Below are 56,848 nucleotides of genomic sequence, written 5' to 3' on the forward strand. Positions count from 1 at the left end.
TGGCCGCCTGGCCCTGGCCCCGGTGGGCTGCTGGTCGAGCCGTTTCGCCGAGGGCAGCCGGGTCAGTGTATTCACCGACACCGGCGTGTTCCGCGGCAGCGTGCTGCCGCTGATGGCCAGCGGGCACGCCTTCAATACCGCCATCGACCAGATGCCCGTCAGCTGGGAGCACGTAGAAGTGCGCCTGGACGCCTACTGCACCACCCGCGCCGACTGCGAGTCGTTGGGCATTGCCATTGGCGACTTCGTGGCGTTCGACCCGCTGCCGGAGTTCACTGACAGCGGCCATATCAGCGCCCGCCATCTGGACGACAAAGCCGGCGTGGCCGCGCTGCTGGCTGCCCTCAAGGCAGTCGTGGAAAGCGGCCGCCAGCCGATGATCGACTGCCACCCGCTGTTCACCATCACCGAAGAAACCGGCTCAGGCTCTGCCGCTGCCCTGCCCTGGGACGTCAGCGAGTTCGTCGGCATCGACATCGCCCCGGTGGCACCCGGCCAGGCGTCGAGCGAACACGCCGTCAGCGTGGCCATGCAGGACTCGTCGGGGCCCTATGACTACCACCTGTCACGCCACTTGCTGAAACTGGCCGGCGACCAGGAGCTGCCGGTGCGCCGTGACGTGTTCCGCTATTACTTCAGCGATGCCCATTCGGCGGTCACCGCCGGGCACGATATCCGCACGGCGCTGGTGGCGTTCGGTTGCGATGCCACCCATGGTTACGAGCGCACCCACATCGACAGCCTGGCCGCGCTCAGCCGCCTGTTGTCGGGCTACCTGCTCAGCCCGCCGGTGTTCGCAAGCGATTCCAACCCGGCCAATGCCTCACTGGAGCGCTTCAGCCACCAGTTGGAGCACGATGCGCAGATGGAGAGCGATACCCGGGTGCCTGCCGTCGACAGCCTGGTGGGGAACAAGGAGTGAGCCGTAGCGGCCCGGTTTGGCGTAGCATGGGCGCATTCTTTTACCAAGCTGAATGCCGCCCATGCTGATCCCCTACGAACACTTGCAAGCCGAAACCCTGACGCGCCTGATCGAGGATTTCGTCACCCGCGACGGCACCGACAATGGTGATGACACACCGTTGGAAACCCGTGTGCTGCGGGTGCGCCAGGCGCTGGCCAAGGGCCAGGCGTTCATCCTGTTCGACCCGGAAAGCCAACAGTGCCAACTGCTGGCCAAGCATGATGTGCCGCGCGAACTGCTCGACTGACTGGTATCGGCCGCTTCGCAGAGCAAACCTGCGAAGCGGCCGGCGAGGTCAACCTCAAGCCGAATTGCCCTTGCGCTTCTCCCCCGCCTTGATCCGCTTGTACACCTCCGCCCGGTGCACCGACACTTCACGCGGCGCACTCACGCCAAAACGCACCATGCCATTGCGTGTTTCCACCACCTTGATCTCAATATCGTCACCAATGTTGATGACTTCGCCGACTACGCGTCCAATGACCAACATGTTCCGGTCCTCCGGCAACAGGGAAAACCGGAGAGTGCATGGGGATATTCGGTGACTCAACGCCTTCGCAGCAATTCAGAACAAGCCTACATCGGCAGGTAATTCGCCCTACAGACGGAACTACAATCCGCGCGCCTGGGCCTTGCCACGCATTTTCACCGCCATCTCTGCCATCTCGTCATACAGCCGCTGTGGCGCCTGCTGCTTGAGCTGCCAGGCCTGGCGCCCTGCCTCGTGGGGCAGGATCAGGAATTCACCGGCCTCCACCTGCTGGTGGATGTAGTCGGCAATGTCCGACGCACTGATCGGCGAGCCCTCCAGCAGTTTGCCCACCTGGACCTTCATGGCCGGGTTCGGGCCGCGGAAAGAGTCGAGCAGGTTGGTCTGGAAGAACGACGGGCACACCACGTGCACAGCCACTTCCAGCTGGCGCAGCTCTACCAGCAGGCTCTCGGACAGCGCCAGCACACCGGCCTTGGCAACGTTGTAGTTGCTCATGCCCGGCCCCTGCATCAGGGCCGCCATCGACGCCACATTGATGATGCGCCCCTTGCTGCGTTCGAGCAGCGGCAGGAAGGCCTTGCAGCCCTTGACCACACCCATCAGGTTGACCGCGATCTGCCAGTCCCAGTCTTCCAGCGACAGCTCGGCGAAGAAGCCGCCCGAGGCGACACCGGCGTTGTTGACGATCACATCGATACCGCCGAACTTCTCTTCGCAGGCCTGGGCCAGGGCGGTCAGCTGGCTGTAGTCGCGCACGTCGCAGCGCTGGACGAAACCCTCGCCGCCGGCACCGCGCACAAGCTCGAGGGTTTCGCGCAGGCCTGGCTCGTTGACGTCGGCCAACGCCAGGCGCCAGCCCTCGCGCGCCCAGCGCAGGGCAATCTCGCGGCCGAGGCCGGAACCGGCGCCAGTGATCATGATGCGTTTGTGCATGGTGGCAGGCCTTGTACTGATGGGTGGTCAGCCCAGTCTAATCAAGGCGTTGGCGCCAGAGAGGGTTCATCAGGGTAGTGAATGGGCGGGCATGACCAAACGGTCAGTACCAGGCAAATGGAATCTTTGCCAAGCGGCGCCGGTCCGAATTAACAAGAGGCCAGCTGTACGAGGCTCTTGACCCCTAACCACGCAAGGACTCCGTCATGACCACGATCCTCATCATCATCCTGATCCTGCTGTTGATTGGTGGCTTACCGGTCTTCCCACACTCGCGCAGCTGGGGCTATGGCCCATCCGGCATCATTGGCGTGGTGTTGGTGATTCTGCTGGTGTTGTTGTTGCTCGGCATGATTTGAACCAGGGGCGTGCAAGGCCAGTTGCTGTTCAAGCTGCAGCATGGCCTCGCGCAGCGCCCCCACATCCTGCTCGATATCGCCCGGTGCGGGCGGTTTGGCTTGGCATCTGCGCTCCAACCGCTCGCACAGGTCGACTATCACTCTTGCCCGAGCGATCCGGGCGCCTCCCTTTATCCGATGGGCCAGCATGGCCAGCGCCTCAGCATTGGCCGGCACCTGCGCAAGTAGCTGCAGGTCCTGCAGGTTGCTGGCACGAAGGTCGGCCAACAACGCTCGCAGTGCAGCCTCGTCGCCGGCCACCAGCCGCCTGATGTGCTCGAGGTCCAGCAGTGCAGGACTGGCACGGGCCAAGGCCCGAACCAGGCCGTCCAGCCCCAGAGGCTTGAACAGGCAAGCGTCCATGCCTGCTGCACGGCAGCGCCGGCGTTCAACCTGTGTGGCACTGGCAGTCAAACCGATCACCTGGCACCTGGGCCTGCCGCTGCGCCGCTCGTGCTCGCGGATGGCGCGGGCCAGCGCGTAGCCGTTGAGCCGAGGCATGTTGCAGTCACTGATCACCCCGTCGAAGTGCTCGCCCAACCACAAGCGCAAGGCCTGGGTACCGTCCTGGGCAACGCACGCCTGATGCCCGAGGTATTCGAGCTGTTGCACCAGCAACAGGCGATTGGCCGGATAGTCGTCGACCACCAGCAGGCGCAGCGGCTGGGGCGGGTGACGAGTGTCACCGGTAGCGGCCGCCGGCCGTTGCTGGGCAGCACTCAACTGCGGCAGGCTCAGGCGCACGTTCACTTCGGTGCCCTGCCCCAGCACGCTGTGCAGGTGCAGGCTGCCGCCCATCATCTCGCACAGGCTGCGGCTGATGCCAAGGCCCAGGCCGGCGCTGCAGCGCGGTGACTGGCATTGGTTGCTGGCCTGACGGAACGGTTGCCCCAGGTGCGCAAGCTCGCTTGCGGCAATGCCGACACCGGTATCGCGCACCGTCAGCTCCACCGCCAGGTAGCCGTCCACCGCTGTTGCCGACAGGTTCACCGTCACCTCGCCGTGTTCGGTGAACTTGATGGCATTGCTCAGCAGGTTGGCCAGCACCTGCTTGAAGCGCAGCGGGTCGAGCATGACCTGGGCATCCACCTGGCCTTGGGTAACCAGGCGCAACGCCAGGCCTTTGCTGCGCGCCTGCTGCTCGAACAACTGCAGCACCCGCCCCACGTGTTCGCGCAGGCGAACCCGCTGGGCAGCAAACTGCAAGTGCCCGGACTCGATACGGGTGATGTCCAGGATGTCTCCGATCAATTCCAGCAGGCCACGCGCCGCTTCGTCGGCCACCTCCAGTGCCAGGTGGTCGAACTCGCCTCGCTCGGCCTTGCGCCTTGCCAGTTCAAGCATGCCCTGCACGGCATGCAAGGGCGTGCGAAGCTCGTGGCTCATGGTGGTCAGGAACTGGGTCTTGGCCTGGTTTGCGGCATCGGCCTCACGCTTGGCACGGCGCAATTGCACCTGCAGGCGCCGCAGGTAGCGGATCCACAGCAAGGCCAGGCCGAGCAACAGCAGGGCCGTGGCAAAACCCAGCAGGATACGGCCGCGGTAACGTTGCCACACACCGTCAGCGACGATCATCGGGTTGCGCCAGCGACGCACCAGGCCGTCAATCTCGTGCGGTGACAGGCTGAGCAGGGCTTTGTCGAGTATGCCCTGCAGTTCAACCGCCCCGCGGGCGCTGGCCAGGGCGAAATGCGCGGGCGGCAGCGGCAGGCTGGCGCTGATCTTGAGCTGGCCCGGGTAGCCACGCGCGATCAGTGCTCGCGCGTCATCGAGGGTCAGCACGGCGGCGGCCGCCTTGCCGCGAGCCACGGCGCGCAAGGCTTCAACGGGGCTGGCCACGGCCATTGGCACAACCTGCGGATAATGCTGGCCAAGCATTTCATGCAGGGCACTGCCCCACACCAGGGCCAGCGGTCGCCCGGCCAGTTGCTCGAGGTTGCCAGGAGCCTGCGGTGCATCGCGCGTCACCAGTACCCGCGAGGCACTGAGGTAAGCACGGCTGAAGGACACCTGGCGCTCCAGGGCTGGGCTGCGCGGCAGGCCGGCAATCAGTTGCACCTCGCCCTCGCGCAGTTGTTCGAGCATGCCTTGCAGCGTGCCGCCAGCCTGCACCTCGAAACGCAGCCCGGTGCGCCGGCTGATCAGTTGCAGCACATCCAGGCTCAGGCCCCGCCATTGGCCCTTGCCATCGCGAAAGCTCAGCGGCAACAGCTGCTCGTCCATCGCCACCTGCACGCGTGGATTGTCGAGCAACCAGCGCTGCTCGGCCTCGCTCAACTGCAGCGGCACTGGCCGCTGCGCGGCGGCGCCCAGTGGGCTCCACCGTTCGCGAATGCGCTGGTGCTGGCGCTCGGTGAGGTTGCCAAGGGCGGCATCGACCAGCCCCGGCAAGGGCGTATCGCCATTGAGCATGGCAAAACCGATGCCCTGCCGGGGCAGCCCGGCGTGGCCGACTTCCTCGACACCGGCAAGTTGGCCGCGGCCCAACGCGTAGCGGGCCGCCAAGGCATTGCCCAGGTACAGGTCGGCATGCCCGAGTGCCAACGTCGCCAGGGCATCGAACGGAGAAAGGTGGGTTTGCACACGTGCCTGAGGGTAGCGGTCGCGGACCTGCTCCAGGCTGCGGTAGCCCTGGACCATCACCAGGTCGAGGCCGTGCGTGTCATCGACCCGTTCACGGCCACGCGCCTCACGCGCCAGCAGCAAGGGGCAATCCTCGGCGTAAGGCCGGGACAGCCGCAACCCCGCGTCCAGCGCCTGGCGGCTGGTGACCGAGCCGAGCAGGTCGACCTCGCCTGCACGCAATGCCGCATGCGCCTCGGCGAACGCTTCGAAAACCTGCACCTGCACCTGCAGGTTCAACTGTTCGCCCAGCAGCCCGGCGTAATCAGCGGTAATGCCTTCATAGGCGCTGCCGGTGCCGAGGATGTCGAGGGGCGGGTTGTCCTGGGCCAGCACGCCCAAACGCAGCGAGCGGCGCGCCCACAACCAGCGAATGCCTGCTTCATCGGGCTCGTGGCGGGGCCCGTCCAGGGTGGCCCGCGCGTGCAACTGCGGCCTGGCCAGCGCTGGCAGTGTCAGCACGAAACAGAGCAACGCCAGGAGCAAGGCACGTAAGGGCACGCGGGGCGAAATTCAGATCAGCTGATTGCGGCGAGCGAAATCCGCCAGGTCAATCAGCGAGTTGAGCCTGAGCTTTTCCAGCAGGCGCGTCTTGTAGGTGCTGATGGTCTTGTTGCTCAGCAGCATGGCCTCGCCGATGGCTTTGTTGCTCAGGCCGCGGGCCAGGTACTGCAAAACCATCAGCTCACGGCTGGACAGGCTGGCGATGCACTGCGGCTCGGTGGCCTGCAGGTCCTGTTTGTGCACCGAGCTCAAGGCCACTGCGGGGAAGTAGGTAAAACCCGACAGCGCAGCACGTACCGCCTTGCCCAGTTCATCCAGGTCATCGGTCTTGGCCACATAGCCGGCTGCCCCCGCCTGCAGGCAGCGCAACGAGTAGGCCACGGCCAACTGTGAAGTCAGCACCACGACCTTGCTCGGACGGCTGCAGGCCTGGATGCGGCTGATGACCTCCAGCCCGTCCAGGCCAGGCATGGCGATGTCGAGGATCACCAGATCCGGCGCCAGCTCGCGCACCAGGCGCACCGCATCGATGCCGTTGTCGGCCTGGCCAACCACTTCGACCTGCTGCTGGCGCAGCAACTGGCAGACCGTGGCACGGATAAATGGGTGGTCGTCGACCACCAGCGCTGTGGGCATGATGCACTCCTTTGTGATTCTGCTCGCTGCCTACAACTGGGCATCGAACACCACGGTGGCCTGGCCGGTATAGGTGGTGCCGGGATGTTTGAGCATCCCTAGCACGTCATCCCGAGCGACCTGAAAGTGCAGCTGGCCGGGACGGTTCAAGGTCGCCATGGCCGCATCGAACTGCAGCGCAGCCAGGCGCCCACTGGGCAACGCCAGGCGCTGCACCGGCGCACCCTGGTGTTCGATGCCTGCAGGCAGGCTCATGGTGATTTCGACGGGCACCTGGTCTGCGGTGTCGTTGCGCACAGCGCAGCGGGTATCGATATAGTGCTGGCAGAGCTTGTAGACCTTGAACGGGCCAGTCGACCACACCCGAAACGGCAGGTCGCGGGCGAGCCGCTGCGGTGGTTTGCCGCCGGCCAGCCAGGCCTGCCAGCCCCCGGGTGGCTCCAGCACTGCGCGGTCCGACCCCGGGGGGAACTCAAAAATGAAAGCATGCTGAACATCGAGAACAAAGTTGACCGTCAGGCTGTCGCCACTGAGGGCGGTAACATCATTACCGAAGTCGAAATCACCACCTGGGCCAATGCTGTAGGTCACGCTGCCACGCCAAGTGCCGCTGGGCATGCGAAAAGGCGGAGTGATGTCGAGGGCGTAGGCCACGCTGGTCTCATGCACCGAGGCAATTTCCACCCGTCCGCCCGGTGCGTTGCGACCATTGGCCCAACACGGCGTCGGTGAGGCCGGCTGGACAATATCCAGTAGATAGGTGACCTGTGCAGGCCGATGTTGCGCCACATTGTTAAAGCCGCTACAGCCACCATGGAGGACCATCTGATACAGCGGGTGATTGATGAGACTGCCGGAGGTCTGCACCGTTTGGCTGATCGCGGTCCAGTCGAAGGTCAACTGCCGCGAATCACCAGTGGCATCATGGTAGACATCGACTTGCCGCCTGGCCGGCAGGCTGAAGAAGAACTCATCACGCGGGTCGGCAGCACCCTTGGTGGTCTTCTTGTCGTAGGTGATAGGCAACGTTACCGTGGTGCGGCCCCGGCAGGTACTGCTCCACCACCTGCACAGGCCGCCTGGCGGCGTGGTGTTGTCGAAACGCCCAGTGCCGCCGCCGCGATACTGCGCTGAAATGGTCACATCGAGCGCACTGGCCAGCGGCGCGGCAAGCAGCAGCGCAGCGCCCAGTACACCTCGCAGCCGCCAGCCCGGGCGCCAGGTGAACAGGCCCTTCATTGCATCACCTTGGCGCTGCGCAACTGGCCTTCATGCAGTTCGAACTGGTGCACGCGGCTGGCGTCGCCGGGGAACTGCCGGCTGCGTCCGGGCAGCAAATGGTGTTTGGTGGCCGGTTCGCACTCCTGGCCTGGCGCACGGCACTGGCGGAAATGGTCAAGTACCACCGTGGCGTTGCCCTGGTTGGCCACCTTCAACACCCCTGCTTCGCGCTGCACGGCAGTCTGGTACTGCGCCTGCGCAGGCCGTACGAACAGCAGCGAGCCATAGCCGGCCAGCAGGTTTACCCCCGCCCTGAGGCCGTCGCGGTACTGCGCCGCCTCCTGTTCGTCCACGGCAAACCCGTCACCCAATTCCGGCAGCACCGGCATGAAGCGCAGGCGGAAGTAACGCTCCTGGTCCCGCGGGCCACGGTACAACAGGCGCACGGCCTGCATGCCGTGCGCCGGCACGATCAACCGCGCCGGGCTGGCGACCAGGCCGCGCTGCTCCAGGGCCAGGCCGTCGGTGTCGATTTCGTGGGCCACCCCGGCATCGTCATAGACCAGCTCGGCGACGCTGACCTTGACGAACGCCGTGCTGTCGCCGCTGTTGCGCACACGCTTGAGCAGCGTGCTCCTGTCACCGTCGAGGTAATCGTACAATCCGCCAACGTTCAGTTCGGGGGTGGCCACGGCAGCCAGTGGCATGGCCAGCAGGACGAAGGCCGATAGAGAAAGCATTTTCATGTGGCGAAGCTCCCTGGTGATTTGATTAAGGGTATTGCCGTGCGCAACCCGTCGGCCACGGCTAAAGCAGTAGGAAAATTCCGAAACTCACGAAGATCGCGATGCAATCTCGGGCTGGCACTGTTGGTCGCCGGCCAGCAGCACGTCGCCTTCACGCGTCAGGCCTTCCAGGTCCAGGCGTACGAGACAGAGCGGTTGCCCGCGCTGGCGAATTTCCAGGGTCGGTGCCGCTTCGCTCATTTCCACCGCGAAAAAGCCATCGGCCTCGCTGACACTGCGGCTGGCATGGTTGATCACCTGTGCGCCACGCAACGGCAGGCCCTGGCCATCGAGCAGGCGCCCCAACACGGTGACGGTGCGCAGTACACGAACCTGGCGGTAGTCGATGCCCCCGCGGTTGAGGTGGTAGTCAACGCTCGATGGCTGTATCACGGCGGCGGTCGCCTCGCTCCCGTCGAAATCGAACTGCACATGCCCGGGCTTGTAGGCGGTGACCGGGATGATGTTGCGCCCGGCATGCAGGTTGACACCCATGGCATCGTCGGCACGCAACCTGAGGCCGTCGATGTCGGTGTCCACATCGACGATCAACGCGGCCTGGTGCCCCAGGGGCTGGCCGCTCACTGCCGCCTTGCCGGCACCCACGGCCAGCAGGCTTTGCAGGTTCAGGCCACCGGTGAATTCGCCGTTGTAGGAGGAGCGCTGCAGGTAAGCGTCACCTTGCATGAACGGGTTCTCGAACTGGGTATCGGCCCCCAGCCCCGTGCCGTAGCGGTCGGCGCTGAGGGTGGCGCCAATGCTGCGCAATGGGCCGATCTCGACATCCTGCCGATAGCCCAGCGAGGTATTGAGGTCACGCCCGCCGTCACGCGAGGTGCGGCTGCCTACGCTGGCGGACAAACGTCGGCCGCCGTCGCCCAGGCTCATGCTCAAGCTCAGGTTGATGCCACGGTTGCGCGCATCACCGGTACCGCTGTTGCCCGGGCGATCGAACAGCGACAAGCGCCAGTTGGCGTCAGAGCCAAACAAACGCCCGTAATAGGCCCACCCCAGATCGATGCCGGTGCCGGCATCACTGCCGCTGCTGTGCGACACACGCACACTGGCGGTGTTGCGAGGGTCCAGGCGATGGTTCAAGGACAGCGATGATTGCGTCTGGCGCCGGGTGAATGGCCGTGCGGGTGCATTGCCAAGGTAGTCCCTGCCGGGCTGCGCCAGCCAGGTGCGGCTGTGGCTTGCGACCAGCGAGCCGCTCGCGTAGGCATGGATCAGTTGCAGGTCGAAGCCGTTGCCATGGCCCTGGGCCTGGAACAGGTTGCCATAGAGTTTGAGCCGGTCGCGCACATCCCAGTCCAGTGTGGTGCCGTATTGCATGGCATCGTCGAGCCGCTGAGCGGACACACCGACGATTGCCCTTGGGTGCAGCAGGTAGTTGGCCAGCACGCCCGCCGCCAGGGTGTCGTCATGCATGGCCTGCCAATTGCTGAGCTCACTGCTCTGGCGCCCGACATACAGGTTGTAACGCCAAGGTGCGTCGGTACTGCGCCAGTTGCCGGGCTTGTAGACGAATGCCTGGCTGCGCGAACTGACCTGGCCGTCCTCGACCAGACGTACCTCGACCTCGTAGATGCCGCCGGGCAGCACCTTGGTATCGAGGGTCTGCAACCCTGGCTGCACCGGCTGGCTGTTGATCAGCACACCGTTGCGGTAGATCTGCGCCACGGCCGGGCGGCTGGGGGTGACATGGATGGGCGTGGCACTGGGCGCGGCGCTGTCGATGAGCAGGCTGTCGCTGCTGCCGAACATCAGGCCCAGGGTCGTGTCAGGGCTGGCGCCCATCAGCCTGGGTTGGCGGGTCAGGCCCTGGGCGCTGGGGGTGAAGTACCCCAGGCGGTAGAAATGGTCCTCGACCAGGCGCTCGCCATACAGCTGGTCGACCCGGTAGCGGGTGCCCTCGCGGCTGTCGCTGCCGCGGTCGAGCTGGCCGTCGGCCAGGGCTGTCCACTGGCCGACACTGGCCTGGCCCTGCAAGGCGTAGCGGCCACTGGTGGCGACGCCATCATTGACCAGGTTGAGCTGGTTGCGCAGCAACAGGCCGTGGCTGCCCTGCTCCGGCAGGCGATGAAAACGTTCGGCAGTAGCGGCCACTTCGGCACGGTCGGTCAGCAGCGACAGCTGCGAATTGGCCAGGCTGTAATGAATCGCACGCAAGCCTTCCGGGCAGTCTGCCTGGCAGTCGCCCAGGGGCCTGCCATCGGCCAGGCGCTCACGCCAGCGTCGTCGCAGGCTCTCGGGCTCGCGGCTGTCGAAGGTTTCGGTGAATTCCAGCAACTGCACCTGCTGGTCGCGGCTGAGCACCACCATGGCATCTCCGAGGTAACGGCCGTCCAGGTCGACCCGTACGGCCAACGGCACATCGAAGAAATGCGCCTCGAACTCGCGCGGCAGGCCTGCGACCGGCCCCAGGGCACTGGCCGCGCCATGACTCATGCCGGCCCACAAGGCCATGCTGGCAGCCAGTGGCAGCCAGCAGCGCAAGGCGGCGGAGGAGGAATGTCGGGACATGGGTATCGCTTACAGGCATGACCTGCCCACCCCTCACCATTGACGAGGGCCCGGGCAGGCACTGGAGGTGAACGGAGCCTTAAGGGGCGGCGGTTTCGAAGATCATGCTGACCAGGCCCTGGTAGCTGCCTGGCTCATAACCGGTGCCTGGCGCCGGCTGGGCCTCGACCTGGAAACCGATGACCGCGCCCGGTGCCGCCTGGGTGGCACTGACCACTTCGGCCGGGGTGGTTTGCAACACGGTGTCACCGACCGTGACGTCCAGGCCAATGTTGTTGCTGCCGTTGGCGATCACTGCAGGCGATACCAGGTAGGCGCTGATCGGGCCGATGGTGCTCTTGACCTGCAGTTGCTTGCGAATCGGGTCGAGCTTGCCTTGAAAGGAATTCCAGGCCATTTCCTGCGGGTCGTTCATCCAGTTGCCACCCACCGGCTCGACGTAGAACGCATCGGTGGGCACCTGGGCGACGATTTGCACCTGCTTCTCGATCGGGTCGACGGCATGGGCGGCGCCTGCGAACATCAGGGCCAGGGGAAGGGCGAGTAACGTGCGTTTCACGAATGGTTTCTCCTTGAAGGTAACAGGCCTGCCGGGGTGGCCCGGCGGGTGAGGAGAAGTATTCGGGAAGCATGGGGCGGGATAATCAGGAAGCTTCCGAGGGAGCTTCGGAAATTTCCGAGCGAAGGCAAAATGACACTGCACAATGCACAACGCCCCGACTGGCGGGGCGTTGTGTTTTTTGCGCTCTATGTCAGTGCGAAACCGCCCCGCTGGCCCCCAGGCCAGTTTGCGAGCGGACGAACTGCGGGAAGAACAGTGCGCGTTCGTTTTCAGCCGCCTTGGACTTGTCGGTGACCGAGAAGAACCAGATACCGACGAAGGCAATCAGCATCGAGAACAGCGCCGGGTACTCGTACGGGTAGATCGGCTTCTCGTGGCCGAGGATCTGCACCCAGATGGTCGGGCCAAGGATCATCAGTGTCACTGCGCTCACCAGGCCCAGCCATCCGCCGATCATGGCGCCGCGGGTGGTCAGCTTCTTCCAGTACATCGAAAGCAGCAGTACCGGGAAGTTGCAGCTGGCGGCAATGGAGAACGCCAGGCCGACCATGAAGGCGATGTTCTGCTTCTCGAACAGAATACCCAGGCCGATCGCCAGCACGCCAAGGGCGATGGTGGTGATCTTCGAGACGCGGATCTCGTCCTTGTCGTTGGCCTTGCCCTTGCGCCATACGCTGGCGTACAGGTCGTGGGACACCGCCGAGGCACCGGCCAGGGTCAGGCCGGCAACCACCGCCAGGATGGTGGCGAACGCCACCGCCGAGATGAAACCGAGGAAGATGCTGCCACCCACGGCATCGGCCAGGTGCACCGCAGCCATGTTGTTGCCGCCCAGCAGGGCGCCGGCGGCGTCCTTGAAGTCCGGGTTGGTGCTGACCAGCAGGATCGCGCCGAAGCCGATGATGAAGGTCAGGATGTAGAAGTAGCCGATGAAGCCGGTGGCGTAGAGCACGCTCTTGCGCGCTTCCTTGGCGTCGCTGACGGTGAAGAAGCGCATCAGGATATGCGGCAGGCCGGCGGTACCGAACATCAGCGCCAGGCCCAGCGAGAAGGCCGAGATCGGGTCCTTGACCAAGCCGCCCGGGCTCATGATCGCCTCACCCTTGCTGTGCACCTTGATCGCTTCGGAGAACAGGGTGTTGAAGTCGAAGCCCACGTGCTTCATGACCATCAGTGCCATGAAGCTGGCACCGGACAGCAGCAGTACGGCCTTGATGATCTGTACCCAGGTGGTGGCCAGCATGCCGCCGAACAGCACGTACAGGCACATCAGGATACCCACCAGAATCACCGCCACATGGTAGTCCAGGCCGAACAGCAGCTCGATCAGCTTGCCGGCGCCGACCATCTGCGCGATCAGGTAGAACGCCACCACCACCAGCGAACCGGAGGCCGACAGGGTACGGATTTCCTTTTGCCCCAGGCGGTAGGAGGCCACGTCGGCAAAGGTGTATTTGCCCAGGTTGCGCAGGCGTTCGGCGATCAGGAACAGAATGATCGGCCAGCCGACCAGAAAGCCGATCGAGTAGATCAGGCCGTCGTAGCCAGAGGTGAACACCAGCGCGGAAATACCCAGGAACGACGCTGCCGACATGTAGTCGCCGGCAATCGCCAGGCCGTTCTGAAAGCCGGTGATCTTGCCGCCGGCAGCGTAGTAGTCGGCTGCCGACTTGTTGCGTTTGGAGGCCCAGTAGGTGATGCCCAAGGTGAAGGCGACGAAGGCCACGAACATGGCGATCGCTGCAACGTTCAGCGGCTGTTTCTGCACCTCGCCGGTCAGGGCATCGGCTGCCCACACGGCGGGTGCGAAAACGCCGCAGGCCAGTACGGCCAAGGCTTTGGTGTGACGAATCATTGTTGCGCCTCCTTGAGGATGGCCTTGTTCAGCTCATCGAACTCGCCGTTGGCGCGGCGTACGTAGATGGCGGTCAGGACGAATGCCGAAATGATCAGGCCGACGCCCAGGGGGATGCCCCAGGTAATCGACGACTCAGGGCTGAGCTTGGCGCCCAGCAGATGAGGACCGTAGGCGATCAGGAGGATGAAGGCGCAGTACAGGCCGAGCATGATCGCCGAGAGAATCCAGGCGAACCGTTCGCGTTTGGTCACCAGCTCCTTGAAGCGGGGGCTGTTTTGTATCGAGAGGTAAATGCTGTCGTTCATTGTTTTTGTCCTAGCAGCACAGATAGGGGATGGAACCCACACCGTCACTTTATGCTGCCTTTGAACGCCAACCAGACGACCTTAGTCTTAGATGCAACGGTGTTTTGCAGAATAGGTAACAAAGCGGGGCCGCTGTGCGGCCCTTTCGCGACACAAGGCCGCTCCTACAGCGCATAACGCCTGTAGGAGCGGCCTTGTGTCGCGAAGGGCTGCACAGCAGCCCCGCTTCGCGAAGTTTGATTCGTTACTTGCCAGTCCACTCCTTGACTCGGTCCGGGTGTTTGGCCACCCAATCCTTGGCCGCTGCCTCAGGCTTGGCGCCTTCCTGAATCGCCAGCATCACCTCGCCGATCTCATCCTTGGACTGCCAACTGAACTTCTTCAAGAACTCGGCCACTTCCGGCGCTTTGGTCGCCAGTTCCTTGCTGCCGATGCTGTTGACCGTCTCGGCGGCACCATAAACGCCTTTGGGGTCTTCGAGGAACTTCAGCTTCCACTTGGCGAACATCCAGTGCGGCACCCAGCCGGTCACGGCAATGGACTGCTGCTTGCCGTAGGCGCGGCCCAGTTCGGCGGTCATCGCCGCGCCGGAGCTTGCCTGCAGCTTGTAGCCGGTAAGGCCGTAGTCCTTGATGGCCTGGTCGGTCTTGAGCATCACCCCGGAGCCTGCGTCGATGCCGACGATCTTCTGCTTGAAGCTTTCGTCGGTCTTGAGGTCGGTAATGCTGTTGGCCTTGACGTACTCCGGCACGATCAGGCCGATCTTGGCATCCTTGAAGTTGGCGCCGTAATCGACCACGTTGTCCTTGTTCTTGGTCCAGTACTCACCGTGGGTCACCGGCAGCCAGGCCGAGAGCATGGCGTCGAGTTTGCCGGTGGCCACACCCTGCCACATGATGCCGGTGGCCACGGCCTGCAGTTTGACGTCGTAGCCGAGCTTCTGCTTGATCACTTCGGCGGCCACGTTGGTGGTCGCCACGCTGTCGGCCCAGCCATCCACGTAACCGATGCTCACTTCTTTGGCCATGGCCTGTGCAGCGCTCATGGCCAGTACCAGGGCGGTGCCCGCCCCCAGGAGTCGTCGCATTTTTTTCAAAGTTGCCATCAAAGCATCCCCTCGTCAGGTCTCGGAGATTGCATGATGTTCCTGCAACAAAGCGTGACCTGCTCCCACTGCGACCTGTACCCGATGCCTTTGCGACAGCACTGTGCCATTAGCGGCGTCTGCCTGCACCATTCTGCGCGATCCTTGCATGCCAAAGGATTGGCGCCGGGCTACTATCTAACGCTTTGCGCCTGACGATGGACCGCCTGATGCCCAGCCCTGCCCGCCTGTTGCTGCCGCTGTACCTGTTCGCCTGCCTGCTTGCCCTTGCAGGGCTTGGGGCGCTCTGGTACACGCTCGGCAAGCCGATCCTGCTGCCGGACGCCGCCAGCCCCACGCACAAATTGCAGTGCGCCTCCTATACCCCGTTCGACAAGGACCAGTCGCCTTTCGACCAGCCTTTTCGCTTGCGCCCGGCGCGCATGGACGCCGACCTGGCGCTGTTGGCCGAACGTTTTCAGTGCATCCGCACCTATTCCATGACCGGGCTTGAAGCGATTCCGGCACTGGCGCGCAAGCATGGCCTGAAGGTGATGCTCGGGGCTTGGGTCAATGCCAACCCGGCCGATACCGACAAGGAAGTGGACTTGCTGATCGCCGCCGCCAACGCCAACCCGGACGTGGTCAGTGCGGTGATCGTGGGCAACGAGGCGCTGCTGCGCAAGGAAGTGACTGGCGAGCGCCTGGCCGCGCTGATCGGCAAAGTGAAACGCCAGGTCAAGGTGCCGGTGACCTATGCCGATGTCTGGGAGTTCTGGCTACAGCACCCGCAGGTGGCGCCAGCGGTGGACTTCCTGACCATTCACCTGTTGCCCTACTGGGAGGACGACCCGCGCGGTATCGACGATGCCCTGGCGCATGTCGCTGATGTGCGCCGGGTGTTCGGCTCGCGCTTTGCGCCCAAGGATATCTTCATCGGCGAGACTGGCTGGCCCAGCGAAGGCCGCCAGCGCGAGACGGCTGTGCCCAGCCGGGCCAACGAGGCACGCTTCATCCGCGGTTTCGTCGCCATGGCCGAGGCCAATGGCTGGCACTACAACCTGATCGAAGCCTTCGACCAGCCGTGGAAGCGCGTCAGCGAAGGCGCGGTGGGCGGCTACTGGGGCCTGTACGATGCCGACCGGCAGGACAAAGGCGTACTCGAGGGCCCTGTGAGCAACCTGCACTACTGGCCCCAGTGGTTGCTGGCAAGCGCGGTGTTGATGGCAGTGATGCTGGTGTTCGCTGGGCGCCCTGGCACCGCGACCGGGGCGTTGCTGTTGCCGTTGCTGGCGGCGTTTGGCGCTGGCTGCCTGGGGCTGTGGGGCGAATTGATGCGGACCCACGCAAGGTTTGCCGGGGAATGGCTGTGGGCGGCGTTGCTGGCGGGGTTGAACCTGATGGTACTGGCCCATGCGGTACTTGCGTTGGCGCGCCGGGCTGGCTGGCGGGAGCGTGTGTTTGCCTGGCTCGAGGCGCGCGCAGGGTGGCTATTGCTGGCGGCAGGCTTTGCCGCGGCAGTGAGCATGCTGGCGATGGTGTTCGACCCGCGTTATCGCAGTTGCCCTACCGCGGCGTTGGCGTTGCCGGCGCTGGTTTACCTGCTGCGCCCGGTGGTGGCAGCACGGGCGGAGGTGGCGTTGCTGGCGTTTATCGTCGGGGCTGGCGTGATGCCGCAGCTGTACCGGGAAGGGCTGGAGAACCAGCAGGCCTGGGGATGGGCGGTGGTCAGTGTGCTGATGGCTGCGGCGTTGTGGCGGAGTTTGCGGGTGCGCAAGGCTTGATACCCAGGTGCCGGCGAATGGGCTGCACGGCAGCCCCTGTCAGGCGCGACGCGCTTGCCGTACCAGCCGTAACCCCGCCAGCACCACCGCAAATACAGCAATGCTGGCGGTATACAGCACCAGCGCCGGGAGGCCGAACACCAGCGCCAACACCGCCAGCCACCAACCGCTGCGCCCGCCAAGCACCTGCGCCAGCAACGCCAGCGCAAGCCCGGCCCAGGCAATCACCTGAAAGTGAATCCCCAGCCCCAGCATCGAGCGCACCTGGCACTGCCAGTGCTCACCCGGTACGGCGCAAAGGCCGACCCACTGCGCATCTTCCATCAACCCGTAGCGCACGCCGTAACTGGCAGCCAGCCACAAGGCGAGAAACAGCAACAGCAGCGCAGCCGGCAAGGTACGAGACATCCCGTTCTCCAATAGCAGTAATCGAAACAAGCCATGATCGCCCAAGGCCGGTTGTAAGGCAAAATCACAATCTGCAGCTATGTTGCAGATAACAAGCACACCAAAGGCCACCGCACTTGGCAACTTTGCCAAGGCACCTGTGGTCCTAGCCTGCGTAGCGCAGTACCTTGCTCGCGTTCTTTCTGGGGGATTACATGCTTCGATATTGGCGCCTAGCCGCCCTTCTTGGCGGCCTGCTCATGGCTGTGGCCGCTTCTGCGCGCGACATCGACGCCGCAACCTACGGCTTCCCCTTGACCAACCCGTTCGAGGCGACGATCGCCACGACGCCGCCCGATCAGCGCCCGACGCTGCCCAGCGACGACGAGATCGACCAGAGCGACTACAGCCTCAATTTGCGCCCGGAGCGTGAATTCACCCTGCCCGACAACTTCTGGGCAGTGAAAAAGCTCAAGTACCGCCTGGCTCGCCAGGACCATGAAGCGCCGCTGATCTTCATCATCGCCGGCACCGGCGCGCCGTATTCGAGCACCATCAACGAATACCTGAAAAAACTGTTCTACCAGGCCGGTTACCACGTGGTTCAGCTGTCGTCGCCGACCAGCTACGACTTCATGAGCGCCGCCTCGCGCTTCGCCACCCCGGGCATCAGCCGGGAAGACGCCGAAGACATGTACCGTGTGATGCAAGCCGTACGTGCCCAGCACCCGCGCCTGCCGATCAGCGAGTACTACCTCACCGGCTACAGCCTGGGTGCGCTGGACGCGGCGTTCGTCAGCCACCTGGATGAAACCCGCCGCAGCTTCAACTTCAAGCGTGTGCTGCTGCTCAACCCGCCGGTCAACCTGTACACCTCGATCAACAACCTCGACAAACTGGTGCAGACCCAGGTCAAAGGCATCGACCGCAGCACCACGTTCTATGAGCTGATGCTGGAAAAGCTCACCCGCTATTTCCAGGACAAGGGCTACATCGACCTCAACGAGGCGCTGCTGTATGACTTCCAGCAGTCGCGCCAGCACCTGTCCAACGAACAGATGGCGATGCTGATCGGCACCTCGTTCCGCTTCTCGGCGGCCGACATCGCCTTCACGTCGGACCTGATCAACCGCCGTGGCCTGATCATCCCGCCGAAGTACCCGATCACCGAGGGCAGCAGCCTTACGCCGTTCTTCAAGCGTGCCCTGCAGTGCGACTTCGACTGTTACATGACCGAGCAGGTGATCCCGATGTGGCGCGCCCGCACCGACGGCAACAGCATCCTGCAACTGGTCAACCAGGTGAGCCTGTACGCGCTGGAGGACTACCTGCGCGACAGCCCGAAAATCGCCGTGATGCACAATGCCGATGATGTCATCCTCGGCCCTGGCGATATCGGCTTCCTGCGCAAGGTGTTCGGCGAGCGCCTGACCCTGTACCCCCATGGCGGCCATTGCGGCAACCTCAACTACCGCGTCAACAGCGACGCCATGCTGGAGTTCTTCCGTGGTTAACAAATTCCTCTTCGCCACCGCCCTGCTGGTTGCCGGCAATGCCCTGGCCGCGGAAACCGCGCCGCGCACCAGCGTGATCGAGTCCGATCCTCAAGTAACCGCCGAACCCTTGGCCCCCGAAGCCGACGGCTTCACCGACCCGCTGCGCGAGCTGAAATTCAACCCAGGCCTGGACCAGCGCGAATTCGAGCGCTCCACCCTGGCGGCGCTCAACATATACGACCCGCTGGAGTCGCTGAACCGGCGCATCTACCACTTCAACTACCGCCTGGACCAGTGGGTGCTGCTGCCGCTGGTGGGTGGCTACCAGTACGTGACGCCCAGGTTCGTGCGCACCGGGGTGAGCAATTTCTTCAATAACCTGGGCGATGTGCCGAACCTGTTCAACAGCGTGCTGCAGCTCAAGGCCAAGCGTTCGGCAGAGATCACCGCACGGCTGATGTTCAATACCATCATCGGTGTGGGTGGGCTATGGGACCCGGCGACCAAGATGGGCCTGCCGCGCCAGAGCGAGGATTTTGGCCAGACGTTGGGGTTCTATGGCGTGCCTGATGGGCCATACATCATGCTGCCGGTGCTTGGGCCGTCCAATTTGCGCGATACCACCGGGGTGGTGGTGGATTACGCTGGCGAACAGGCGATCAATTACCTGAACATGGCCGAGGTCAGCACCGATCATCCGGAAATCTTCCTGCTGCGCGCGGTGGACAAGCGCTACACCACCAAATTCCGCTATGGCCAGCTCAACTCGCCGTTCGAGTACGAGAAGGTTCGGTATGTGTACACCCAGTCGCGCAAGCTGCAGATTGCCGAGTAACGTGCTGCTTGCACAACCGCTGTAGGAGCGGCCTCGTGTCGCGAAAGGGCCGCACAGCGGCCCCAGGTTTTCAGCGGCGCTGCAACTATCGATGGGGCCGCTTTGCGGCCCTTTCGCGACACAAGGCCGCTCCTACGCGCCGCGTAGGTTCGATTACACCCCCAGAAACTGCTCCAGCTCCCGCCGCTTGGCCAGCGCATCCCGCCGCCCCAGCTCGATCAGCTCGCTGCAATAGCTGGCTTCGAACAGCAAGTAGCTCAACACCCCCGCCCCGCTGGTCCGCGTCGCCCCCGGCCCGCGCAGGAACAAGCGCAGCGCTGCCGGCAGCTCGCGCCGATGCCGTGCGGCAATTTCGTCCAGCGGCTGGCTGGGCGCCACCACCAGCACCTCGATCGGCGCCAGGCCCAGGCGTCGCGCATCCAGGTGGGCGGGCAGCAGGCGGCTGAGGTGGTTCAAACGCTGCAACAGCTCGATATCGCCTTCCAGGCTGTCGATGAACGTGCTGTTGAGCATGTGCCCGGCGATCTGCGCCAGGCTTGGCTGATGGCCACTGAACACGCGCTGGGTCGGCAGCGGCGGCGCTGGCCGCTGCGGGTTGCCGCTGACGCCGACCACCAGCACGCGGCTGGCACCCAGGTGCAGGGCCGGGCTGATCGGCGCCGACTGGCGAACCGCGCCGTCGCCGTAGTACTCATCGCCGAGCCGCACCGGGGCGAACAGCAGCGGGATGGCCGAGCTGGCCAGCAGGTGGTCAACGGTCAAGGGCGTGGGCACACCGAGCCGGCGGTGGCGCAGCCAGGCGTCGATGGTGCCGCGGCCTTGGTAGAAGGTCACCGCCTGGCCAGACTCGTAGCCGAATGCGGTTACCGCCACCGCGCGCAGCTGCTCGCTGGCCAAAGCATGGGTAATGCCATCGAGGTCGATGTGCGACTGCAACAGGCCGCGCAGCGGGCTGCTGTCGAGCAGGGCAACCGGTGCCTGGCCACCCAGCCCCAGCAGGTTGTGGCCGACAAAGCGGCTGGCCTGGCGGATTACACCGGGCCAGTCGCTGCGCAACACCAGGTGGCTGCCCAGGTTCTGCCAGAAGGCGGTGAGCCTTTGCACTGCCTCGCTGAAGCGCATTGCGCCACTGGCCAGGGTCACGGCATTGATGGCGCCGGCCGAGGTACCGACGATCACCGGGAAGGGGTTGGCTGCGCCGGCAGGCAGCAGCTCGGCGATGCCGGCCAGAACGCCGACCTGGTAGGCGGCGCGGGCGCCGCCGCCAGAGAGGATCAGGCCGGTAGTCGGGGGTGGGGCCATGTCTTGCTCCCTGGATCTCTTACCGCCAGTGCTGGCCTCATCGCCGGCAGGCCGGCGCCCACATGATCAGCGCTTTTTCTTGTCATACAGCCGCGGCGCACCTTCAGGCCGCGACTTGAAGCGCCGGTGCGCCCACAGGTATTGCTCCGGGCACTCGCGCAACACGCCTTCGATCCACTGGTTGATGCGCAGGCAATCGGCCTCTTCGCTTTCACCGGGGAAGCCTTCCAGCGGCGGGTGGATCACCAGGCGATAGCCACTGCCATCCTCCAGGCGCTTCTGGGTGAAGGGAATGACCTGCGCCTTGCCCAGGCGGGCGAACTTGGTGGTGGCGGTAACCGTAGCCGCCTGGATGCCGAACAACGGCACGAACAGGCTTTGCTTGGCGCCGTAGTCCTGGTCGGGCGCATACCAGATGGCGCGGCCGGCACGCAGCAGCTTGAGCATGCCGCGCACGTCTTCACGCTCCACCGCCAGCGAATCGAGGTTGTGGCGCTCACGGCCGCTGCGCTGGATGAAGTCGAACAGCGGGTTGCCATGCTCGCGGTACATGCCGTCGATGGTGTGCACCTGGCCCAGCAACGCGGCGCCGATCTCCAGGGTGGTGAAATGCACGGCCATGAGGATCGCGCCCTGCCCGGCCTGCTGCGCAGCTTGCAGGTGCTCGAGGCCTTCGATGTGCGCCAGGCGCGCCAGCCTGGCCTTGGGCCACCACCAGCTCATGGCCATTTCGAAGAAGGCGATGCCGGTGGAGGCGAAATTCGCCTTCAACAAACGGCGCCGTTCGTCGACGGACATCTGGGGGAAACACAGTTCCAGGTTGCGTGCAGCGATGCGTCGGCGCTCACCGGCCACCCGGTACATCAGCGCGCCCAGGGCAGCGCCAAGCCACAACAGGGCGCGGTAGGGCAACTGCACCACCAGCCACAGCAGGCCCAGGCCCAGCCACAGGCCCCAGAACCTGGGGTGAAGGAAATAGGGACGAAAACGCGGGCGTTCCATTGAAGCTTCCGGTAAGTCAAAGGCCGAGCATTCTACATCGGATCGGCGCCGGTTGCGGCCAACCGGTCTTATCGTTATAAGTCAGGGCACTTTTTCCGCAACAAGCCGTCTATGCAGACCATGAGCCCAAACCACACACCCGACACCGCATCCGTGTTCCAGCTCAAGGGCAGCATGCTCGCCATCACTGTGCTGGAGCTGGGGCGCAACGACCTTGAAGCCCTCGACCGCCAGCTGGCGGCGAAAGTGGCCCAAGCCCCCAATTTTTTCAGCAACACACCGTTGGTGCTGGCGCTGGACAAGCTGCCGGCCGACGAAGGGGCGATCGACCTGCCCGGGCTGATGCGCATCTGCCGTCACCACGGCCTGCGAACCCTGGCGATCCGTGCAAACCGCATCGAGGACATCGCTGCCGCGATCGCCATCGACCTGCCGGTATTGCCGCCCTCCGGCGCCCGTGAGCGGCCGCTGGAGCCGGAGCCGGAAGTGAAAAAGCCCGAGCCGGCGCCGGCGCCCGCTGCAGAGCCGGAAATCCGCCCGACCCGGATCATCACTTCGCCTGTACGTGGCGGCCAGCAGATCTATGCTCAGGGTGGCGACCTGGTGGTCACAGGCTCTGTGAGCCCGGGTGCGGAACTTCTGGCCGATGGCAACATCCATGTGTACGGCGCCATGCGCGGCCGCGCCCTGGCCGGCATCAAAGGCAACACCAAGGCCCGTATCTTCTGCCAGCAGATGACCGCCGAAATGGTCTCCATCGCTGGCCAGTACAAGGTCTGCGAGGACCTGCGCCGCGACCCGCTGTGGGGCGGCGGCGTGCAAGTCAGCCTGTCCGGTGACGTGTTGAACATCACCCGTCTTTAACGGATACTTGCCGTCATTTTTAGAGCAACTTTTTTACCTGTTGCCGTTTTTTTGCATTTTGCTGGGACGCCTGTCCCGACTTATTTAGGGGTGAAACACCTTGGCCAAGATTCTCGTCGTTACTTCCGGCAAGGGGGGTGTGGGCAAGACCACCACCAGCGCCGCCATCGGCACCGGCCTCGCACTGCGCGGCCACAAGACGGTCATCGTCGACTTCGACGTGGGCCTGCGTAACCTCGACCTGATCATGGGCTGCGAGCGCCGCGTGGTTTACGACTTCGTCAACGTGGTCAACGGCGAAGCCAACCTGCAGCAGGCCCTGATCAAGGACAAGCGCCTTGAGAACCTGTATGTGCTGGCCGCCAGCCAGACCCGCGACAAGGACGCACTGACCCAGGAAGGCGTCGAAAAGGTACTGATGGAACTGAAAGCACAGTTCGAGTACGTCATCTGCGACTCGCCGGCGGGTATCGAGAAAGGCGCGCACCTGGCCATGTACTTCGCCGACGAAGCCATCGTCGTGACCAACCCTGAAGTGTCTTCGGTACGTGACTCCGACCGTATGCTGGGCATCCTGTCGAGCAAGTCGCGCCGCTCTGAAAACGGCGAAGAGCCGATCAAGGAGCACCTGCTGATCACCCGTTACCACCCCGAGCGTGTCGTCAAGGGCGAAATGCTGAGCGTGGCCGACGTGGAAGAGATCCTGTCGATCAAGCTCAAGGGTGTGATCCCGGAGTCGCAGGCGGTACTCAAGGCGTCCAACCAAGGTATCCCGGTCATTCTCGATGATCAGAGCGATGCTGGCCAGGCCTACAGCGACGCGGTCGACCGCCTGCTGGGCAAAGAGAAGCCGATGCGCTTCATCGATGTACAGAAGAAGGGATTCTTCGAGCGCATTTTCGGGAGCAAATAAACCATGAACCTTTTTGACTTCTTTCGTGGCAGACAGAAACAGACCAGTGCGTCGGTGGCGAAAGAGCGTCTACAGATCATCGTGGCGCATGAGCGCGGCCAGCGCAGCGAACCGGACTACCTGCCGGCCCTGCAAAAAGAGCTGCTCGAGGTGATCCGCAAGTATGTGAACATCGGCAGCGATGATGTGCACATCGAACTGGAAAACCAGGGCAGTTGCTCGATTCTGGAGCTGAACATCACCTTGCCCGATCGCTGATACAGCGAACGGGCTTGATCATTGGGGCTGCTTTGCGGCCCCAATGGTTTTCCCCGATTTGACCGAGAACCCGCAATGCCGCTGTCGAACGTCCAGATCCTTCATGAAGACGCCGCCATCCTGGTGGTCAACAAGCCGACCCTGCTGCTGTCGGTGCCAGGCCGCGCCGATGACAACAAGGACTGCCTGATCACCCGCCTGCAGGAAAACGGCTACCCGGATGCGCTGATCGTCCACCGCCTGGACTGGGAAACCTCCGGCATCATCCTGCTGGCCCGCGATGCCGACAGCCACCGCGAGCTGTCGCGCCAGTTCCACGACCGCGAGACCGAGAAGGCCTACACCGCACTGTGCTGGGGCCAACCGGCGCTGGACAGCGGCAGCATCGATTTGCCCCTGCGCTACGACCCGCCCACCAAGCCCCGCCATGTGGTGGACCATGAGCAAGGCAAACACGCCCTGACCTTCTGGCGCATCCTCGAGCGTTGCGGCGACCACTGCCGGGTGGAGCTGACGCCGATCACCGGCCGTTCGCACCAGTTGCGCGTGCACATGCTGTCGATCGGGCACCCGCTGCTCGGTGACCGTTTGTATGCCAACCCCGAGGCGCTGGCGGCACATGAGCGGTTGTGCCTGCATGCGGCCATGTTGAGCTTCACCCACCCGGTTTCCGGTGAGCGGCTGAAGTTCGAGTGCCCTGCACCTTTTTAAGCTGCAAGCTTCAAGCGACAAGCTGCAAGAAAAGCCAGAACAGATCGCGTTGCAGCTTGCTCCGCGGCCTGCTCTTGCTTGAAGCTTGCAGCTTGCGGCTTGAAGCTCGAATTGGAGTGAGTTATGCGCGAAGCACTGAACACCGGCCTGATCGATTTTCTCAAGGCCTCCCCTACGCCCTTCCACGCCACCGCCAGCCTGGCCCTGCGCCTCGAAGCGGCCGGCTACCAGCGCCTGGACGAGCGTGACAGTTGGGCCACGGTGCCTGGCGGCCGCTATTACGTCACCCGCAACGATTCTTCGATCATCGCCATCAACCTGGGCAAGCAAGCGCCGCTGCTGGGTGGCATTCGCATGGTCGGTGCGCACACCGACAGCCCGTGCCTGCGGGTCAAGCCGCAGCCGGAGCTGCAGCGCCAAGGGTTCCTGCAGTTGGGTGTGGAAGTGTACGGCGGCGCCCTGCTGGCGCCGTGGTTCGACCGTGACCTGTCACTGGCCGGCCGCGTGACCTTCCGGCGTGATGGCAAGGTCGAAAGCCAGCTGATCGACTTCAAGCTGCCGATCGCCATCATTCCCAACCTGGCGATCCACCTCAACCGCACTGCCAACGAAGGCTGGCAGATCAACCCGCAGAACGAACTGCCACCAATCCTGGCCCAGGTGGCCGGCGACGAGCGCATCGACTTCCGCGCCCTGCTCACCGAGCAGCTTGCCCGTGAACACCAGCTCAACGCCGACGTGGTGCTGGACTACGAGCTGAGCTTCTACGATACCCAGGACGCCGCACTGATCGGCCTGAACGGTGACTTCATCGCCGGGGCGCGCCTGGACAACCTGCTGTCGTGCTACGCCGGCCTGCAGGCGCTGCTGGCCGCTGACAGTGACGAAACCTGCGTGCTGGTGTGCAACGACCACGAAGAAGTCGGCAGCTGCTCGGCCTGCGGCGCCGACGGCCCGATGCTCGAGCAGACCCTGCAGCGCCTGCTGCCGGACGGCGACACTTACGTGCGTACCATCCAGCGCTCGCTCATGGTCTCGGCCGACAATGCCCACGGGGTGCACCCCAACTACGCCGACAAGCATGACGGCAACCACGGACCCAAGCTCAATGCAGGGCCGGTGATCAAGGTCAACAACAACCAGCGCTACGCTACCAACAGCGAAACTGCCGGCTTCTTCCGCCACCTGTGCATGGCCGAAGAAGTGCCGGTGCAGAGCTTCGTGGTGCGCAGCGACATGGGCTGCGGCTCGACCATCGGCCCGATCACTGCCAGCCACCTGGGCGTGCGCACGGTCGATATCGGCCTGCCGACCTTTGCCATGCACTCGATACGTGAACTGTGCGGCAGCCAGGATCTGGCGCACCTGGTGAAGGTGTTGACCGCGTTCTACCGCAGCCGCGAACTGCCCTGAGCCTGTTCTGGCCCTATCGCCGGCAGGCCGGCCCCCACACTGACAGCAGCGCTGCCGAACCTGTGGGGGCCGGCTTGCCGGCGATAGGGCCGGTACTGACAACCAACTGCCCAGGGTCAATCCCGCTTCGCTTGCCACCCGCTATGCTTAAGGCATGCCCCACGCAAAAGGATTGCAGCCATGTCCCCCTTCCTGTCCCTGTTCGTCCCCGTGTTCGGGTTCCTGATGCTGCTGACCATCGGCTTCAGCCTGCGTGAGCGCGACGTCGGTGTGCTGATGATGTGGATCGGCACCTTGGGCATCTTCGGCCTCACCTGCTGGAAGATCCTGGAGAAACTCCCCACATAAACCTCTACACTCGGCCAATCGTTTGACCTGAGGTAGATTTCCCGGTGCCAGCCCTCCTGCGTTGCCTTGCCCTGCTGCTGTTTCTGTTCATCTCCCCGGTACAGGCCGCCGGCCTGCCTGGCCTGCTTGGCTCCAGTGCGCCGGCCCAGCCAGAAGCCACCGAGCCCTTGGGCAAATCGCTGGACGAGGTGATCAAAAACCTGGAGAACGACCAGCAACGCGCCAAGCTGCTGGCCGACCTGAAGAAGCTGCGCGATGCCACCAAGCAGTCGCAACCCACCGTCGAGCAGGGCGTGCTGGGCCTGATCGGCGGTGCGCTGCATGATTTCGAGAAGCAGTTCAGCGGCGACGCCAGCCCGTTCCAGCGGTGGGCGCTGGAAATCGACCAGGCCCAGGCGGAGCTGGCTGAACTGGTGGTGCCCGTGCACCAGTGGCCGGCGATCCTGTTCGGCTTTGCCGCGATCATCGCCGTGTGGAGCCTGCTGGCCTATGCATTCAACTGGATCGGCCACCGGGTGCGTGTGCGCTTCGGCCTGACCGAGGAGTTGCCACAGCACCCGCGCACCTGGGACCTGGTGCGCTTCGCCCTGCGCAAGCTGGGGCCGTGGCTGGTGGCGCTGGTGTTCACGGTGTACCTGAGCTTTGCCCTGCCCTCCTCGCTTGGCAAGTCCATGGCCATGGTGCTGGCCTATGCGCTGGTGGTAGGCACCTGCTTTTCGGCCATCTGCGTGATCGCCTTCTCGCTGCTCGACGGCCCGCACCGCCACCGCGCGCTGCACATCCTGCGCCACCAGGCATTTCGGCCGCTGTGGCTGATCGGCAGCTTCGCCGCCTTTGGCGAAGCGATGAGCGACCCGCGCCTGACCGTCGCCCTTGGTACACATCTGGCGCACGCCCTGGCCACCCTGGCCAATGTGATCGCCGCGCTGTGCACCGGGCTGTTCACCCTGCGTTTCCGCCGCCCGATCGCCCACCTGATCCGCAACCAGCCACTGTCGCGGCGCCTGACCCGGCGCACCCTGAGCGACACCATCGAAATCCTTGGCAGCTTCTGGTACATACCGGCGATGATCCTGGTGGCGATCTCGCTGTTCGCCACCTTCGTGTCGGCCGGCGACACCAGCACCGCGCTGCGCCAGTCACTGATGTGCACGGTGCTGGTGGTGGTGTGCATGGTGCTCAATGGCCTGGTGCGCCGCCACGCCGCCAACCCCAAGCGCGCCAACAAGCGGCAAGCGGTATACACAGAGCGCCTGCGCAACTTCGGTTATGTGCTGGTGCACCTGTTCATCTGGCTGGTGTTCATCGAGCTGGGGCTGCGCGTTTGGGGCCAGTCGATGATCAGCTTCGCCGAAGGTGAGGGCCATGAAGTCAGCCTGCGCCTGTTGGGCCTGGCCGGCACGCTGATTGTCGCCTGGCTGGTGTGGATACTGGCCGACACGGCCGTGCACCACGCCCTGGTGCGTTCACGCCGGGGCCTGGCCAACGCCCGCGCGCAAACCATGATGCCGCTGATCCGCAACGTGATGTTCGTGGTGATCTTCATCATTGCGCTGATCGTCGCCCTGGCCAACATGGGCATGAACGTCACGCCGCTGCTGGCCGGTGCCGGGGTGATCGGCCTGGCCATCGGTTTTGGCGCGCAGTCGCTGGTGGCCGACCTGATCACGGGCCTGTTCATCATCATCGAAGACTCCCTGGCCATCGACGACTATGTCGATGTGGGTGGCCACCTGGGCACCGTTGAAGGCCTGACCATCCGCACCGTGCGCCTGCGCGACATCGATGGCATCGTGCACACCATCCCGTTCAGCGAGATCAAGAGCATCAAGAACTACTCGCGCGAGTTCGGCTATGCGATCTTCCGTGTGGCCATCCCGCACAGCATGAACATCGACCAGGCCATCACGCTGATCCGCGAAGTGGGGCAGAAACTGCGCAACGATCCACTGATGCGCCGCAATATCTGGTCACCCCTTGAGCTGCAAGGGGTAGAAAGTTTCGAGTCTGGTTCGGCGATTCTGCGGGCACGCTTCAAGACCGCACCCATCAAGCAATGGGAAGTGTCGCGGGCGTTCAACCTGGCCTTGAAGCGCCAGCTAGATGCAGCCGGGCTGGACCTGGCGATGCCACGCTTGTCGGTACAGGTGGTGACGGCGGGTGGCGGCGCGATGGCAGAGGCCGGCGGGACCACCGATTAGGCCCATCGCCAGCAGCCGCTATCCGGCCTGGGCGCGGATGCGGATCGCATCATGGCGCCAATACTCAAGGTCACAGTCGATCAGGTGCCCATGCTGGTCACTGTTGACCCGGGTGATATGCAGCCCCGGGCTGCCGGTGGATACCTTCAAGGCTGCGGCCGCAGCCACGGGTAACGCCGTGGGCAGGATTTCAAAGCACACCTGCCCGTAGCGGATGCCGTAGACCCGCCCATAAATCTCGGTCAGCGACTGCGCCAGGTCATGTTCGAGGATGTCGGGGAAGTAACGCGGGTTGAGGTAATGCTCGGCATACAGCACCGCCCGCCCATCGATACGCCGCAACCGGCAGATGCGTATCACGCTGGACAGCGCCGGCAGGTGCAGACGCGCGCAAATGGCCGCCGATGCCGGCTGCAACCGGGCCGAAAGCAGTTCGGTACTGGCCACCCGCCCCTGGTCCCGCACCATCGCGTGAAAGTGGCTACGCTCGATCAGGTCGTAGGTCAGCCGCTCGGGGGCGACGAACCAGCCGCGCCGCTCTTCGCGGTAGATCAGCCCTTGGGCTTCCAGCTGCACCAGCGCCTCACGCAGGGTGATACGCGTGGTATCGAACACCTCGCTGAGTTTGCGCTCGGCCGGCAGCTTGCCGCCCGGCGCCAGCAGGCCGTGCTCGATCTGCTCCTGCAAGGCATGGCAGATGGCTGTTACCGCACGCGGTGGCGTCGACTGCATCAAGGGTTACCTATCTGGACTAGTCCAGCCCCAGAACAGGGCACTTGGAGAATAGTGCAAGCCTAGGCAGGGCTGATGAACATGCTGTGACAAAGCAGCTGTACACACTTCATCAGAGCACTGCCAGATTCGGGCCAAGCCTTATGAATCGGGGCTTGCGATCTGGTCTACGCTGTATTCGCAGGAGGCGGCAGCACCTGGTTCAACCCTTCCCTTACATCAAATTGTCACGCAACCGGCCTACCTTGGCGCAAGGTTTGCTGACCTAGACCAAAGGTTAGCCAAGCAAGGCTTCACTCATAACAACGATCGCGCAAGGCACCCACCCAAAGGAGCTTCGGATGAAAAAGTTGTTCATGGCGTCACTGCTCGGCTCGGCCATGGCCCTGTGTACCTCGGCCATGGCCGCCGGCACCGACCTCAAGGCCCTGGAAGACGCTGCCCGCAAGGAGGGCACGATCAACAGCGTGGGCATGCCCGATGCCTGGGCCAACTGGAAAGGCACCTGGGAAGACCTGGCCAGCAAGTACGGCCTCAAGCACACCGACACCGACATGAGCTCGGCCCAGGAAATCGCCAAGTTCGATGCCGAGAAGGACAACGCCAGCGCCGATATCGGTGACGTCGGTGCCGCCTTCGGCCCGATTGCCGTGGCCAAGGGCGTTAGCCAGCCGTACAAACCGAGCACCTGGGACCAGGTACCGGGCTGGGCCAAGGACAAGGATGGTCACTGGGCGCTGGCCTATACCGGTACCATCGCCTTCATCATCAACAAGGACCTGGTGAAGGAAGAGGAACGCCCTAAAACCTGGCACGACCTGGAAAAAGGCAAGTACAAGGTCGCCATCGGCGATGTCAGTACTGCCGCCCAGGCCGCCAACGGCGTGCTGGCCGCAGCCATCGCCTACAAGGGCGATGAGAGCAACGTCGCCCCGGGCCTTCAGCTGTTCACCAAGCTGGCCCAGCAGAAGCGCCTGTCGCTGGCCAACCCGACCATACAGACCCTGGAGAAAGGCGAGGTCGAAGTGGGCGTGGTGTGGGACTTCAACGGCCTGAGCTACCGCGACCAGATCGACCCGAAACGCTTCGAAGTGCTGATCCCCTCGGACGGGTCGGTCATCTCCGGCTACACCACCATCATCAACAAGTACGCCAAAAACCCCAATGCAGCCAAGCTTGCGCGTGAGTACATCTTCAGCGATGCCGGGCAGATCAACCTGGCCAAGGGGCATGCCCGGCCGATCCGCGCCGAGCACCTGAAACTGCCCGCGGACGTGCAGGCCAAGCTGCTGCCTAACGAGCAGTACGGCGCTGCGCAGCCGATCAAGAAACCCGAAGTGTGGGAAGCGACCTCGAAAAAGCTGCCGCAGATGTGGCAGGAGCAAGTCATCATCGAGATGGAATGAAGAAGCTTCAAGCTGCAAGCTGCAAGCTACAAGTGCAAGCAGGTGATCGACATGCCGGCTCGTTCTTGCAGCTTGTAGCTTGAAGCTTGCAGCTCCACAGGGAGCCACCATGCAACACAATGTCATCCTGGTCCTGCTCGACGGCCTCAACCACCAGGTGGCCCATCACGCCATGGGCCACCTGCACGCTTACGTCGAAGCCGACCGTGCCGCGCTGTACCGCGTGGAATGCGAGCTGCCGTCGCTGTCCCGGCCGCTGTACGAGTGCATCCTCACCGGCGTGGCGCCGATCGACAGCGGCATCGTGCACAACAACGTCAACCGCCTGTCCAACCAGCGCAGCGTGTTCCACTACGCCCGCGAGGCCAACCTGGGCACTGCTGCGGCGGCTTATCACTGGATGAGCGAGTTGTACAACCGCTCGCCCTTCGACCCGCAGCGCGACCGCCATACCCACGCGCCGAAGCTGCCGATCCAGCATGGCCTGTTCTATTGGGACGACCGCTACCCCGACTCGCACCTGCTGGCCGACGCCGAGTACCTGCGCCGCCGCCATGCGCCGAACTTTTTGCTGGTGCACCCGATGAGCATCGACGACACCGGCCACCGCCACGGCCTGGACAGCAGCCAGTACCGCAACGCTGCGCGCAGCGCCGACATCCTCTTGGCCGACTACCTGCCGCACTGGCTCGAAGAGGGCTACCAGGTACTGGTCACCGCCGACCACGGCATGAACAACGACCGCTCGCACAACGGCCTGCTGGCCGAAGAGCGCGAAGTGCCGCTGTTCGTGTTTGGCGACGCCTTCAGCCTCGACCCGGCCGCCAAGCCGCTGCAAACCGAGCTGTGTGGCACCATCTGCGAGTTGCTGGGCGTTGCCCACGACAAGACCGTCTGCCGGGAGCTGCTCAAGTGAATGCCGGCGCCCGCGGGCGCTACCTGGCCCTGCTCTGCCTGCTGCCGTTCGCTGTGTTCTTCGTCATCTTCCAGATCGCCCCGCTGGCCTGGGTGGCCATCAACAGCGTGCAGTCGGAAGCGGGCTGGGGGCTGGCCAACTTCAGCAAGGTGTTCGCCTCGAAGTTCTACCTGCAGGCACTGCAACGCAGCCTGGAAATCAGCTTCTGGTCGAGCCTGTTCGGCATCATCATCGCCACCCTCGGTGCTTACTCGCTGCGCCAGGTGGATTCGCGCCTGCGCGACTTCGTCAGCGCTTTCGCCAACATGACCAGCAATTTCGCCGGCGTGCCGCTGGCCTTCGCGTTCATCATCCTGCTCGGTTTCAACGGGGCGCTGACCCTGCTGCTCAAGCAGGTTGGCCTGCTGGAAGACTTCAGCATCTACTCCAAAAGCGGCCTGATCCTGGTCTACACCTACTTCCAGATCCCCCTGGGCGTACTGCTGCTCTACCCGGCCTTCGATGCCCTGCGCGAAGACTGGCGCGAATCGGCCGCGTTGCTGGGCGCCAGCCACTGGCAATACTGGCGGCACATCGGCCTGCCAGTGCTGACCCCGGCCCTGCTCGGTACCTTCGTCATTCTGCTGGCCAATGCCCTGGGCGCGTATGCCACGGTGTATGCGCTGACCACCGGCAACTTCAACGTGCTGCCGATCCGCATCGCCGGCCTGGTGGCCGGTGACATCAGCCTGGACCCCAACCTGGCCAGCGCGCTGGCCATGGTGCTGGTGGGCTTGATGACGGTGGTCACGGTCGTCCATCAATGGCTGCTGAAACGGAGCTACCATGCACGCTAACCGCTCAACCAGGCCGAGCGCCGGCAGCCTCTATCACCGCGCCGTGGTGTACCTGCTGTTTCTCATTCTGCTGCTACCACTGGCCGGCACCCTGCTCTACTCGCTGGCCACCAGCTGGTCAGCCAGCCTGCTGCCCAGCGGCCTGACCTTCAAGTGGTATGTGGCGCTGTGGGGCGAGCCGCGCTTTCTGGCGGCCTTCGGCCAGTCGCTGCTGGTGTGCGTGGGCGCGCTGCTGCTGTCGGTGGTGCTGATCCTGCCACTGCTGTTCGTGGTGCACTACCACTTCCCCAGGCTCGACGCACTGATGAACATCCTCATCCTGCTGCCGTTCGCGGTACCGCCGGTGGTGTCCTCGGTGGGCTTGCTGCAGCTGTACGGCAGCGGGCCTATGGCCATGGTCGGCACGCCGTGGATCCTGATCGGCTGCTACTTCACCATCGCCCTGCCGTTCATGTACCGGGCGATCACCAACAACTTGCAGGCGATCAACCTGCGCGACCTGATGGACGCCGCCCAGCTGCTCGGCGCCAGCACTTGGCAGGCGGCGTTCCTGGTGGTGCTGCCCAACCTGCGCAAAGGCCTGATGGTGGCGCTGCTGCTGTCGTTCTCGTTCCTGTTCGGCGAGTTCGTGTTCGCCAACCTGCTGGTCGGCACGCGCTACGAGACCCTGCAGGTGTACCTGAACAACATGCGCAACAGCAGCGGCCACTTCAACAGCGCACTGGTGATCTCGTACTTCGCCTTCGTGCTGGTACTGACCTGGGTCGCCAACCGCCTGAACAAGGACAAGACCTGACATGAGCTTCGTCAGCGTACAGAAACTGCACAAACGCTATGGCGGCACCCCGGTGTTCGAAAACATCGACTGCCAGATCGAACGCGGCGAGTTCGTCACCCTGCTCGGCCCTTCCGGCTGCGGCAAGTCCACCCTGCTGCGCTGCATCGCCGGGCTGACCCCGGTGGACGGCGGGCAGATCCTGCTCGACGGCCAGGACATCGTGCCGCTGAGCCCGCAAAAGCGCGGCATCGGCATGGTGTTCCAGAGCTATGCGCTGTTCCCCAACATGACCGTGGAGCAGAATGTCGCCTTTGGCCTGCGCATGCAGAAGGTCAAGGCCAGTGACACTCAAGTACGTGTGCGCGAGGCGCTGGAACTGGTGGAACTGGGCAGTTTTGCCGGGCGCTACCCGCACCAGCTGTCCGGTGGCCAGTGCCAGCGGGTGGCTCTGGCCCGCTCGCTGGTCACCCGGCCACGCCTGCTGCTGCTCGACGAGCCGCTGTCGGCGCTGGATGCGCGTATTCGCAAGCACCTGCGCGAGCAGATCCGCGCCATCCAGCGCGAACTGGGGCTGACCACCATCTTCGTTACCCATGACCAGGAAGAGGCGCTGACGATGTCTGATCGCATCTTCCTGATGAACCAGGGGCGCATCGTGCAGAGCGGCGACGCCGAAACCCTGTACACGGCCCCGGTGGACCTGTTTGCCGCCGGCTTCATCGGCAACTACAACCTGCTCGACCCGGACAGTGCCAGCCGCCTGCTGCAACGCCCGGTGGCCAGCCGCCTGGCGATTCGCCCCGAGTCGATCACCTTGAGCCGCGATGGCGAACTGGACGGCGAAGTGCGCAGCCACAGCCTGCTGGGCAATGTGATCCGCTACCGGGTACGGGTTCGTGACGTGGAGCTGGTGGTGGATGTGCTCAATCGCTCATCGGCCGACCTGCACGCGGACGGCCAGCGGGTATCCTTGTCGATCGACCCCACGGCGCTACGGGAAGTGGCCTAAGGAGATTCAACGCATGGCACTGGCAATTTTCGATCTGGATGAAACCCTGATCCATGGCGACTGCGCGTCGCTGTGGAGCGAGCAAATGGCGCGGCTGGGCTGGGTCGACGGCAAGGAGTTCCTGCGCCGCGACCATGCCCTGATGGAGGCCTACGGCAAAGGCCACCTGCAGATGGAAGAGTACATGGCCTTCAGCCTGGAGCCGATTGCCGGGCGTACGCTGGAAGAGGTCGAGCACCTGGTGGAGCCATGGGTGGAGGATGTCATCGAGCCGATCATTTTCGGTGATGCCTGCCGCTGCATCGCCGAGCATCGCAAGCGTGGCGACCGCATCCTGATCATTTCCGCCTCGGGCACTCACCTGGTCGGGCCGATTGCGGCGCGGTTAGGGGTGGACGAGTACCTGGCGATCGAGCTGGAGGCTGTGAACGGGGTGTATACCGGGAAGACCCATGGGGTGCTGGCTTACCGGGAGGGCAAGATCACCCGCTTGCTGGAGTGGCTGGACCAGGAGCAGGAAAACCTGGAGGGGGCGAGTTTCTATTCCGATTCGCGCAACGACCTGCCGTTGTTGCTCAAGGTGGACCATCCGCATGTGGTGAACCCGGATGCGGTGCTGCGCGAGCATGCCGAGAAGAATGGCTGGCCGATACTGAGCTGGTCTTGACGGCCACGGGGGCGCTTTGCGCCCCTTTCGCGACACAAGGCCGCCCTGTAGGTGCGGCCTTGTGTCGCGATGGGCTGCAAGGCAGCCCCGGCAATCTCACGCCAGGCTAGCGTCGATCACCATCACCAGCTTGCCCGACACCTGATTGCTCTCAAGCTCGGCATACGCTGCCTGGGCGAATTCGACCGGGTAGGTGTCCACCAGCTGTGGCGACAAGCGCTTTTCGGTGAACAGCGGCCACACCTGCTGCTGCAGCTCACGCAGCAGCTCGGCCTTGAACCCGTCATCACGGTTGCGCAAGGTGGAACCGGTGATTTCCAGGCGCTTGCCCAGCACCTGCGCCAGGTCCAGTTCAACCGTGCGCCCGCCCATCAGGCCGATGATCACCCAGCGCCCATCGCGTGCCAGCAACTTGAGGTTGAGCTGCCCGTAACTGGCACCCACCGGGTCGAGAATCACGTCGAACGGGCCCATGCCCTCCAGCGCTTCCAGGTTTTCGTTGCGCACCACTCCGCCCGTCGCGCCCAGGGCCTGGCAGTACGCCAGGCGGTCCTGCGAGCCAACGCTGACGTACACCGGGTTGCCGAACGCCTTGCACAACTGAATGGCTGCCGAGCCGACACCGCTGGCACCGGCGTGTACCAGCACCTTCTCGCCGGCCTTCACCGCACCGAGCTGGAAAATGTTCAACCACGCGGTGGCGTAGACCTCGGGCAGTGCTGCTGCCTCGTGCAGGCTCAGGCCTTCGGGCACCGGCAGCACATGGCGGGCATCGACCACCACTTCCTCGGCCATGGCCCCGCTGGCCAGCAGCGCGCACACCCGGTCGCCTACCCGCCAGTCGGCGCCTGGCCCCACTTCTTCCACTACCCCGGCGCATTCCAGGCCCATGTACGGGCTGGCACCGGGTGGTGGCGGATAAAGGCCCTTCATCTGCAACAGATCGGCCCGGTTCAGGCCCGCCGCAGCCACGCGGATGCGTACCTGGCCGGCATCCAGGGCTGGGCGCTCGGCCTCGACCCACTCCACATGTCCGTCTTCGCCTTGCAATGCCTTCACAGTGCCTCCATAGTTGATTGACATGACTGAGCCTGGGGTATCCACGCCCCTGGCTTTTTGCAGTATTTGTCCGGCTCCATGGAACCGGCAACGGAAAAGACGGCCTACTATGCGTGATCAATTGCCTCCACGTCGAATCAGCATGAAGCATTTCCTCCCAAGCACCGCCCTGGCCCTGATGATCGGCCTGGGCAGCCTCACGCTCGGCGGCAATGCGGCGGCCGCCAACAAATGGGACAGCCTGCAGCCGGACCGTGACGAAATCGTCGCCAGCCTCAACGTGGTTGAGTTGCTCAAACGCCACCATTACAGCAAGCCGCCGCTCGATGACGCCCGCTCGGTGATCATCTACGACAGCTATATCAAGCTGCTCGACCCTGCGCGCAGCTACTTCACTGCGGCCGACATTGCCGAGTTCGACAAGTGGAAGAGGCAGTTCGACGACTTCCTCAAAAGCGGCAACCTCGACCCGGGCTTCACCATCTACAAGCGCTACCTGGACCGCGTCAAGCAACGCCTGGACTTCGCCCTGGCCGAGCTGAACAAGGGCGTCGACAAGATGGACTTCACCGCCAAGGAAACCTTGCTCATCGACCGCAAGGACGCCCCGTGGCTGAAGAACCAGGCCGAGCTGGACGACCTGTGGCGCAAGCGCGTCAAGGACGAGGTGCTGCGCCAGAAGATCGCCGGCAAAGAGCCCAAGCAGATCCAGGAAACCCTGACCAAGCGTTACAAGAACCAGCTGTCGCGCCTGGACCAGACCCGTGCCGAAGACATCTTCCAGGCCTACATCAATACCTTCGCCCAGTCCTACGACCCGCACACCAACTACCTGTCGCCGGACAACGCCGAAAACTTCGACATCAACATGAGCCTGTCGCTCGAAGGCATCGGCGCGGTGCTGCAGAGCGACAATGACCAGGTCAAGATCGTGCGCCTGGTACCTGCCGGCCCTGCGGCCAAGACCAAGCAGGTGGCCCCGGCCGACAAGATCATCGGCGTCGCCCAGGGCAACAAGGAAATGGTCGACGTGGTCGGCTGGCGCCTGGACGAAGTGGTCAAGCTGATCCGTGGCCCGAAAGGCTCGGTTGTGCGCCTGGAGATCATCCCGGCCAGCAATGCCCCGAGCGACCAGACCAGCAAAGTGGTGTCGATCACCCGCGAGGCGGTCAAGCTTGAAGAGCAGGCGGCCAAGAAGTCGGTGCTCAAACTCAAGCAGGCTGGCCGTGACTACAAGCTGGGCATCATTGAAATCCCGGCCTTCTACCTGGACTTCAAGGCTTACCGAGCCGGGGACCCGGAGTACAAGAGCACCACGCGCGACGTGAAAAAGCTGCTCACCGAACTGCAAAAGGAAAAAGTCGACGGCGTGGTCATCGACCTGCGCAACAACGGCGGCGGTTCCCTGCAAGAAGCCACCGAGCTGACCAGCCTGTTCATCGAGAAAGGCCCCACGGTGCTGGTTCGCAACAGCGATGGCCGGGTTGACGTGCTAGAAGACGAAAACCCTGGCGCCTTCTACAAAGGCCCCTTGGTGCTGCTGGTCAACCGCCTCTCGGCCTCGGCCTCGGAAATCTTCGCCGGCGCCATGCAGGATTACCACCGCGCCCTGATCATAGGCGGCCAGACCTTCGGCAAAGGCACCGTACAGACCATCCAGCCGCTCAACCATGGCGAGCTGAAACTGACCCTGGCCAAGTTCTACCGGGTGTCCGGGCAGAGCACCCAGCATCAGGGCGTGCTGCCAGACATCGACTACCCGTCGATCATCGACACCAAGGAAATCGGTGAAAGCGCCCTGCCCGAGGCCATGCCGTGGGACACCATCCGCCCGGTGGTCAAGCCGGCGGCCGACCCGTTCAAGCCCTTCCTGGCGCAGCTCAAGGCCCAGCATGAAGCGCGCAGCGACAAGGACGCGGAGTTCACCTATATCCGTGACCGCCTGGCACTGACCCAGAAGCTGATGAACGAGAAAACCGTCAGCCTCAACGAGCAGGACCGCCGTGCCCGCCACGATGAGATCGAGGCCAAACAGCTGGCGCTGGAAAACATCCGCCGCAAGGCCAAGGGTGAAGAGCCGCTGAAGGAACTGAAGAAAGAGGACGAGGACGCCCTGCCGACCGAGGATGAAAACACCAAGCCCGAAGACGACGCTTACCTGTCCGAGACCGGTCGCATCCTGATCGACTACCTGAGTGCCAGCACCAAGGTGGCCAAGCAGTAATCAGTCAGCGCTGATGTGAAACAGAAGTGCCCGGCCCCTTCTGTTTTCGGTGTGTGGCGTTGGTGGGAGTTTGGCGGGGCAGGTCTATCGGCCTGTCAGGCAATCTCCGGGTAGGCGTACTCGAATACCCGCACAACTTCCGAAGCATGCCACGACGCTGCCTCCATGCCGTCGACCGGCCCGGAGAAGCGCCCAAGGCGCTCCACACATTCGAAGAAGCCGGTACGCGGCAGGCGGCTGGCGCCCTGGCTGATCACCAGCGAGCTGCGCAGCGGCTGCTCGGCACGGGCATCGAGCACCGCCAGGTATTCAAGCGCTGCAGTCAGCGTCTGCATGGCCGGGCTGGGCAATTGCAAACGCTCGATCAGCGCGCGGTAAGTCAGCAAATGCCGTTGACGGCGGGCCAGGTCAAGCTCATCCAGCAAGCTTTGCCAATGCTGACGGCTGATCCTGACCTGGCTCATGACGGCTCGCTCCAGCCCGCCACACCCAAGTGCCAGGCCAGGGCACGGCGGATCGCCGCATCCGGCTGGCGTTCACCCGACTCGATCATCGCCAGGTAGGCGGGGCTTACACCCACATTTCGCGCCAATTGCTCTGGCGCAATGCCTTTGGCCTCACGCAGCTGCGCCACTTCGCTGAAGGCGGGCAAACTGGCGCTTGCCGCACTGTGATCGCTGGTTTCGCCAACCGCCTCGGCAGGCGCCTGGCCGGCCGCCTTGAGCAGCGCCTGATACTGCTCCCAGGGAACGACTGCGTACTCGGGCTGACCGTCCCGGCTAATGACCTGAATACCCATTACAACCCCCTTACGTAGGATTACCGCATGTAATCCGTAGGCATAACCCTTATGCCAATTATATTACCAAGCCCGGGGGTCTGTGGGGATCTGCTCGATTTCAGTGCGTTTTACGCTCCAGGCGCAAAGCTTCAGGGGTGTCGGGCAAGCGCTCGACCACGCGCAGGCGCTCGGGTGCCTGGCTGTCGCGCCAGGCCTTGAAACGCGCCAGCTCATCGGAGACGGTCTTCAGCACCCAGCCGAGCACGGCGATATCATCGAGAAAGCCTACGCCCAGCAGCCAGTCGGGGATGGCATCGATGGGGCTGACGAAGTACAGCAGGCCGGCGACGATGGTCACCAGTGCCTTGGGGCTGATCGCCCGGTACTCGCCACGCCACCAGGCCAGGCACAGCGACTGCAACAGCTTGATGTCTTCACGCAACTGGCCCAGGCGCGGGCCTTTGCGGGCCACGGCGAACAGCAAAGCCGGCAAGCGGCCACGGCTAAGCAGGCGCTCGGCCAAGGGCAGGAAGCGGGCGAAATTCCAGGGTGCGCTCATGTAGCCTCCAGCAGGGAGAGGTTATCCACATTTATTGTGGATAACCTTGTGAACAGGGCGAAGTTTCTGACGGCAGGTGCCTGTAAAGCAAGGGCCTCGGTCAGATCGGGCGTTTTTTACACAGTCGTTTCAGAACCGCAAACGATTTGCGTCAGAAGCCTCCTGCTTCTTCACACTGCCCTTTCTCGGACAATCTCCTGGCCACGAGGTTCGGCCCGATGCCTGATGCACAAACGACAACGCCCCGGCGAGCGGGGCGTTGTGCACTACCAGCCAGTATTACTTGGCAGGTGCTTCAGCCGGAGCTTCGGCAGGTGCCTGAGCTTCAGGCGCGTCGCCCTGCAGCTGGGCCGGGTCTTTGATGGCGATCAGTTCCAGGTCGAACACCAGGACCGAGTTGGCCGGGATCAGCGGGCTTGGGCTCTGTGCGCCATAGGCCAGCTCAGCCGGGATGAACAGTTTGTACTTCTCGCCAACGTGCATCAGTTGCAGGCCTTCGACCCAGCCTGGGATGACACCGCTGACCGGCAGGTCGATCGGGCTGCCACGCTCTACCGAGCTGTCGAACACCTTGCCATCGATCAGCTTGCCTTCGTAGTGGACAGTGACCACATCGGTCGGCTTGGGCTGCGGGCCGTCGGCCTTCTTGACCACTTCGTACTGCAGGCCCGAGGCGGTGGTGACCACACCTGGCTTCTTGGCATTTTCTTCGAGGAACTTCTTGCCTGCGGAGGCGGCTTCTTCGCTGGCCTTGGCCAGACGCTCCTCGGCGCGCTTCTGCAGCGAGGTGAAGGCTTCTACCAGCTCTTCGTCCTTGATGCGCTGTTCTTTCTTGCCAACGGCGTCTTCGATGCCGAGGGCGACGGCTTTGGAATCAAGGTCTTCCATGCCTTCCTGAGCCAGGCTCTTGCCCATGTTCAGGCCGATACCGTAGGAGGCTTTCTGTGCCGGAGTTTTCAGCTCGGGGCTGCTGGCCTGTTGATCACAGCCAGCCAGTACCAGGCCTACCAGGGCAACCGCAGCCGCCAAACGATGCTGTTTCATGCTATTTCCTTGTTCATGCGCCATATGGGCAATCAGGGTAAAGCCGCGAGCTTATCAGGCGGCCATTACCAATGGCTACCGGCATAAGAGCGGGTTTCATGGAGTAAGTTCACTCGACAACGCGCTTGCACACAACCTTACGGGCGTTTGGCCAGTATTGACCATATGCACAGCGGGCGCCCCTGCAAAACTGGCTCTTCCAGCGACCAGCCCCGCCCTGGCATTTCTGCCAGTAGCGCCGGATTCGAGCCTGGCCTCCAATGGCCCTGCAATGCATCCAGCCGCATCTGAGTGAGCCGCGATGGCTGATAACGGCGTGAAGCCTTGATGCCCAGCGGTCACTCATCACCAAGGAAAAGTCATGAACACTTCACGAAAGCCTGCCCGCTCAACCCGCGTGCCCCCAACCTTGGCCCAAGCATCCATGCAGTTGCCACAAGCTCCCATCGATGGTGCTTATGGCATCGATGGGATTGCCTACATCCTTGAAAAAAGCGCCGGGTCTCGTGCCGACAGCACTGCAATCATCAACAGCATGGTCACCGATGGACGCAGTTATGTAATCGGTGAAAGCTTCAACCCGAACACTGAGGACGCCAGGGTCTTCGTGGCTTGCCTGAAACAAAACGGAAAGCTGGATGGCAGCTTCAATGGCGATGGAATTTTCGATTTCAACAAGACTGCAAGCGCAGCCTATGAGGCACCCGAGAGCATCGCAGAAGATGATGCAGGTAATTTACTGATCGTTGTCCCGGTGCAGGGGGAGTCAGCCAGTCACCTTTGGAAACTGAATGCCGAAGGGCAACCGGATCTGACGTTTGGTGAGGGCAAGGGGTACGTTGCTACCCATGCATTGGTCAAGGAGGAACTGCTGCTGGAGCACCTGGCTTTGGCGAAAGACCATATTTTCGTCACAGGCTTGCGTCGCGGCCCACAGAAATTCGAACCGGTGGTGATCGGGCTGGACCGTGACGGCGCATTGCGCTTGGATTTTGGCGCTGATGGCATCCTCGATGTCAGCAAGCTGATTCCCGATACCCACTCACACATCATCGACGGCATTGCCAGTTTTACGCCCCCCTCAGGTTCGCAGCACCTTGTATTGGCCTTGTATCTGATGCAGGGGGAAGACGCGTATGGCGTCACCACAGCCTTGACCACCGACGGGAAAGTGGACAATGCCTTTGGCAACAATGGCCAGCACTGGTCCGCGCCATGGATCATCAATAACGGTTTTTCCGTAGACCCCGTCGCGGAACGAATCACTTTCTACGGGGAACTGTACGACCTCGATGAAGATATCAGCCACCCGACTGTTTACCGAATCGACTATTCGGGCATGCCGGCCAGTGAGTTCAACGGCGGCGAAGCGCTGGTGTTTGACCAACCGGGCGGTTGGTATGCGGGAGTAGAGACAGGCGATGGCCTGGTCGGCTACGGTAGTTTCTACACATATACGCTTGCCTTTAGCTTGACCTCGGATGGCACGTTTGACACCCGCTTCGTCCCGCCTCTCGGTTATGGCCAGGTCGGTGCTCAAGTGCCAGAGGATGGCTTCTATGCATCGGGATCGACGGTCACGCTCGATCCAGGCAACAAGCGCTTGTTGATCAATGGCCGTGACGAAGAGGCGCGAGGTTCCACTGTTCCTTGTGTGGTCGCGGTGTCTTTGCGAACCGCTTGATAACAGTTGGGACGTACACCACACGAGCGTTTCTGGGCCAGGAACGCTCGGCTACAACGAAGTTTACGGGTACAAACGCTCGCGATATTGCCCCGCCACTTCCCGCAATACATCGCACACCCACTGCCCCGGCAGGCTCAGCGCCAAGGCGGCATTGCGGCAGATGCCCACCGACCCGCCTGGCTCCCGCACCCCCAGATCGAGCTCGGCCAACTCACCGCGGCGCAGGTCAAGCAGCACCGCATCACGCGGCGCCACCCATACGGCATCACTGCCCAGCAGGTAGCGGCGGCTCAAGGCCAGCGAAAGGGTCTCCAGGCGCTGCGCCGGCAGTTGAATGCCGCATTGCACGAACAGGCTGTCGGCGTGCTGGCGAATGGTAGTGCCCGGTGGTGGGAGCACCAGTGGATAACGGCCAACGCGTGATCGGTCTACCTGCATACTGGCCAGCAAGGGGTGCCCGGGGCGCACGACCAGGGCCATCGACTCGCTGTACAGGTGTTCGAACGACAACCCCTGGATCTGTGGGCTGTCGGTCATGCGCCCGACCACCAGTTCCAGTTCGCCCAGGCGCAACTGGCCGAGCAACTGTGCACTGGCGCCGGTCACCACGCTGATCAGCAACGCTTCATGGCGTTGATGCAGGCGGCACAGCACCTCGGGCATCAGCAGGCCTTCGACCGTGGACAGCACGCCGATGCGCACCTGCGACGGCGCCCGCGCTTCACCGCGCAAGCTGCTCACGCCATCGCGCAGGGCCTGTACGCTGGGCCCGGCGTAATGCATGAAGCGGGTGCCGGCCGGGGTCAGCTCGACGCCCTGGCGGCTGCGCTCGAACAGGCGCGTCTCGAGCAGGTCTTCAAGCTCCTTGAGGGTCTTGGAAATTGCCGGCTGGCTGATCGCCAGAATGTCGGCGGCCCTGGCCAGGCTGCCCTGCCGGGCAATCTCCAGGAAGCACAGCAGGTGGCGGTACTTAATGCGGGTGTCGAGGTTCATGCGCCAAGCTTACCGCATCGCCACCTGTGGCGTATCCGGGTCGCGCGGCTGGCGGCTGGCGGCTGGCGGCTTTCAGATCGGGTGAATATCCATTCGCCATGGAGGCGCTGATTCACCTTTCCGCCCTTACGGCGGGTTACTTTGGTCGTGGCCAAAGTAACCAAAACCGTCGGCTCCCATCATCCGGCCCCTACGCTGCGCTCCGGGGTTCCCTCGCTCCGGCCTTGCTCCCGGGAGGACCGCGCTGACGGCCCATCCATGGGCCGCAGCGCTTGACGGGCATCCATGCCCGTCACCTCCCTGCGCAAGACCTGCGCTCGGCCTCCTGAAGTCGCAATCGGCGGCGCCTGAGCTATCGCGCGCTTAGAAGCAAAAGCAAAAGCAAAGCAAGAGCAAGAGCAAGAGACAGGCAAGAGCCGGGATCAGGCCACTGCCACTTCCACCGCCTCCCCGTTCATTCGTACCGGCCACACACGTAGCCGCTGGCCGGGATCTTCCAGACACGCACCGCTGTGCAGGCTGAAGTGCTGTTTGTACAGCGGTGCTGCCACCACCAGCTCGCCTTGCAGGCTGCCCACCAGCCCGCGGCCAATGATGTTGGCTCCGGAGCGTGGGTCGCGGTTGTCCACCGCGTACAGGCTCTGCGCCTGCCCAGGCAGGTAGAACAAGGCGACCTGGGTGCCATCGAGCCACACCACCACACCAGAGTCGGCGACCAGGTCATCGGTGTTGCACACCGCTTGCCAGTTGGGTTGCTTTGCCACAGCAGCATTGGACAGGTTCATCACACAGCCTCCTCGACGGTAGGGATCAGGTGCAGGGGTGCAGCGGGGCGACGCTGTTCACGCTCGCGGACAAAATGCACGTCCGGGTCGGCGCGTCGATCGTTGACGAACGTACGGAAGCGCTTGAGCTTTTCCGGGTCGTTGAGGGCGTTGGCCCATTCGCATTCGTACTGCTCGACCACATGCTGCATCTGCGCTTCCAGCTCGGCAGCCAGGCCCAGGCTGTCGTCGAGGATCACCTGCTTGAGGTAGTCCAGGCCGCCGTCCAGGCTTTCGCGCCATACCGACGTGCGCTGCAGCTTGTCGGCGGTGCGGATGTAGAACATCAGCACGCGGTCGATCAGGCGCACCATGGTCTCGTCGTCCAGGTCGGTAGCGAACAGTTCGGCATGCCGTGGGCGCATGCCGCCATTGCCACAGACGTAAAGGTTCCAGCCCTTGTCGGTGGCGATCACGCCGATGTCCTTGCTTTGCGCCTCGGCACATTCGCGCGTACAGCCAGAGACCGCGAACTTGAGCTTGTGCGGGCTGCGCAGGCCCTTGTAGCGGTCCTCCAGGCGCAGCGCCATGGCGACGCTGTCCTGCACACCGTAGCGGCACCAGGTGCTGCCTACGCAGGACTTCACCGTGCGGGTCGATTTGCCGTAGGCGTGGCCAGTCTCGAAGCCGGCCTCGATCAGCTCGCCCCAGATCAGCGGCAGCTCGTGCAACTGGGCGCCGAACAGGTCGATGCGCTGGCCGCCGGTGATCTTGGTGTAAAGGTCGTACTTCTTGGCCACCTGACCGATCACGATCAGTTTGTCCGGGGTGATTTCGCCGCCGGGAATGCGCGGCACCACCGAGTAGGTACCGTTTTTCTGCATGTTGGCCATGAAGGTGTCGTTGGTGTCCTGCAGTGGCACCAGCGCAGGGTCCATGATCGGCTGGTTCCAGCACGAAGCGAGGATGTTGCCCACCGCCGGCTTGCAGATGTCGCAGCCGACATGGCCCTTGCCATGGCGCGCCAGCAAATCGTTGAAGGTGCGTATGCCACCCACCCGCACCAGCCCGTACAGCTCCTGGCGGGTGTAGGCGAAGTGCTCGCACAGGCTCTTGTCCACGGTCACGCCACGGGCGGTGAGTTCATGCTCGAACACTTGCTTGAGCAACGCCGCGCAGCCGCCACAGCCGGTAGCCGCTTTGGTGCAGCCTTTGACCGCGGCAAGGTCGGCGCAACCACTGTCGATCGCTGCGCACACTGCGCCCTTGCTGACGTTGTGGCAGGAGCAGATGGTCGCGCTGTCAGGCAGCGCATCGGCGCCCAGGGCCGGTGCGCCACCGCTTTGCGGCAGGATCAGCGCCGCCGGGTCGGCAGGCAGGGCGATGCCGTTCTGGGCGTATTGCAGCAGTGTGTCGTAGTAGCTGTTGTCGCCCACCAGCACCGCACCGAGCACATGCTTGCCACTGGCATCGACCACCAGCCGGCGATAGGCGGCGTTGGCCTCGTCGATGAAGCGGTAGCTGCGCGAGCCGGGCGTAGCGCCATGGGCGTCGCCGATGGAGCCGACATCGACGCCCAGCAGCTTGAGCTTGGTCGACATGTCGGCCCCGGTGAATTCCCCGGCCGCCTCGCCCAGCAGCAGCGCCGCCAGGTTGCGCGCCATGCTGTAGCCCGGAGCAACCAGGCCGAACACGCTGCCGTTCCACGAGGCGCATTCACCGATGGCGAAGATGCGTGGGTCGCTGGAGCGGCAGTGATTGTCGATCACCACCCCGCCGCGCGCGGCGATCTCCAGGCCGCAGGCACGGCCCAGGGCGTCCTGCGGGCGGATGCCGGCAGAGAACACGACCAGGTCGGTTTCCAAGTGTTCGCCACCGTCGAAATTCATCCGGTAGCGGTAGGCCTCACCATCGCTGATCGACTGGGTAGCGCGCGACAGGTGCACGCCGACGCCCAGGGCTTCGATCTGCGCCTTGAGCGCGGCGCCGCCTTCAGCATCCAGTTGCACCGGCATCAGCCGCGGGGCGAACTCCACCACATGCGCTTGAAGGCCCAGGGACTTAAGGGCATTAGCTGCCTCGAGGCCCAGCAGGCCGCCGCCAACCACCACGCCACGGGTGGCATCAACGGCAGCGGCGCGTATCGCGTCGAGGTCGTCGAGGGTGCGATAGACCAGGCGCGCGTTGCCGCTGGAGCCCTCGATCGGGGGCACGAAGGGGTAGGAACCGGTGGCCAGGATCAGCTGGTCATACCCATAGCGGCCTTCGGCGGTAACCACTTCACAGCGCTCGCGGTCGATTTGCAGCACCGCTTCACCCAGGTGCAGGTGCACACCGTTGACGCCATAGAAGCCCTGCTCGCACAGCGCCAGGGTTTCGGCACAGCTGCCGCCGAAGTATTCAGACAGGTGCACGCGGTCGTAGGCGCGCTGGCGCTCCTCGCCGAACACACGCAGCTCGAAGCGCGCCAGCGCGCCGCGTTCGACCAGTTGCTCGACGCAATGGTGGCCCACCATGCCGTTGCCGACGATGACCAGTCGCTCTCGTTGCCCGCTGCTCGCTGTTGCCTTCATAAGCCGATCCTCGATCAAAAAAAAAGCGCCTGGAGCCGAAGCTCCAGGCGCCTTTGCCTGTATTCATCACGGTTGCCCCCGGTTGATCGCCGTTGATCAGTGGGGCTTGTTGTGTTGGAGATAAAGCACGGAATGTGCCAGTTATGTTGCCTGGCCCGGCCTTATCGCCGGCAAGCCGGCGCCCACGGCTGCAGCACAGGGCTTGAGAGCAGCGGAGCCCGTGCAGGAGCCGGCTTGCCGGCGATAGCGCCAGCCCAAACCATGCACATTCAAGGTGCGTTGCTCCCCATCCTGGAGCATTTCAGTACACATCCCGCCGATACCGCTTGGCCTTGCTCAAACCTTCCACATAGGCATCGGCATCCACGCCCCCATGCTCGGCAATGATCTCGCGCAGCACAGCATCCACATCCTTGGCCATGCGCTGAGCATCACCACAGACATAGAAGTACGCCCCCGCCTCCAGCCACTGCCATACCTGCGCACCCTGCTCACGCATCCGCTGCTGCACATAGATTTTTTCTGCCTGATCGCGGGAAAACGCCGTATCCAGGCGCAGGTGTCCGCTCGCTTGCCAGGCCTGCAACTGCTCCTGGTAGTAAAAGTCGGTGGCTGCATACTGCTCGCCGAAGAACAGCCAGTTTTCCCCTTTTGCACCCCGCGCCTCGCGCTCTTCGAGGAACGCACGAAACGGTGCGATGCCTGTACCGGGGCCAATCATGATCAGCGGTACATCATCGTCATCAGGCAGGCGGAAATGCCTGGACGCCTGGGGGAAGATCGCCACCTTCGCAGCCTGCCCCCGGTCAGCGAGGAAGCTTGAGCACACCCCTTTTCGCTGGCCATAACGTACGGTAGAGACGGTCAGATGCACCTGGCCGGGGTGGGCAATCGGGCTTGAGCTGATCGAGTACAGCCGCGGTTGCAGGGGTTTGAGCAGGTCGAGCCAGGTTGCCAGCGGCAGGTCCTGTGCAAACGCGCGCAGCACGTCGACCAACTGCCGGCCCCACAGCCAATCCTGCAGTGCGGCCTTGCGTTCAGGCTGCAACAGGTGCCGCAGGTCGTCAGCCTGCTGGCTGAACACCTGCAGTTGCTGTGGGGTGACCCTGGCAATTTCCAGGTGCGACTCCAGTGCCTGGGCCAACGGCATGGGCGGCTGGCCCTTGAGTTGGACCTGGGTCTTGCCGTCCTGCTGCATCAGCGCCAGCAATTCCTCCACCAGCGCCGGGCAGTTGCGGGGCCACACGCCCAGCGCATCGCCCGCTGCGTAGGTGAAGCCGCTGCCTTGAATATCGAACACCAACTGGCGGGTTTCCTTGCTCGAGCCGGGGCCACTGAGCAGGTTGTTTTCCAGCAGGGTAGCCGCCCACGGCCGTTGCTTGCTGCAGGGCGCAGCCAGTGCGGGCTCGTTGACCGGTAGCGCTACGCCAGCGCTGCCCAGCTCGGGCAACAGCGCGTCGAGCCAGGTGGCAAAGGCCTCATCGAAATCCGGTTCACAATCGACCCGCGGCAGCAGGCGGCGCCCGCCCAGTTCGGCCAGGCGCTGGTCGAGCTTGCGACCAAACCCGCAGAACTGGGCGTAACTGGAGTCGCCCAGGGCCAGCACGGCATAAGGCAGCTCGGCGCAGTGGGCGCCCTCCTCGCCCTGCAGCGCCCGCCAGAACGCGGTGGCGCTGTCGGGCGCATCACCATCGCCGAAGGTGCTGGCAATCAGCAGCACACTGGCCGCACCTTGCAGCTGGCTTGGGCTGACCGCCTCCATGCAACTGAGCTGTACCTGCAGCCCTGCGCCGTGCAAACGCTCTGCGCAGCGCTCGGCCAGCGCCTCGCCATTGCCGGTCTGCGAGGCCCACAACACCTGATGTCGGGGCGGGCCGGGGGGCATGGCCAGCAGCACGCGGGCAGGCTCCGGGGCAAGGGTGGTGGTGCCAAGGTCGAGGGCATCGATGCGCTCGCCGGCAACCCGCTCAAGGGCCACGGCGCAGTGCTTGAGGGCAGGCTGCAGCGACAGCGGGTCGACCGCATCGCAAGTCACGGCATTGATTGCCAGGTGCTCGCCGATCACATCGTTCCAGTGGAACGGCGCGAAGCAATTGCCCGGCATGACCCGGTCGCTGACACGCGCCGGCAGCACGGCCCGGCCACGCCGCGAGCGGATCGCCACCTGGTCCTTGTCCTGGATGCCCAGCCGCGCGGCATCCTCGGGGTGGAGTTCGACAAAGGGGCCGGGCTCCAGCCTGTTCAGCGCCGGTACCTTGCCGGTCTTGGTCAGGGTGTGCCACTGGTGTTGCACGCGGCCGGTATTGAGCACCAGCGGGTAATCGGCGTCCGGCAGCTCCGGCGCGGGCAGCCAGGGCCGGGCGAAGAAGCGGGCCTTGCCACTGGCTGTGGGGAACACCAGGGACGAGGGTGCGCCTTCTTCGATGTAACGCACGGGGCTGCGGTCGTCCACGCGGCCCGGCGCGCAAGGCCACTGGTGCGGCTTGTCACGCAGTTGCGGGTAGCCGACCCCACGCAGGTCGTAGCCGGTGAGCGGGTTGTGGAAGCGGCGGATTTCGTCATACACCGCTTCGGCGTCGGGGTAATCGAAGGCCTCGGCATAACCCATGGCACAGGCGACCCGGGCGATGATCTGCCAGTCCGGCAAGCTCTGGCCTGGTGCAGCCACGGCGCGAGGCATCAGTGTGAGGTTGCGTTCGCTGTTGATCATCACGCCCTCACCTTCAGCCCAGAGGGCGGCGGGCAGGAGAATGTCGGCGTAAGGGTTGGTTTCGGTGTCGAGAAAGGCATCCTGGGTGATCACAAGCTGCGCCTGGCACAGGCCATCGATCACCTGCTGGCGGTTGGCGACGCTGGCCACCGGGTTGCTGCAGATGATCCAGCAGGCCTTCACTTCACCCGTTTTCATCTGCTCGAACAGCGCTACCGTGCCCTCGCCGCTTTCTGCTCGCAGGCTGCCCGGTGCCAGGCCCCATTGCGCTTCGACAAAACTACGGTCGGCGTCGATCAGCGCCGAACGTTGGCCCGGCAGCCCCGGCCCCATGTAGCCCATCTCACGGCCACCCATGGCATTGGGCTGGCCGGTCAGCGAGAACGGCCCACTGCCGGGGCGGCAGATGGCGCCGGTGGCCAGGTGCAGGTTGCACAGCGCATTGGTATGCCAGGTGCCGTGCACGCTCTGGTTCAGGCCCATGGTCCAGCAGCTCATCCATTCACCCGCGCTGCCGATCAACGCGGCAGCCTGGCGGATGTCATCTTCTGCAAGGCCGGTGATGGCCGCGACGCGCTCAGGCGTGTAGTCCTCGAGGAAGGCCGGCAGTGCCTCCCAGCCCTCGGTGTGGCGGGCAATGAAGGCGCGGTTTGTCTGGCCATTGCGGTGCAGCAGGTGCAGCAGGCCGTTGAGCAGGGCCAGGTCGCTGCCGGGGCGCACTTGCAGGAACAGGTCGGCCTTGTCGGCGGTGGCGGTGCGCCGCGGGTCGACAACGATCAGTTTCGCTCCAGCCTTTACCCGGTCGAGCAGGCGCAGGAAGAGGATCGGATGGCAGTCGGCCATGTTGGCACCGATCACCAGGAACACCTCGGCACGCTCGAAGTCCTGGTAACTGCCGGGCGGGCCATCGGCCCCCAGCGAGAGTTTGTAGCCGCTGCCGGCGCTGGCCATGCACAGGCGTGAATTGGACTCGATATGGCGCGTGCGGATAAAGCCCTTGGCCAGTTTGTTGGCCAGGTACTGGGCCTCCAGTGACATCTGCCCGGAGACGTAAAGCGCTACGGCGTCCGGGCCGTGCTGGTCGATGATGCCGCGCAGGCGCTCGGCAGCCTGGGCGATGGCCTGGTCCATGCTGCTGCGCGCCGGTTCATGGTCGCGTTGCTGGCGTACAAAGGCACTTTCCATGCGCCCGGCGGCGGTCAGGGGCAGGTGCGCGGTGAGGCCTTTGGTGCAGAGGCGGCCGAAGTTGCTCGGGTGCAGCTTGTCACCGCTGATCTTGCTGACCTTGCCATCGGCCACGCTCATGACGATGCCACAGCCTACGCCGCAATAGGGGCAGACGCTGCGTACTTCGGTGCTGGCCATGGGGGGGTCTCCTGGTGCAAACGCAAAAGGCGCCGGCTGCCCCCGGCTTGCTTGGCAAGCGAGGGCAACACGGCGCCTTTGTCGTGAAGGGTTGAAGGCGGTCGACGTTGACGGCCTTGATGGTGGTCTTTCAGCAATTGTTGGGCCAGCTGTGCACTGGGGCCGCTTTGCGGCCCTTTCGCGACACAAGGCCGCCCCTACATGCGCTGGCCATGGGCCGCGAACGGTTGCACAGCAGCCCCAAAACGGTGACCGACGCACCATCAGGTGGCAGCCGGGCGCCCCATGGCGCTATGCTGAAAGCTTTCCGCCTCAGAGCTATTTTGCACCCACATGTCCCAGGTGATCCTCAAGACCCCCGCCCAACTCGACCTTATGCGCAACGCCGGCCGTTTACTGGCCCAGGTATTCGCCGACCTCGATACCTTCATCCGCCCCGGCGTGACCACCATGCAGATCAACGACCGCGCCGAGGCCTTCATCGTCGGCACCCTCAAGGCGCGCCCGGCGAGCAAGGGCCAGTACGGTTTCCCCTACGCGCTCAATACCTCGGTGGACCACGTGGTCTGCCACGGCATGCCCAAGGCCGATGAGGTGTTGAGTGAAGGGTCGATCATCAACGTCGACATCACGCTGGAACAAGGCGGCTACATCGCCGACTCGTCGAAAATGTATTGCCTGGGCCCGGTCAGCGATGAGGCACGGCGCCTGGTCGACACCACCTATGAGGCCTTGTGGAAGGGGATTGAGCAGGTGCGCCCGGGGGCGACGCTTGGCGACATCGGCCACGCCGTCCAGGTCCATGCCGAGGCGGCGGGCTACAACGTGGTGCGCGAGTACTGCGGCCATGGCATTGGCCAGCAAATGCATGAAGGGCCAGAGGTGCTGCATTACGGCCAGCGCGGCATGGGCATGAAGCTCAAGCCGGGCATGGTGTTTACCATCGAGCCGATGATCAACCAGGGCGGGCGTGGCACGCGGACCTTGAAGGACGGGTGGACGGTGATTACCCGTGACCACACGCTGTCGGCGCAGTGGGAACATACCGTCGCGGTGACCGAGGATGGGGTCGAGGTGCTGACGCTACGCAAGGAAGAGCACGTGGCTGAGCGCACGGCGCAGACACAAAAAAAGCGACCCTAAGGTCGCTTTTTTTGTTACTTCCGGGTGTTCAGTGGGCCCTGGAAGTGGAATATGGCGCAGCGGACGGGAATCGAACCCGCGACCCCCGGCGTGACAGGCCGGTATTCTAACCGACTGAACTACCGCTGCGCTATTCATCGAGTGGTGGGTGATGACGGGATCGAACCGCCGACCCTCTGCTTGTAAGGCAGATGCTCTCCCGGCTGAGCTAATCACCCTTCGTCTCGGTGAGGCGCGCATTCTACGGAGCAAGCGCAAGCGTGGCAAGTCGTTGGGCTGTTTTTTTTAAAAAAAATTGAAAAGATTCAAACAGCACAAACAAAAAAAGCGACCCTAAGGTCGCTTCTTTTGTTACTTCCGGGTGTTCAGTGGGCCCTGGAAGTGGAATATGGCGCAGCGGACGGGACTCGAACCCGCGACCCCCGGCGTGACAGGCCGGTATTCTAACCGACTGAACTACCGCTGCGCTATACATCGAGTGGTGGGTGATGACGGGATCGAACCGCCGACCCTCTGCTTGTAAGGCAGATGCTCTCCCGGCTGAGCTAATCACCCTTCGTCTCGGTGTGGCGCGCATTCTACGGAGGGAGCGCCACCCTGGCAAGCACATTTTTCAACTTTTCTAAAAAAAATTCTCAGGCCTTTCAAAGACCTAGCGCCGTCTACGGTTTCTTTCCTCTATATGGCTGCTGGCCCGATGACAGGGCTGGCCTGGAACGGCTGCACGGAGAATAATGCCCCCCTTATGCATTAAGGAGAGACTCACCCTCATGTGGTTCAAGAACCTGCTGACCTACCGCCTGACCCAGGATGTCCCGTTCGAGGCTGAAGCACTGGAGGCCGCCCTGGCCAGCAAGCCGGCCCGCCCCTGCGCCAGCCAGGAGCTGACCACTTATGGTTTCGTCGCGCCGTTCGGCAAAGGCGAAGACGCTCCCCTGGTGCACGTCAGCGGCGAGTTCCTGCTGATTGCCGCGCGCAAGGAAGAACGCATCCTGCCAAGCAGCGTCGTAAACGATGCTGTCAAAGAGAAGGTCGAAGAGATCGAGACCGAGCAGATGCGCAAGGTCTATAAAAAGGAACGCGACCAGATCAAGGACGAGATCATCCAGGCCTTCCTGCCGCGCGCGTTCATCCGCCGCTCGATGATCTTCGCCGCCATCGCCCCGCGCCTGGGCATGATCCTGGTCAACTCGGCCAGCGCCAAGCGCGCCGAAGACCTGCTGTCGACCCTGCGTGAGGTGATGGGCTCGCTGCCGGTGCGCCCTGCCACGGTCAAGATCGCACCGGCCGCGACCATGACCGACTGGGTCAAGTCGCAGCAGGCTGCCGAAGGGTTCTATGTGCTGGATGAATGCGAGTTGCGCGACACCGCCGAAGATGGCGGCATCGTGCGCTGCAAGCGCCAGGACCTGACCGGCGAGGAAATCCAGCTGCACCTGAGCACTGGCAAGGTGGTCACCCAGCTGGCCCTGGCCTGGCAGGACAAGCTGTCGTTCGTGCTCGACGACAAGATGGTGATCAAGCGCCTGAAGTTCGAGGAGTTGCTGCAGGAGCAGGCCGAACAGGATGGCGGCGATGAAGCGGCGCAGCAGTTCGATGCCAGCTTCCTGCTGATGATGATGACCTTCAGCGAATTCCTGCCGGTGCTGTTCGAAGCGCTGGGCGGCGAAGAGATTCCGCAAGGGGTCTGACGCGGCTTGGAGCTGCAAGCTGCAAGAAAAATCAAAAGCGGTACCGCGGCGCCCAATACGACGCCGTACTGCTTGCAGCTTGCAGCTTGCAGCTTGCAGCTGCACTATCATGCCCACGGTGAGGACGACCTCACGACGCACCGCGTGACCATTACGGGGACGGCCCCATCATTCAAACGATGGAGACTCACTCATGTCCTGGATCATCCTGTTCTTCGCCGGCCTGTTCGAAGTCGGCTGGGCTGTCGGCCTCAAATACACCGACGGTTTCACCCGCCCGCTTCCCACCGTGCTAACCGTCGGCGCCATGGTCATCAGCCTGGGCCTGCTGGGCCTGGCCATGAAAGAGCTGCCGCTGGGCACCGCCTATGCCATCTGGACCGGCGTGGGTGCCGTCGGCACAGTGATCGCCGGGATCATCCTGTTCGGTGAATCCATGGCCCTGGTGCGGCTGGTCAGTGTGGCGCTGATCGTTACCGGCCTGATCGGCCTGAAAGTCAGCGCCAGCTGACGGCTTATGCCTAACGCAGGTCGCCGCGCAAGCGGCTGACCTGCTCACGCAGCAACTCAGGCTGCGCCACCTCCACCGGGATGGACGCTCCGGCGACGATGGTCACCCGCGACCACAAGCGCTTGAAGAACCCCTTGCCCGGATCGCGGCTGAAGAAACTGCCCCACAGCCCCTGCAGCGCCAGTGGAATCACCGGCACCGGCGTTTCTTCGAGAATGCGGCTGACACCACCGCGAAACACATCGATCTCGCCATCGCCGGTCAACTTGCCTTCCGGGAAAATGCACACCACCTCCCCCGCCGCCAGGTACTCGGCGATACGGGCGAACGCGCGTTCGTAAGTGGCCTGGTCTTCATTGCGCCCGGCAATCGGGATGGCACCTGCGGTGCGGAACACGAAATTGAGCACCGGCAGGTTGTAGATCTTGTAGTACATCACGAACCGGATCGGGCGGCGGATCGCCCCGCCGAGCAGCAGCGCGTCCACGAATGACACATGGTTGCACACCAGCAGCGCTGCGCCTTCGTCGGGGATGCGTTCGAGGTCGCGATGCTCCACGCGGTACATCGAGTGGCTCAACAGCCAGATCAAAAAGCGCATGGTGAACTCGGGCACGATCCTGAAGATGTAAGCGTTGACCAGGATATTGAGCAGCGACACCACCAGGAACAGCTGCGGGATGCTCAGGTCCGCAAGGCCCAGCAGGACGATGGTGAGGATGGCCGACACCACCATGAACAAGGCATTGAGAATATTGTTGGCGGCGATGACTCGCGCGCGCTGGCCCTCGGCGGTGCGCGCCTGGATCAGCGCGTACAGCGGCACGATATAGAAGCCGCCGAATACCCCAAGGCCGACGATCGACACCAGGATCCACCAGGCCTGGCTCATGCCCAGCAGTGCCAGCCAGTCGTGCGGCGCTGCGCCGGCCGGCACATCACCGGAGTGCCACCACCAGAGCAGCCCGAACAGCGTCAGGCCAAACGAGCCGAAAGGCACCAGGCCAATCTCGACCTTGCGCCCACTGAGCCGCTCACACAATAACGAGCCCAAGGCGATACCCACCGAGAACAGGGTCAGCACCAAGGTCACCACCGTGCCGTCACCATGCAGCCAGTCCTTGGCGTAGGCCGGGATCTGGGTCAGGTAGATGGCGCCGACGAACCAGAACCACGAGTTGCCGACGATCGAACGCGACACCGCGGGCGGTTGCCCCAACCCCATGCGCAGGATCACCCACGACTGCTTGAAGATGTTCCAGTCCAGTGGCATTTGCGGTGATACGGCCGCCGCACGCGGGACCCAGCGGCTGGCCAGGTAGCCCAGCACTGCGGTGCCCACCACCCCGCCCGCCACCACCGTGGCGTAGCTGTCGCTGGCCATCATCACCCCGGCGCCAATGGTGCCGGCGAGAATGGCGAGGAAGGTGCCCATCTCCACCAGGCCGTTGCCACCCACCAACTCTTCTTCACGCAGCGCCTGGGGCAGGATCGAATACTTCACCGGGCCGAACAGCGCCGACTGGGTGCCCATGCAGAACAGCGCCACCAGCATCAGCAGCAGGTTATCGCTGACAAAACCGAGCGCGCCGATGGCCATGATGGCAATTTCGGCCAGCTTGATCGCGCGGATCAAGGCGTCCTTGGCGAACTTCTCGCCAAACTGCCCGCCCAGTGCCGAAAACAGGAAGAACGGCAGGATGAACAGCAGCGCGCAAAGGTTGACCCAGATCGAGCGGTCCCCGTCGCCAAGGCTGAGCTTGAACAGGATCGCCAGGATCAGCGACTGCTTGAACAGGTTGTCGTTGAAGGCACCCAGCGACTGGGTGACGAAAAACGGCAGGAAGCGCCGCTTGCCGAGCAAGGTGAATTGCGAGGAATGACTCATCGTCCTTGTTCCCTGAGGGGCTTTTGTCATTTGAGGCACGCAGGCCGCGATAAGCCACAAATTTGCACGCGAACGCCTGCTGCTGGCAAGCCAGGCACGTCGGGCACAGCGCCCGCGGCGCCGCATGATGGCATTTTGACGCCAATCTTCTTGATATCAGTGTTCAGATTTTGTTACATCTGCCGATTAAACATATAGATGACTGTATCTACCAGAAGGAACGGACCTCCGGTCTCCTCCAACGCACAAGAAAAGGAGCTCAGCAGCATGCTTACCTGGATAGGCGACCTCAGGATCGCCCACAAACTCTTCCTCGGTTTCGGCCTGGTGCTGGGCCTGACCTTGCTCCAGTCGCTGATCAGCTGGGAAGGCATGGGCAGCCTGGTACGCCGCAGCGAGGTGGTCAGTGAGGTGTCGCGCCTCAACGATGCCTTGGGCGACCTGCGTGAGGCGCGCCTGCGCCACGCCATCGCCAATGGCGCAGAAAACGAAGGCAAGGCGTTGCAGGGCGCGCTTGAAGCGTTCCAGACGCCGCTGGCGAAACTGCGTGGGACCTTGGTCAAGCCACAGAGCCTGGCGCTGATCGACAAGGCCGAGCAGACCCTTCGCGGGTATGCCGCCAACCAGGCGCAGAGCTTCCAGTCGTACCAGAAAATGCGCGCGGCACAAAAGGAAATGGGCGCCCTCGCCACCCGTTCGTTCGCCAGCATCGAGGCCATTCGCACCCAGGTACGCGCCCTGCCCGATGCCGAGCAACGCGTTGTACGCAGCGAAGCGATCAACCAGATCCGCGAGAACCTGATCCTGCTCCGCTACCACGTACGCGGCTACACCGGTAACACCAACGCCGACACCGAAAAACTGATGAACGCACAGATCGCCACCACGGTGAACGAGTTGCCAGGCCTGGTGGCGCGTTTCAATGGCAGCTTCGACGCACAGTTCGCCACCCTGAACCAACAGGTTCGCGCCTATGCCGAGGCGGTCGAAGCTTTCCGTGGAGAAGTGAGCAAGCTGGTCGCGTGCCGCAACGCCATGGCCAGCGACATAAACACACTCACAGGCCTGATCGGTGAACTGCTCGACGCCCAGGCAGTGTCGGTGGTC

General features: G+C 63.6%; 48 protein-coding genes, 4 tRNA genes and 2 pseudogenes (2 of these 54 only partly in view). 25 read left to right on the forward strand and 29 right to left on the reverse strand.

Translation table 11 applies throughout. The features are described from left to right. Positions 1-922 carry the 3' portion of an osmoprotectant NAGGN system M42 family peptidase gene (locus ACEWE8_RS12000; RefSeq protein WP_046787396.1) on the forward strand. It extends 263 nt beyond the left edge of the window, so the window shows 922 of its 1,185 coding nt (coding positions 264-1,185); its start codon lies beyond the left edge, outside the window; the stop codon is at positions 920-922. A gap of 61 nt (positions 923-983) precedes the next feature. Continuing rightward, positions 984-1,211 (forward strand): YheU family protein, encoded by a 228-nt coding sequence (locus ACEWE8_RS12005; protein WP_039603187.1) that lies wholly within the window; start codon positions 984-986, stop codon positions 1,209-1,211. Positions 1,212-1,265: 54 nt separating this feature from the next. Here the strand turns inward: ACEWE8_RS12005 and csrA are convergent, their stop codons facing one another. Continuing rightward, positions 1,266-1,454: a carbon storage regulator CsrA gene (csrA, locus tag ACEWE8_RS12010; protein ID WP_046787397.1), complete on the reverse strand. Its 189-nt coding sequence runs from the start codon at positions 1,452-1,454 to the stop codon at positions 1,266-1,268. Between the two features lie 120 nt (positions 1,455-1,574). Beyond that, positions 1,575-2,390 carry an SDR family oxidoreductase gene (locus ACEWE8_RS12015; RefSeq protein ID WP_046787398.1) on the reverse strand — a complete coding sequence of 272 codons (816 nt, stop codon included), beginning with the start codon at positions 2,388-2,390 and terminating at the stop codon, positions 1,575-1,577. 206 nt (positions 2,391-2,596) lie between these two features. Between ACEWE8_RS12015 and ACEWE8_RS12020 the strand changes: the two genes are divergently transcribed. After that, entirely contained in the window at positions 2,597-2,749 is a 153-nt protein-coding gene (locus ACEWE8_RS12020) for a DUF3309 family protein (RefSeq protein ID WP_003252624.1), read from the forward strand. Between the two features lie 84 nt (positions 2,750-2,833). Here the strand turns inward: ACEWE8_RS12020 and ACEWE8_RS12025 are convergent. The 9 genes and pseudogenes from ACEWE8_RS12025 to ACEWE8_RS12065 all read right to left on the reverse strand — a co-directional run. Continuing rightward, positions 2,834-5,911, reverse strand: a pseudogene (locus ACEWE8_RS12025) (transporter substrate-binding domain-containing protein); the annotation flags it as partial. 12 nt (positions 5,912-5,923) lie between these two features. Continuing rightward, on the reverse strand, positions 5,924-6,550 hold the full coding sequence (locus tag ACEWE8_RS12030; protein WP_046787399.1) for a response regulator transcription factor: 627 nt from the start codon (positions 6,548-6,550) through the stop codon (positions 5,924-5,926). Between the two features lie 30 nt (positions 6,551-6,580). Beyond that, positions 6,581-7,789: a hypothetical protein gene (locus ACEWE8_RS12035; RefSeq protein WP_189339973.1), complete on the reverse strand. Its 1,209-nt coding sequence runs from the start codon at positions 7,787-7,789 to the stop codon at positions 6,581-6,583. Beyond that, on the reverse strand, positions 7,786-8,517 hold the full coding sequence (locus ACEWE8_RS12040) for a pilus assembly protein (protein ID WP_046787400.1): 732 nt from the start codon (positions 8,515-8,517) through the stop codon (positions 7,786-7,788). Before ACEWE8_RS12040 ends, ACEWE8_RS12035 begins: the two co-directional genes overlap by 4 nt. A gap of 87 nt (positions 8,518-8,604) precedes the next feature. Next, positions 8,605-11,082, reverse strand: a complete 2,478-nt coding sequence (locus tag ACEWE8_RS12045; RefSeq protein ID WP_046787401.1) for a CS1-pili formation C-terminal domain-containing protein — start codon at positions 11,080-11,082, stop codon at positions 8,605-8,607. 79 nt (positions 11,083-11,161) lie between these two features. Further along, entirely contained in the window at positions 11,162-11,641 is a 480-nt protein-coding gene (locus tag ACEWE8_RS12050; RefSeq protein WP_046787402.1) for a CS1 type fimbrial major subunit, read from the reverse strand. A gap of 193 nt (positions 11,642-11,834) precedes the next feature. Continuing rightward, positions 11,835-13,499: a cation acetate symporter gene (locus ACEWE8_RS12055; RefSeq protein WP_046787403.1), complete on the reverse strand. Its 1,665-nt coding sequence runs from the start codon at positions 13,497-13,499 to the stop codon at positions 11,835-11,837. Further along, positions 13,496-13,807: a DUF485 domain-containing protein gene (locus ACEWE8_RS12060; protein WP_039604303.1), complete on the reverse strand. Its 312-nt coding sequence runs from the start codon at positions 13,805-13,807 to the stop codon at positions 13,496-13,498. Before ACEWE8_RS12060 ends, ACEWE8_RS12055 begins: the two co-directional genes overlap by 4 nt. Before the next feature lie 244 nt (positions 13,808-14,051). Next, positions 14,052-14,912 carry a glycine betaine ABC transporter substrate-binding protein gene (locus tag ACEWE8_RS12065; RefSeq protein WP_046787404.1) on the reverse strand — a complete coding sequence of 287 codons (861 nt, stop codon included), beginning with the start codon at positions 14,910-14,912 and terminating at the stop codon, positions 14,052-14,054. Positions 14,913-15,109: 197 nt separating this feature from the next. On the opposite strand from ACEWE8_RS12065, the gene ACEWE8_RS12070 reads away from it, so the two are divergent. After that, complete coding sequence (locus tag ACEWE8_RS12070; protein ID WP_046787494.1) at positions 15,110-16,675, forward strand: beta-1,6-glucan synthase; 1,566 nt, start codon at positions 15,110-15,112, stop codon at positions 16,673-16,675. Positions 16,676-16,714: 39 nt separating this feature from the next. Here the strand turns inward: ACEWE8_RS12070 and ACEWE8_RS12075 are convergent, their stop codons facing one another. After that, positions 16,715-17,083, reverse strand: coding sequence for a hypothetical protein (locus ACEWE8_RS12075; protein WP_046787405.1), 369 nt, complete (start codon positions 17,081-17,083; stop codon positions 16,715-16,717). A 194-nt stretch (positions 17,084-17,277) separates the two neighbouring features. Here ACEWE8_RS12075 and ACEWE8_RS12080 point away from each other — a divergent pair, with 194 nt between their 5' ends. Both ACEWE8_RS12080 and ACEWE8_RS12085 read left to right on the forward strand, forming a co-directional pair. Beyond that, positions 17,278-18,576 (forward strand): serine/threonine protein kinase, encoded by a 1,299-nt coding sequence (locus tag ACEWE8_RS12080; protein ID WP_039603299.1) that lies wholly within the window; start codon positions 17,278-17,280, stop codon positions 18,574-18,576. Beyond that, the gene (locus ACEWE8_RS12085; protein WP_080952166.1) at positions 18,569-19,393 is read left to right on the forward strand and encodes a VacJ family lipoprotein; all 825 of its coding nucleotides are present in this window, start codon (positions 18,569-18,571) and stop codon (positions 19,391-19,393) included. The genes ACEWE8_RS12080 and ACEWE8_RS12085 overlap by 8 nt, the downstream gene beginning before the upstream one ends. A gap of 153 nt (positions 19,394-19,546) precedes the next feature. Here ACEWE8_RS12085 and ACEWE8_RS12090 read toward each other — a convergent pair whose 3' ends face one another. Further along, a complete protein-coding gene (locus ACEWE8_RS12090; protein WP_174142141.1) occupies positions 19,547-20,695 on the reverse strand; it encodes a patatin-like phospholipase family protein in 1,149 nt (382 codons plus the stop codon). Between the two features lie 66 nt (positions 20,696-20,761). Continuing rightward, the gene (locus ACEWE8_RS12095) at positions 20,762-21,697 is read right to left on the reverse strand and encodes a lipid A biosynthesis lauroyl acyltransferase (RefSeq protein ID WP_046787407.1); all 936 of its coding nucleotides are present in this window, start codon (positions 21,695-21,697) and stop codon (positions 20,762-20,764) included. A 111-nt stretch (positions 21,698-21,808) separates the two neighbouring features. Between ACEWE8_RS12095 and minC the strand changes: the two genes are divergently transcribed. From minC to ACEWE8_RS12130, 7 genes are all read left to right on the forward strand, one after another. Next, entirely contained in the window at positions 21,809-22,561 is a 753-nt protein-coding gene (gene minC, locus ACEWE8_RS12100; protein ID WP_046787408.1) for a septum site-determining protein MinC, read from the forward strand. Between the two features lie 100 nt (positions 22,562-22,661). Continuing rightward, a complete protein-coding gene (minD, locus tag ACEWE8_RS12105) occupies positions 22,662-23,474 on the forward strand; it encodes a septum site-determining protein MinD (protein ID WP_046787409.1) in 813 nt (270 codons plus the stop codon). A gap of 3 nt (positions 23,475-23,477) precedes the next feature. Further along, positions 23,478-23,732: a cell division topological specificity factor MinE gene (gene minE / locus ACEWE8_RS12110; RefSeq protein ID WP_012313197.1), complete on the forward strand. Its 255-nt coding sequence runs from the start codon at positions 23,478-23,480 to the stop codon at positions 23,730-23,732. A 75-nt stretch (positions 23,733-23,807) separates the two neighbouring features. Continuing rightward, positions 23,808-24,443, forward strand: coding sequence for an RluA family pseudouridine synthase (locus ACEWE8_RS12115; RefSeq protein ID WP_012313196.1), 636 nt, complete (start codon positions 23,808-23,810; stop codon positions 24,441-24,443). 123 nt (positions 24,444-24,566) lie between these two features. Then, positions 24,567-25,856, forward strand: a complete 1,290-nt coding sequence (locus ACEWE8_RS12120) for a M18 family aminopeptidase (protein ID WP_039603106.1) — start codon at positions 24,567-24,569, stop codon at positions 25,854-25,856. 180 nt (positions 25,857-26,036) lie between these two features. Then, on the forward strand, positions 26,037-26,204 hold the full coding sequence (locus tag ACEWE8_RS12125) for a hypothetical protein (RefSeq protein ID WP_012313193.1): 168 nt from the start codon (positions 26,037-26,039) through the stop codon (positions 26,202-26,204). A 44-nt stretch (positions 26,205-26,248) separates the two neighbouring features. Then, complete coding sequence (locus ACEWE8_RS12130) at positions 26,249-28,405, forward strand: mechanosensitive ion channel family protein (RefSeq protein ID WP_046787410.1); 2,157 nt, start codon at positions 26,249-26,251, stop codon at positions 28,403-28,405. An 18-nt stretch (positions 28,406-28,423) separates the two neighbouring features. On the opposite strand, the gene ACEWE8_RS12135 is transcribed toward ACEWE8_RS12130, so the two are convergent. Continuing rightward, complete coding sequence (locus ACEWE8_RS12135) at positions 28,424-29,137, reverse strand: UTRA domain-containing protein (RefSeq protein WP_046787411.1); 714 nt, start codon at positions 29,135-29,137, stop codon at positions 28,424-28,426. Between the two features lie 341 nt (positions 29,138-29,478). Here ACEWE8_RS12135 and ACEWE8_RS12140 point away from each other — a divergent pair, with 341 nt between their 5' ends. The 6 genes from ACEWE8_RS12140 (at position 29,479) to ACEWE8_RS12165 (ending at position 34,749) form a co-directional block, all read left to right on the forward strand. Further along, positions 29,479-30,543, forward strand: coding sequence for an ABC transporter substrate-binding protein (locus tag ACEWE8_RS12140; RefSeq protein ID WP_046787412.1), 1,065 nt, complete (start codon positions 29,479-29,481; stop codon positions 30,541-30,543). A 109-nt stretch (positions 30,544-30,652) separates the two neighbouring features. Then, positions 30,653-31,459, forward strand: a complete 807-nt coding sequence (locus ACEWE8_RS12145; protein ID WP_046787413.1) for an alkaline phosphatase family protein — start codon at positions 30,653-30,655, stop codon at positions 31,457-31,459. Beyond that, positions 31,456-32,295 (forward strand): ABC transporter permease subunit, encoded by an 840-nt coding sequence (locus ACEWE8_RS12150; RefSeq protein WP_039602573.1) that lies wholly within the window; start codon positions 31,456-31,458, stop codon positions 32,293-32,295. The genes ACEWE8_RS12145 and ACEWE8_RS12150 overlap by 4 nt, the downstream gene beginning before the upstream one ends. Beyond that, the gene (locus ACEWE8_RS12155) at positions 32,285-33,091 is read left to right on the forward strand and encodes an ABC transporter permease (protein ID WP_046787414.1); all 807 of its coding nucleotides are present in this window, start codon (positions 32,285-32,287) and stop codon (positions 33,089-33,091) included. The genes ACEWE8_RS12150 and ACEWE8_RS12155 overlap by 11 nt, the downstream gene beginning before the upstream one ends. A 1-nt stretch (position 33,092) precedes the next feature. After that, on the forward strand, positions 33,093-34,082 hold the full coding sequence (locus ACEWE8_RS12160; RefSeq protein WP_046787415.1) for an ABC transporter ATP-binding protein: 990 nt from the start codon (positions 33,093-33,095) through the stop codon (positions 34,080-34,082). Between the two features lie 13 nt (positions 34,083-34,095). Next, the gene (locus ACEWE8_RS12165) at positions 34,096-34,749 is read left to right on the forward strand and encodes an HAD family hydrolase (RefSeq protein ID WP_395589309.1); all 654 of its coding nucleotides are present in this window, start codon (positions 34,096-34,098) and stop codon (positions 34,747-34,749) included. Between the two features lie 96 nt (positions 34,750-34,845). On the opposite strand, the gene ACEWE8_RS12170 is transcribed toward ACEWE8_RS12165, so the two are convergent. Further along, on the reverse strand, positions 34,846-35,808 hold the full coding sequence (locus tag ACEWE8_RS12170; RefSeq protein WP_046787416.1) for an NAD(P)H-quinone oxidoreductase: 963 nt from the start codon (positions 35,806-35,808) through the stop codon (positions 34,846-34,848). Between the two features lie 142 nt (positions 35,809-35,950). On the opposite strand from ACEWE8_RS12170, the gene ACEWE8_RS12175 reads away from it, so the two are divergent. Further along, positions 35,951-38,032, forward strand: a complete 2,082-nt coding sequence (locus ACEWE8_RS12175; RefSeq protein WP_012313183.1) for a carboxy terminal-processing peptidase — start codon at positions 35,951-35,953, stop codon at positions 38,030-38,032. Positions 38,033-38,127: 95 nt separating this feature from the next. On the opposite strand, the gene ACEWE8_RS12180 is transcribed toward ACEWE8_RS12175, so the two are convergent. From ACEWE8_RS12180 to ACEWE8_RS12195, 4 genes are all read right to left on the reverse strand, one after another. Next, positions 38,128-38,496 carry a hypothetical protein gene (locus ACEWE8_RS12180; RefSeq protein ID WP_012313182.1) on the reverse strand — a complete coding sequence of 123 codons (369 nt, stop codon included), beginning with the start codon at positions 38,494-38,496 and terminating at the stop codon, positions 38,128-38,130. Next, entirely contained in the window at positions 38,493-38,831 is a 339-nt protein-coding gene (locus tag ACEWE8_RS12185; RefSeq protein WP_046787417.1) for a helix-turn-helix transcriptional regulator, read from the reverse strand. Before ACEWE8_RS12185 ends, ACEWE8_RS12180 begins: the two co-directional genes overlap by 4 nt. A 100-nt stretch (positions 38,832-38,931) precedes the next feature. Beyond that, the gene (locus ACEWE8_RS12190) at positions 38,932-39,372 is read right to left on the reverse strand and encodes a YkvA family protein (protein WP_012313180.1); all 441 of its coding nucleotides are present in this window, start codon (positions 39,370-39,372) and stop codon (positions 38,932-38,934) included. A gap of 279 nt (positions 39,373-39,651) precedes the next feature. After that, on the reverse strand, positions 39,652-40,416 hold the full coding sequence (locus tag ACEWE8_RS12195) for an FKBP-type peptidyl-prolyl cis-trans isomerase (protein WP_012313179.1): 765 nt from the start codon (positions 40,414-40,416) through the stop codon (positions 39,652-39,654). Between the two features lie 361 nt (positions 40,417-40,777). On the opposite strand from ACEWE8_RS12195, the gene ACEWE8_RS12200 reads away from it, so the two are divergent. Further along, the gene (locus ACEWE8_RS12200; RefSeq protein ID WP_046787418.1) at positions 40,778-42,100 is read left to right on the forward strand and encodes a hypothetical protein; all 1,323 of its coding nucleotides are present in this window, start codon (positions 40,778-40,780) and stop codon (positions 42,098-42,100) included. Between the two features lie 63 nt (positions 42,101-42,163). Here the strand turns inward: ACEWE8_RS12200 and pcaQ are convergent, their stop codons facing one another. The 4 genes from pcaQ to ACEWE8_RS12220 form a co-directional block, all read right to left on the reverse strand. Beyond that, positions 42,164-43,096: a pca operon transcription factor PcaQ gene (gene pcaQ / locus ACEWE8_RS12205; RefSeq protein WP_046787419.1), complete on the reverse strand. Its 933-nt coding sequence runs from the start codon at positions 43,094-43,096 to the stop codon at positions 42,164-42,166. Between the two features lie 422 nt (positions 43,097-43,518). Beyond that, complete coding sequence (gene nirD / locus ACEWE8_RS12210) at positions 43,519-43,881, reverse strand: nitrite reductase small subunit NirD (protein ID WP_046787420.1); 363 nt, start codon at positions 43,879-43,881, stop codon at positions 43,519-43,521. Further along, positions 43,881-46,433, reverse strand: coding sequence for a nitrite reductase large subunit NirB (nirB, locus tag ACEWE8_RS12215; protein ID WP_046787421.1), 2,553 nt, complete (start codon positions 46,431-46,433; stop codon positions 43,881-43,883). The genes nirD and nirB overlap by 1 nt, the downstream gene beginning before the upstream one ends. Before the next feature lie 301 nt (positions 46,434-46,734). Beyond that, positions 46,735-50,508, reverse strand: coding sequence for a bifunctional nitrate reductase/sulfite reductase flavoprotein subunit alpha (locus ACEWE8_RS12220; protein WP_046787422.1), 3,774 nt, complete (start codon positions 50,506-50,508; stop codon positions 46,735-46,737). Positions 50,509-50,841: 333 nt separating this feature from the next. Between ACEWE8_RS12220 and map the strand changes: the two genes are divergently transcribed. Further along, complete coding sequence (gene map / locus ACEWE8_RS12225) at positions 50,842-51,651, forward strand: type I methionyl aminopeptidase (RefSeq protein WP_046787423.1); 810 nt, start codon at positions 50,842-50,844, stop codon at positions 51,649-51,651. A gap of 52 nt (positions 51,652-51,703) precedes the next feature. Here map and ACEWE8_RS12230 read toward each other — a convergent pair. The 4 genes from ACEWE8_RS12230 to ACEWE8_RS12245 all read right to left on the reverse strand — a co-directional run bounded on the left by ACEWE8_RS12230 (position 51,704) and on the right by ACEWE8_RS12245 (position 52,206). Then, positions 51,704-51,780: transfer RNA gene (locus tag ACEWE8_RS12230), tRNA-Asp, on the reverse strand. 13 nt (positions 51,781-51,793) lie between these two features. Continuing rightward, a tRNA-Val gene (locus ACEWE8_RS12235) sits at positions 51,794-51,869 on the reverse strand. Between the two features lie 171 nt (positions 51,870-52,040). Then, positions 52,041-52,117 (reverse strand) — tRNA-Asp (locus ACEWE8_RS12240). Between the two features lie 13 nt (positions 52,118-52,130). Next, positions 52,131-52,206: transfer RNA gene (locus ACEWE8_RS12245), tRNA-Val, on the reverse strand. A gap of 215 nt (positions 52,207-52,421) precedes the next feature. On the opposite strand from ACEWE8_RS12245, the gene rdgC reads away from it, so the two are divergent. Beyond that, positions 52,422-53,342: a recombination-associated protein RdgC gene (gene rdgC, locus ACEWE8_RS12250; protein ID WP_046787424.1), complete on the forward strand. Its 921-nt coding sequence runs from the start codon at positions 52,422-52,424 to the stop codon at positions 53,340-53,342. A gap of 193 nt (positions 53,343-53,535) precedes the next feature. After that, positions 53,536-53,853: a quaternary ammonium compound efflux SMR transporter SugE gene (sugE, locus tag ACEWE8_RS12255; RefSeq protein ID WP_012313171.1), complete on the forward strand. Its 318-nt coding sequence runs from the start codon at positions 53,536-53,538 to the stop codon at positions 53,851-53,853. 10 nt (positions 53,854-53,863) lie between these two features. Here the strand turns inward: sugE and ACEWE8_RS12260 are convergent, their stop codons facing one another. After that, positions 53,864-55,741 (reverse strand): 1-acyl-sn-glycerol-3-phosphate acyltransferase, encoded by a 1,878-nt coding sequence (locus ACEWE8_RS12260; RefSeq protein WP_046787425.1) that lies wholly within the window; start codon positions 55,739-55,741, stop codon positions 53,864-53,866. A gap of 372 nt (positions 55,742-56,113) precedes the next feature. On the opposite strand from ACEWE8_RS12260, the pseudogene ACEWE8_RS12265 reads away from it, so the two are divergent. Then, positions 56,114-56,848: pseudogene (locus tag ACEWE8_RS12265) on the forward strand (methyl-accepting chemotaxis protein) (its annotated part continues 225 nt past the right edge of the window); the annotation flags it as partial.

The sequence above is a fragment of the Pseudomonas sp. TR47 genome (assembly GCF_044143025.1).
Lineage (GTDB): Bacteria > Pseudomonadota > Gammaproteobacteria > Pseudomonadales > Pseudomonadaceae > Aquipseudomonas > Aquipseudomonas putida_E.

Bases quoted from the DNA above. Each gene is read 5' to 3' on its own strand.
- ACEWE8_RS12005 (WP_039603187.1), top strand. From the start codon at position 984: ATGCTGATCCCCTACGAACACTTGCAAGCCGAAACCCTGACGCGCCTG.
- csrA (WP_046787397.1), bottom strand. From the start codon at position 1,454: ATGTTGGTCATTGGACGCGTAGTCGGCGAAGTCATCAACATTGGTGAC.
- ACEWE8_RS12015 (WP_046787398.1), bottom strand. From the start codon at position 2,390: ATGCACAAACGCATCATGATCACTGGCGCCGGTTCCGGCCTCGGCCGC.
- ACEWE8_RS12020 (WP_003252624.1), top strand. From the start codon at position 2,597: ATGACCACGATCCTCATCATCATCCTGATCCTGCTGTTGATTGGTGGC.
- ACEWE8_RS12030 (WP_046787399.1), bottom strand. From the start codon at position 6,550: ATGCCCACAGCGCTGGTGGTCGACGACCACCCATTTATCCGTGCCACG.
- ACEWE8_RS12035 (WP_189339973.1), bottom strand. From the start codon at position 7,789: ATGAAGGGCCTGTTCACCTGGCGCCCGGGCTGGCGGCTGCGAGGTGTA.
- ACEWE8_RS12040 (WP_046787400.1), bottom strand. From the start codon at position 8,517: ATGAAAATGCTTTCTCTATCGGCCTTCGTCCTGCTGGCCATGCCACTG.
- ACEWE8_RS12045 (WP_046787401.1), bottom strand. From the start codon at position 11,082: ATGTCCCGACATTCCTCCTCCGCCGCCTTGCGCTGCTGGCTGCCACTG.
- ACEWE8_RS12055 (WP_046787403.1), bottom strand. From the start codon at position 13,499: ATGATTCGTCACACCAAAGCCTTGGCCGTACTGGCCTGCGGCGTTTTC.
- ACEWE8_RS12060 (WP_039604303.1), bottom strand. From the start codon at position 13,807: ATGAACGACAGCATTTACCTCTCGATACAAAACAGCCCCCGCTTCAAG.
- ACEWE8_RS12065 (WP_046787404.1), bottom strand. From the start codon at position 14,912: ATGGCAACTTTGAAAAAAATGCGACGACTCCTGGGGGCGGGCACCGCC.
- ACEWE8_RS12070 (WP_046787494.1), top strand. From the start codon at position 15,110: ATGGACCGCCTGATGCCCAGCCCTGCCCGCCTGTTGCTGCCGCTGTAC.
- ACEWE8_RS12075 (WP_046787405.1), bottom strand. From the start codon at position 17,083: ATGTCTCGTACCTTGCCGGCTGCGCTGCTGTTGCTGTTTCTCGCCTTG.
- ACEWE8_RS12080 (WP_039603299.1), top strand. From the start codon at position 17,278: ATGCTTCGATATTGGCGCCTAGCCGCCCTTCTTGGCGGCCTGCTCATG.
- ACEWE8_RS12090 (WP_174142141.1), bottom strand. From the start codon at position 20,695: ATGGCCCCACCCCCGACTACCGGCCTGATCCTCTCTGGCGGCGGCGCC.
- ACEWE8_RS12095 (WP_046787407.1), bottom strand. From the start codon at position 21,697: ATGGAACGCCCGCGTTTTCGTCCCTATTTCCTTCACCCCAGGTTCTGG.
- minC (WP_046787408.1), top strand. From the start codon at position 21,809: ATGCAGACCATGAGCCCAAACCACACACCCGACACCGCATCCGTGTTC.
- minE (WP_012313197.1), top strand. From the start codon at position 23,478: ATGAACCTTTTTGACTTCTTTCGTGGCAGACAGAAACAGACCAGTGCG.
- ACEWE8_RS12115 (WP_012313196.1), top strand. From the start codon at position 23,808: ATGCCGCTGTCGAACGTCCAGATCCTTCATGAAGACGCCGCCATCCTG.
- ACEWE8_RS12120 (WP_039603106.1), top strand. From the start codon at position 24,567: ATGCGCGAAGCACTGAACACCGGCCTGATCGATTTTCTCAAGGCCTCC.
- ACEWE8_RS12125 (WP_012313193.1), top strand. From the start codon at position 26,037: ATGTCCCCCTTCCTGTCCCTGTTCGTCCCCGTGTTCGGGTTCCTGATG.
- ACEWE8_RS12135 (WP_046787411.1), bottom strand. From the start codon at position 29,137: ATGCAGTCGACGCCACCGCGTGCGGTAACAGCCATCTGCCATGCCTTG.
- ACEWE8_RS12140 (WP_046787412.1), top strand. From the start codon at position 29,479: ATGAAAAAGTTGTTCATGGCGTCACTGCTCGGCTCGGCCATGGCCCTG.
- ACEWE8_RS12145 (WP_046787413.1), top strand. From the start codon at position 30,653: ATGCAACACAATGTCATCCTGGTCCTGCTCGACGGCCTCAACCACCAG.
- ACEWE8_RS12155 (WP_046787414.1), top strand. From the start codon at position 32,285: ATGCACGCTAACCGCTCAACCAGGCCGAGCGCCGGCAGCCTCTATCAC.
- ACEWE8_RS12160 (WP_046787415.1), top strand. From the start codon at position 33,093: ATGAGCTTCGTCAGCGTACAGAAACTGCACAAACGCTATGGCGGCACC.
- ACEWE8_RS12165 (WP_395589309.1), top strand. From the start codon at position 34,096: ATGGCACTGGCAATTTTCGATCTGGATGAAACCCTGATCCATGGCGAC.
- ACEWE8_RS12175 (WP_012313183.1), top strand. From the start codon at position 35,951: ATGAAGCATTTCCTCCCAAGCACCGCCCTGGCCCTGATGATCGGCCTG.
- ACEWE8_RS12180 (WP_012313182.1), bottom strand. From the start codon at position 38,496: ATGAGCCAGGTCAGGATCAGCCGTCAGCATTGGCAAAGCTTGCTGGAT.
- ACEWE8_RS12185 (WP_046787417.1), bottom strand. From the start codon at position 38,831: ATGGGTATTCAGGTCATTAGCCGGGACGGTCAGCCCGAGTACGCAGTC.
- ACEWE8_RS12190 (WP_012313180.1), bottom strand. From the start codon at position 39,372: ATGAGCGCACCCTGGAATTTCGCCCGCTTCCTGCCCTTGGCCGAGCGC.
- ACEWE8_RS12195 (WP_012313179.1), bottom strand. From the start codon at position 40,416: ATGAAACAGCATCGTTTGGCGGCTGCGGTTGCCCTGGTAGGCCTGGTA.
- ACEWE8_RS12200 (WP_046787418.1), top strand. From the start codon at position 40,778: ATGAACACTTCACGAAAGCCTGCCCGCTCAACCCGCGTGCCCCCAACC.
- pcaQ (WP_046787419.1), bottom strand. From the start codon at position 43,096: ATGAACCTCGACACCCGCATTAAGTACCGCCACCTGCTGTGCTTCCTG.
- nirD (WP_046787420.1), bottom strand. From the start codon at position 43,881: ATGAACCTGTCCAATGCTGCTGTGGCAAAGCAACCCAACTGGCAAGCG.
- nirB (WP_046787421.1), bottom strand. From the start codon at position 46,433: ATGAAGGCAACAGCGAGCAGCGGGCAACGAGAGCGACTGGTCATCGTC.
- ACEWE8_RS12220 (WP_046787422.1), bottom strand. From the start codon at position 50,508: ATGGCCAGCACCGAAGTACGCAGCGTCTGCCCCTATTGCGGCGTAGGC.
- map (WP_046787423.1), top strand. From the start codon at position 50,842: ATGTCCCAGGTGATCCTCAAGACCCCCGCCCAACTCGACCTTATGCGC.
- rdgC (WP_046787424.1), top strand. From the start codon at position 52,422: ATGTGGTTCAAGAACCTGCTGACCTACCGCCTGACCCAGGATGTCCCG.
- sugE (WP_012313171.1), top strand. From the start codon at position 53,536: ATGTCCTGGATCATCCTGTTCTTCGCCGGCCTGTTCGAAGTCGGCTGG.
- ACEWE8_RS12260 (WP_046787425.1), bottom strand. From the start codon at position 55,741: ATGAGTCATTCCTCGCAATTCACCTTGCTCGGCAAGCGGCGCTTCCTG.